Below are 57,671 nucleotides of genomic sequence, written 5' to 3' on the forward strand. Positions count from 1 at the left end.
CGGCGTCTGGACAAGGCGTTCGCCGCGTTCTTCCGGCGGGTGAAGGCCGGGGAGAAGCCCGGCTATCCCAGGTTCCGGGGCGTGAACTGGTTCGACACCGTGGTTTTCCCCAGGGACGGGGACGGCTGCCGGTGGGACTCCACCCCGCATGACTCTGTCACCCGCGTCCGCCTGCAAGGCGTCGGGCACGTCCGCGTTCACCAGCACCGCCCCGTGAAGGGCCGAGTCAAGACGATCTCGGTCAAGCGCGAGGGACGGCAGTGGTACGTCATCCTCGCCTGCGACAACGTTCCCGCCGAACCGCTCCCGGCCACGGGCGCGGTGTGCGGCATCGACATGGGCGTCACGCACTTCCTCACCACCTCCAAGGGCGTCCACGTCCCGAACCCGAGGCACGGCAAGCGCACCGCCGACGCCCTCGCCGACGCACAGCGCGCCCTCAACGCGTTCCCGCGCCGCAAGCGCCAGGACCGCACCGCCAAGCACCGCCAGGCCGTGGAAAAGGTCGCCAAGCTGCACCGCAAGGTCCGGCGCCGGCGCACCGATCACGCACACAAGACCGCGCTCGCCCTGGTCCGCGACTACGACCGGATCGGGCACGAGCGGCTGAACATCGCGAACATGGTCCGCACCCCCAAGCCCAAGCCCGACCCCGAGAGACCCGGCGCATTCCTTCCCAACGGCGCCGCCTCGAAGGCCGGGCTCAACCGCAGCATTCTTGACACGGGTTGGGGGGTGTTCCTGGGCATCCTCGCGCACAAGGCTGAAAGCGCCGGTCGTGTACTGATCCCGGTGGACCCCCGCAACACCTCCCGCACCTGCCCCACCTGCGGGCACGTGGACAGCGAGAACCGCGACGGCGAAAAGTTCCAGTGCACCGCCTGCGGGCACACCGACCACGCCGACCGCGTGGGCGCCTGGAACGTCGCACTCAGGGCCGGGCTGGTCCTTCCCGACGTGGCCTAGCCACCGACAGGAGAAGCCCCCCGGATTCATCCGGGAGGAGGAGTCACCATCCACCAGTCGAAAGGAAGTTCGGGGGCGGCATCAACCTCGGAACGGTCGATCATGAAAGTCCGCTGCCCACCGTCCGTCGCCGTGCAGGGCCACTCGCACTCCCAGCGCTCGTACTCGCTGAGCGGGCGCGCCATCACACACCTTTGCGGAAGCGATGCCCTCGCCCACCCGGCGTCGCTCACGCGCGCCCCCGCCTTCTCGCTGCCTTCTCGCCGCCCCGCGTCAGGCCGCTTCCTCCGCAGCCGGGGGCTCGGCGCGGACCGGTTCCACCACGACGCGGTCGATGCGGTTGCGGCGGCCGGTCGGGGGTTCGGCCGTCAGGCGCAGGCCGGCCAGGTCCGGGTGGGCGCGGTCTCCGGTGAGTTCGACGACGGTGGTGGCCCCGGCGATCGGGACCCGGCCCAGTGATTTGGCCAGCAGGCCGCCGACCGTCTCGACGTCCTCGTCCTCCAGGTCGACGCCGAACAGTTCGCCCAGGTCCCCCAGGTCGAGGCGGGAGGTGACCCGGTAGGCGCCGTCCGCCAGTTCGGCGACCGGTGGCAGTTCGGTGTCGTACTCGTCGGCGATCTCCCCGACGATCTCCTCCAGGATGTCCTCGATGGTGACGAGCCCGGCCGTACCGCCGTACTCGTCGATGGCCACCGCCACATGGATGTGGTCGCGCTGCATCTCGCGCAGCAGGTCGCCGGCGTTCTTGGTGTCGGGGACGAACGTGGCCGGGCGCATCACCGTCTCCACCGGGTCGGCCTCGGCCTCCCGGCTGATGTGCACCGCGCGGGCCAGGTCCTTGAGGTAGACGATGCCGACGATGTCGTCGTCGCTCTCGCCCGTCACCGGGATGCGGGAGAAACCGGAGCGCAGCGCCAGCGACAGGCCCTGCCGCAGGGTCTTGTCGCGGCTCAGGGAGATCAGGTCGGTGCGCGGCACCATCACCTCGCGCACCAGGGTGTCGCCCAGTTCGAAGACGGAGTGCACCATGCGGCGTTCCTCGTCCTCGATCAGCGATTCGCGCTCCGCCAGGTCCACCATCGCCCGCAGTTCGGCCTCCGAGGCGAAGGGGCCCTTGCGGAAGCCCTTGCCGGGGGTGACGGCGTTACCGACGATGATCAGCAGCTGGGCGAGCGGCCCGAGTACCCGGGCCAGCGGGATGAGGACCAGGGCCGCCGCGCGCGAGGTCGTCACCGGGTGCTGGCGTCCGATGGTGCGCGGCGAGACGCCGATGACCACGAACGACAGCACCACCGTCACCGGGACGGCGACCAGCAGCGCCTGCCAGACCTCGTCGAAGCTCTTCAGGCAGGCGTAGGTGACGAGCACCGCCAGGCCCATCTCGCCGGCGACGCGCACCAGCAGGGCCAGGTTGAGATAGCGGGTGGGGTCGGCGGCCACGGTCACCAGCCGTGCCGCGCCGCGCCGGCCCTCGCGGGCCGCCTGCTCGGCGCGGAAGGCGGTGATCCGGCTGAGCCCGGCCTCGGCGCAGGAGGCCAGCCAGGCGACGACCAGGAGTACCAGCAGGAAGGTCCACAGTGTGGCGTCCATCGTTGTTGTTCCTCGCCCGCCCGGCTCAGGTGATCGTCGGAGCCGGGGAGGGGCCGGTCAGCCCCGCCTCGGCGCGCCAGCCGTCCACGATGGCCCGCTGGAGGCCGAACATCTCGGCCTTCTCGGCGGGCTCCTCGTGGTCGTATCCCAGCAGGTGCAGCACCCCGTGCACGGTGAGCAGTTGGAGTTCGTCGTCCATGGAGTGCCCGGTGGGGGCGGCGGCCCCCTGGGCCTTCGCGACCTGCGGGCACAGCACGATGTCGCCGAGGAGCCCCTTGGCGGGCTCCTCCTCGTCCTTGGCCGGCGGGCGGAGTTCGTCCATCGGGAAGGACATCACGTCGGTGGGCCCGGGCAGGTCCATCCACTGGAGGTGCAGCGCCTCCATGGCCTCCTCGTCGACCGCGATGACCGACAGTTCGGACAGGGGGTGGATCCGCATCCGGCTCAGCGCGTAGCGGGCGATGTCCTGCACCGCCGCCACGTCGATGTCCAGGCCGGATTCGTTGTTGACCTCGATCGCCATGGTGGTGTCGCGGCTACTTTCCCTGTCCGTCGCCGTGGCCGGCGCGCTGGTCGAAGCGGTCGTACGCGTCGACGATCCGGCCGACCAGCTTGTGCCGGACGACGTCGGTGCTGTTGAGCCGGGAGAAGTGCACGTCGGGCACCCCGTCCAGGATCTCCTGCACCTGCCGCAGGCCGCTCTTGGTGGAGCCCGGGAGGTCGACCTGGGTCACGTCACCGGTGATGACGATCTTGGACTCGAACCCGAGCCGGGTGAGGAACATCTTCATCTGCTCGGGATTCGTGTTCTGCGCCTCGTCCAGGATGATGAACGCGTCGTTCAGCGTCCGGCCGCGCATGTACGCCAGCGGCGCGACCTCGATGGTGCCCGCGCTGAGCAGCCGCGGGATCGAGTCGGGGTCGAGCATGTCGTGCAGCGCGTCGTAGAGCGGGCGCAGATACGGGTCGATCTTCTCGTAGAGCGTGCCGGGCAGGAATCCGAGCCGCTCGCCGGCCTCGACCGCCGGGCGGGTGAGGATGATCCGGTTGACCTGCTTGGACTGGAGCGCCTGCACGGCCTTGGCCATGGCCAGGTAGGTCTTGCCGGTGCCGGCCGGGCCGATGCCGAAGACGATCGTGTGCCGGTCGATGGCGTCCACGTACCGCTTCTGGTTCAGCGTCTTGGGCCGGATGGTCTTGCCCCGGTTGGACAGGATGTTCTGGGTGAGGACCTCGGCGGGGCTCTCCACCGCGCCGCCGCCCTCGCCGGAGGAGCGCAGCATCGCGATGGAGCGCTCCACGGCGTCCTCGGTGAGCGGCTGGCCGGTGCGCAGCACGAGCATCATCTCGTCGAAGAGGCGCTGGATCAGCGCCACCTCGGCGGCTTCGCCGGTGGCGGTGATCTCGTTGCCGCGCACGTGGATGTCGGTGGCGGGGAACGACTTCTCGATGACCCGCAGCAGGGAGTCGCCGGAACCCAGCACCGTGACCATCGGGTGCTTGGCGGGGACGGCGAACCGTGCGGTCGCCTCGGTGGCCGGGGCCACTGGCTGGTGCGTGGGTGTCTGTGTCATGGGCGGCCGGGGGGCCAGCTCATCCCTCTCTGATCCTCGGTGTCCGGGATCCCAGGGTACGACGCCGGGCCCACAGACCCCTAGAGAATTACCCTGTGCGATCGCCCGGGCGCCCGGTGGCACCGGCTCCGGCGGCGGCCGTGCCCCGGAAGCCGAGGGTGGGCACCGCCCGGCGGCGCGGCCACGCGGGGGCCTCGTACGGCAGCAGCCGGTCGAGGAACGCGTAGCGGCCCAGCGCCTGCTCCATCGGGGTGCCGGGCGGGGTCAGCGCGGGAACGCGCTGCCACCAGGCGGCGATCTCGCCCCAGCCGGGCGCGGACAGCGAGCCGCCGAACTCCTGCACGGACAGCGCGGCGGTCAGGCCCGCGAACGCGAGCCGGTCGGCCAGCGGCCAGCCGGCGAGCGTTCCGGTGACGAAGCCGGCCACGAACACGTCGCCTGCGCCGGTGGTGTCCAGCGCCTCCACGAGGATGGCCGGCACCTCGGCGGTCTCCCCGGTGCGGCCGTCCGCCGCGTACGCGCCCTCGGCGCCCATGGTGACCACCGCAAGCGGCACCCGCTCGGTCAGCGCCCGGGCGGCGGCGCGCGGGCACTCGGTGCGGGTGTAGCGCATCGCTTCCTCGGCGTTGGGCAGGAACGCCTCGCAGTGTGCCAGCTCGGGCAGCGCGGCCAGGTCCCAGGCGCCGGTGTCGTCCCAGCCGACGTCGGCGAAGAGCAGGCTGCCGGCGCCGGCCGCCGCCGCGATCCACTCCTGCGGCTGGCCGGGGCTGAGCGAGGCCACCGCGGAGCGGGCCGGCGGTGCCGGGCGCCCGTCCGGGGTGCCTCCCGCGGACTCCTCCCCCAGCCTCCGGCCGGGCGGCACCCCCGGGGAGGTTCCCCCCGTTTCCCCGGGCGGCGGCGCCTCGTGGCCGTGCGAGACCATGGTGCGCTCGCCCTCGTAGGCCATGGAGACGGTGACCGGCGAGTGCCAGCCCGGCACCGTCCAGGAGCCGCCCAGGTCGATGCCCTCGCCGTGCTCCAGCGTCTCCCAGCAGTACTCGCCGTACTTGTCGTCGCCGAACGCGGCGGCCAGCGAGGTGCGCAGTCCGAGCCGGGCCAGCGCGGTGGCCATGTTGGCGACCCCGCCGGGGCTGGAGCCCATGCCGCGGGCCCAGGACTCGGTGCCGCGCACCGGGGCGGAGTCGAGGCCGGTGAAGATGATGTCGAGGAAGACGGTGCCGGTCAGGTACACGTCGCAGCCGGGATCACCGGGCCGCCGTACGTCCGCCAGCGGATCGAACGTGTGCCCGAGCGGTCCGGGCCGTGGGGTCTGGTCGTCGGTGCTCACCCTGCTGCTCCTGGTACGTACGCGCCTCCACGGCAGGTGTACGTTGCCGTGCATGAGGCTGGCGATCATTGGCGGCGGCGGATTCCGCGTCCCCCTGGTATACCGCGCGCTGCTGGACGACGACGGCCACGGGCGGTGCGAAGAGGTGACGCTGTACGACACCGACCCCGGGCGCCTGCGGGTGATCGGCGCCGTGCTGGCGGCCGAGGCCGCCCGGGCCTCCCGGGCGCCGCGCGTGCGGGCCACCACCGATCTGGACGAGGCGCTGGCCGGCGCCGATTTCGTCTTCTCCGCGATCCGGGCGGGCGGCCTCGCCGGCCGGGTCAGGGACGAACGGGTGCCGCTGGCGGCGGGCGTGCTGGGCCAGGAGACGGTGGGCGCGGGCGGGGTGCTGTACGGGCTGCGGTCGGTGCCGCAGGCGCTGCGGATCGCCGAGCGGGTGCGGGCGGTGGCCCCGGACGCGTGGGTCATCAACTTCACCAACCCGGCCGGGATGGTCACCGAGGCGATGTCGGCGGTGCTCGGGCACCGGGTGATCGGCATCTGCGACTCGCCGGTGGGCCTGGTGCGCCGCGCCGCACGGGCGGCGGGCGCCGACCCGGCGGCGGTCCGCTACGGCTACACCGGGCTGAACCATCTGGGCTGGCTCCAGTCGCTCACCCTGGACGGCCGCGACCTGCTGCCGGGGCTGCTGGCGGACGAGCGGGCGCTCGGCTCGTTCGAGGAGGGCCGGCTGTTCGGCGCGCGCTGGCTGCGCGCGCTGGGGGCGCTGCCGAACGAGTACCTGCACTACTACTACTTCCGCCGCGAGACGCTGGCCGCCACCCGGGCGGCCGAGGAGACGCGGGGCGCGTTCCTGGCCCGGCAGCAGGGCGCGTTCTTCACGGCGGCGCTGGCCGAGACGGATTCACCGGAACGAGTGCACGCCCGGTGGGAACGCACCCGCCTGGAGCGTGAGGAGACCTACGGCGCCGACGGCCGGGCCGCCGCCGGCGGCGGGGAGCGCGACAGCTGCGACCTGGAGGGCGGCGGCTACGAGCAGGTGGCGCTGGACCTGATGCGGGCCATCGCCGCCGACCGCACCACCCGCCTCATCCTCAACGTCCGCAACGCCGGCACCCTCCCGGCGCTGCCGCCCGACGCGGTCATCGAGACGGTCTGCGAGGCGAACGCCCAGGGCGCGCACCCGGTCCCGGTGGTCTCCCCCGGCATGGCCGAGCTGGGGCTGATGCTCCAGCTGAAGGCGGTGGAACGGGCCACCATCGAGGCGGCGACGACCGGCTCGCCGGAGGCCGCCCTGCGGGCGCTGGCGCTGCACCCGCTGGTCGACTCCCCGGCGACGGCCGCCCGCATCCTGGCGGAGGCGGCGGAAGCGGGCTGACGGACCCCGGCCCCGGCTCCGGCACCCACCGGGGGCCGGGCCGGGGCCGTCCGGCCGGGCGTCAGAGCGCGTCGTCCTTCTCCGCCTCCAGCGCGAACCAGTCGAAGCGCACCGTCCCCTCGGCCGCGTACATGCCGATCACCCGCCCGGTGAAACCGCCCGCCACCTCGGTGGACAGATACCGCCCGTCCAGCTCCGCCAGCACGGTGAACACCCCGTCCGGCTCCTCCACGCCCAGCCGCACCACATCGGGCCCCTGCCGCGGGTCCCACGCCTCCGGCGGCCCGCCGATGTCGGCCCGCAGCGTCACCGGCCCGGCCTCCGGCAGCCGCAGCTCCCCGACCGTCTGCCGCAGCGGCCCGATCCGGGCCTCCGCCCGCACCGTGCCGTCCGGGGCCGCCTCGATCGCGTAGTGGTGCCGCTCGTCCAGCCGCACCGCGAGCCCGCCCCGTCCCGCCGCCGGATCGAGCAGGGTACGCGCCCGGCAGGCGCGGTGCTGCTGCCGCCGCCCGGCGAACGTCACCGCCGGATCGTCCAGCGACGCGCCGCGCGCCCGCAGGGTGAGCCAGCCGGGCCGCTCGGTGGTGGAGACGGCCTCCTGCGGCCGGGACCGCAGCGAGATCCAGTGCGGCGCCAGCCGGGCCGCGTCGAAGTCGTCGCGCGCCGCGGGGCCCGGCACCGGGCGCGGCGGCCACGGCGGCGCCGCCATCACCGGCGTCGCCTCGCCGATCACCGGCCAGCCGTCCGCGCTCCACGTCACCGGCGCCAGGAACGTCTCGCGCCCCAGCACATGCCAGCCGGGGGTGCCGCCGCCGGGCCGCACGCCGAGGAAGACAATCCACCACGAGCCGTCCGGGGCCTGCACCAGGTCCCCGTGGCCGGTGTTCTGGATCGCCTGGTCGGTGCTGCGGTGGCTCAGCACCGGGTTGGCCGGGCACGGCTCGAACGGGCCGTACGGGGCCGGGCCGCGCGCCACCGAGATGCCGTGGCCGCGCTCCGTACCGCCCTCGGCGATCAGCAGGTACCAGTACCCGCCGACGCGGTACAGATGCGGGGCCTCCGGTGCCTTGGCGCCCGGGGTGCCGGACCACAGCCGGCGCGGCGCGCCGAGGGTCTGCCCGGTGCCGGGGTCGATGGCGATCTGGCTGATCCCGGCGGAGGTCACCCAGCAGGTGCCGTCCTCGTCCCAGGCCAGATCGGGGTCGATGCCCTTCACCCCGGGCAGCAGCACCGGGTCGGACCAGGGCCCGGCCGGGTCGGTCGCGGTGAAGAGCACATTGCCGTCGTGCGAGACGTCGGTGGTGATCAGCCAGAACCGGCCGTCGTGGTGCCGGATCGTCGGCGCGTACACGCCGCCCGAGGACGGCGCGGTGTCCGGCAGCCGCAGCTGTCCCGGCCGCTCCATGACATTGCCGATCTGCTCCCAGTGCACGAGGTCCCGGCTGTGGAAGACCGGGACCCCGGGGAAGTATTCGAAGCTGGAACAGACGAGGTAGTAGTCCTCGCCCACCCGGCACACGCTCGGGTCGGGGTGGAACCCGGGTATCACCGGATTGGAGAACGTCCCGCCCGCCCAGCCGCCCGCTGCCGCCATGAAGGCACCTTTCCTTGTCACACCGTCACCGTCACCGTGTCCGTCGCCGTGTCCGTCACCGCCGGCCGGGGACCGGGATCCGGTCCAGGTCCTCGGCCACGGTCAGCTCGCCCGTGAACCCCGCCGCCCGGGCCTGCGCCCCCAGCGGCTCCGGGTCCGGGTAGCGCTGCGAGAAGTGGGTGAGCACCAGGTGCCGCACCCCGCACCGGGCCGCGACCTCGCCCGCCTGGCCCGCCGTCAGATGGCCGTAGGTGTCCGCCAGCGCGGCGTCCTCGTCGAGGAACGTCGCCTCCATCACCAGCAGATCGCACCCCTCGGCCAGCGTGTACACGCCCGGGCACAGCCGGGTGTCCATGACGAAGCCGAACCGCTGCCCCGGCCGCCGCTCGCTCATCTCCGCGAGACGCACCCCGCGCAGCTCGCCCTCCTCCTGGAGCCGCCGCACCTCGGGCCCCCGGATGCCCGCCTCGGCCAGCCGTTCCGGCAGCATCCGGCGGCCGTCCGGCTCCACCAGCCGGTAGCCGAAGGACTCCACCGGGTGCGACAGCCGGGCCGCCGACAGGGTGAACGGCGGACCGGCGTCCAGCACCCCGTCCCCCGTCACCGGGTGCTCCTCGATGACGGCCCGCTCCTGATACGCCGTCGCGTACCGCAGCCGCTCGAAGTACACCTGGCCGCTCGCCGGGTAGTGCGCGCGCACCGGGTGCGGCACCCCGTCCCCGTTGATGCGCTGGATCACCCCGGCCAGGCCCAGGGAGTGGTCGCCGTGGAAGTGGCTGACGCAGATCCGGGTGATGTCGGTGGCGCTCACCCCGGCGTGCGTCATCTGCCGCTGGGTGCCCTCGCCCGGGTCGAACAGCAGCCCTTCGCCGTCCCAGCGCAGCAGATAGCCGTTGTGGTTGCGGCGCCGGGTGGGCACCTGGCTGGCGGTGCCCAGCACCACCAGTTCGCGTACGGACATGCGCGGCTTACCCGGGGGGCCACTCGAAGCCGCGCCCGCCCAGCACGTGGGCGTGCACGTGGAAGACGGTCTGCCCGGCGCCGGAGCCGGTGTTGAGCACCACCCGGTAGCCGGAGCCGTCGATCCCCTCCTGCGCGGCGACCTCGGCCGCGGCGCGCAGTACGTCGGCGGTCAGCCGCGGGTCGGCGGCGGCCAGCGCGCCCGCGTTGGGGTAGTGGGCGCGCGGCACCACCAGCACATGGGTGGGTGCCTGCGGGTTGATGTCCCGGAAGGCGACCGTCGTCGCGCTCTCGCGGACGACGGTCGCCGGCACCTCCCCGGCCACGATCTTGCAGAACAGGCAGTCGGCCTGGGCTTCTCCCGCCATCGCCGGGCTCTCCTCGGTGCGTTGGTCTCCGTCCCCCGGGATGCTACCGGGCGCGCCCGGGGACCGGCGGCGGTACGGACGCGGGCCGCTCCGCCAGCGCGGCGAGCAGGTGCCGTACGCCCTCGGCGAGTTGCGGATCGGCGCCACTGGCCCAGTCCTGCGGGCGGCGCACCACCTCGATGTCGGGGTCCACGCCGTGGTTCTCGACGCCGAAGCCGATGCCGCCCTCCAGCCAGGACGCGAACGAGGGCTGGGTGACGCCCGTGCCGTCCGCCAGCGCGGGCCGGCCGCCGAGCCCGATCAGCCCGCCCCAGGTGCGGACGCCGATCACCGGGCCGAGGCCGAGCAGCTTGACCGCCGCGTTCACCTTGTCGCCGTCGGAGCCGGAGTACTCGTCGGCGAGCCAGGCCAGCGGGCCGCGCGGGGCGTTGGCCGGGTAGGTATGCGGTTCGCGCAGCCGGGGGAACTCCCAGCCCAGGACCCGCCGCGCCAGCCTCCCCCTGACTCCGTCCGGGAGGTGCCCCCATGACGACCAGCTGGGAGGTGTGCCCGCCGCGGTTGCCGCGCACGTCGAGCAGCAGCCCGTCCCGCTCGGTCTCCACCCGCAGATCGCGGTGCAGCTGCGCCCAGCCTCCCCCGGACTCCGTCCGGGAGGTGCCCCCAGTCATCATGTCCGGGATGTGCAGATAGCCGAGCCGGCCGCCGGACAGCCGGGCCACTTCGGCGCGCCGCCCGGCCACCCAGTCGTGGTACCGCAGCGGCTGTTCGTCGGACAGCGGGACGACGACGGGGTGGCGGGGCGGGCCGCCGTCGACCGGGTGGACGGTGAGCTGGACGGGGCGGCCGGCGGTGCCGGCCAGCAGCGGCGCGGGGCCGGTCACCGGATCGACGGGGTGGCCGTCGACGGCGGCGATGGTGTCCCCGGCGCGGACGGCCACGCCGGGGGCGGCGAGCGGGGAGCGGGCGCGGGGGTCGGACGGTTCGGCGGGCAGGACGCGGGCCACCCGCCAGCGCCCGTCCTCGCCCCGCTCCAGGTCGGCGCCGAGCCGGCCCTGGCCGCCCGGCGGTTCGGCGGGCAGGACGTAGGCGTGCGAGACACCGAGTTCGCCCTGGACCTCCCAGAGCAGGTCCACCAGGTCGTCGTGGCTGCCGATCCGGTCCAGCAGCGGCCGGTAGCGGTCCAGCTGGGCGGTGTAGTCGACTCCGGCCAGGTCGGCGCGCCAGAACCGCTGCCGCATCAGCCGGCCCGCCTCGTCGTACATCTGCCGCCATTCGGCGGCCGGGTCCACGGTGAGCCGGATGCGGGAGAGGTCCGGGGCGTGTTCGTCCCCGGCGGCGGGGGTGAGCGGGACGACGCGCAGGGCGTCGCCGGTGTGCAGGACGGCGCGGCGCCCGTCGCCGCTGACCTCGGCGGCGGAGACGCCGCTCGTGATCTCCTCGGCCGCCGCGGTGTCCTCGCCGGTGAGGGGGAAGCGGTGCAGGGTGAGGTGGGGGGCGGGCGGCTCGCCGAGGGTGATGAAGGTGCCCTCGAAGCCGGTCACGGGGTGGCTGAGCCACACCACGCCGTCCTCGCAGGCGCGCAGTCCGCTGTAGCGGCCGGCCGGGACGGGGAACGGCTCCACCCGCTGGTGCAGGCCCTCCGGGTCGACCCGGACGGTGCCCGCCTCCCCGGAAGCGGGACCGGGCGGGACGGGGCCGAGCGGCGAGGGGACGTCGGCGGCCAGGGTGAGCAGGTGGGGGCGGGCCGCGACCGGGAAGGACAGTTCGAAGACGAGGCTGTCGTAGGCGGGCTCGAAGCTGCGTTCGGAGAGGAAGGCGAGGTGCCGGCCGTCGCGGGTGAAGGCGGGCGCGTAGTCCCGGAAGCGGAGCGGGGTGGCCTCGATGACGGTGTCGTCGGCGAGCCGGGCGAGCCTGAGCTGACTCAGGGGTTGGGGTCCCGGGTGGGCCCAGGCGAGCCAGCCGGAGTCCGGGGAGAACACCGGGTCGGCGATCGGGCCGTGCGGGCCGCGGGCCAGCTCCCGTACGGCGCCGGAGGCGAGGTCGGCGAGGAGCAGCCGGCCGTCGTGGGTGGCGAGGGCGGCGGTCCCGGCGTCGGGGGCGAGCGCCAGGGCGTGGACCTCGCCGAGTTCTCCGGAGCCGATGAGGGCGGGCGCGGTGCCGTCGGCCTCGGGGCCCACCGGGCGGACGGCCAGCGCGTCGGCGCCGTCCGCGTCGGTGATCCACACCGCCAGGCCGCCCGCGAACCGGGGCAGCCGGGCGCGTACCCCGGGTTCGGCGGCGAGCGCCCGGACCGGGCCGCGGCCGTGCGGCAGCAGATGCAGCATGCCGCGGGTCTCCACCAGGGAGGCGTCGCCGGTGTGGTCGGGCGCGGCGGCGGCGAGGTGGTCGGCGGCGCGCGGGTGGTGCGGGCGGCGGCCGGTGCGGGGGCCGCCGAGGGTGACGGCGAGCCGGCGCGGCTCGCTGCCCTCCTCCAGGGTGTCGAGCAGCCACAGCTCGCCGTACGCGGCGTACACCACCCGGGTGCCGTCGCCGGCCGCGTGCCGGGCGTAGGCGCCGCCGAGCGGGGTGTGCCGGCGCAGCCCGGTGCCGTCGGGGTGCGAGGAGTACAGGGCGCCGGTGCCCTCGTGGTCGGAGAGGAAGACGATGCGGTCGCCGACCCACTGCGGGTATTCGAGGTTGCCGTCAAGACCGGTGTGCACACGGTCGAAGGTGCCGCCGCCGTCCGGGTCGAGCCACAGTTTCCCGGCGGCGCCGCCCCGGTAGCGCTTCCAGCCGGCGGCGTCGCGGTTGCGGCCCATCCGCCCGGTGCGCAGCAGGACGGCGCCGCCGGGGCCGTACGCCACGTCGCCGACCGAGCCGTGAGGGAGGGTGCGGGCGGGGCCGCCGTCCAGCGGGACGGCGTGCGCCCAGGTCCAGCGGTCGTCGGGCTGGCCGGTGCCGCTGAGGGCGATGATCTCGCCGGGGCCGTGCCAGCGGCGCACCTGGGTCTCGGCGTGGGCCCACCAGGTGAGCCGCCGGGCCGGGCCGCCGTCGAACGGGGCGACGTAGACCTCGGGGGCGCCGTCCCGCCGTGAGGTCCAGGCGATGTGCCGGCCGTCCGGGGATATCCGGGGGTGGCTCGCGGGGGCGTGGTCGGTGGTGAGCCTGCGGGCCCGGCCGCCGCCGGCCGGGGCCACCCAGATGTCGTCCTCGGCGACGAAAGTCACCCATTCTCCGTACACGTGCGGGAAGCGTGCATAGAAAGGCAAGGTCATCCACCGGAACGTAGCGGGCCTTCCGCCGCCTGTCACGACTCCCTACGTCCGCTTACGTCCTCCGGCTGGACACCTGATGCCGTACATTCATCTCACTGGTACGGTTCGCGCAGTTGTACAGGGACGATAAGGATGCTCGAACCATGACCGACCAGCCGCCGCGCGAACAATGGGGGACCCGGCTCGGGTTTCTCATGGCCGCGATCGGGTCAGCCATCGGACTCGGAAACATCTGGCGCTTCCCCAAAGTCGCCTTTGACAACGGGGGCGGATCCTTTCTGCTGCCGTATCTCATCGCGCTGCTGACCGCCGGAATTCCGCTGCTGATTCTCGAATACACGATCGGCCGCAAATACCGGGCCTCGCCGCCGGCCGCGCTGCGCGCGCTCTACCGGCCCACGCAGGCCATCGGCTGGTGGCAGGTCGCGATCTGCTTCGTGATCGCCACCTACTACGCGGTGATTCTGGCCTGGTCGCTGCGGTACATCGGCTTCTCCTTCACCAAGGCGTGGGGCGACGATCCGAACGGCTTCTTCTTCAACGACTTCCTGAAGGCGGCCGACGAGCCCGGCACCATCAGCGCGTTCGTGCCCGGTGTGGCCTTGCCGCTCATCCTCATCTGGGTGGTGACGCTCGTCATCCTGGGTCTGGGCGTGCGGCGCGGCATCGAGCGGGCGAACAAGATCTTCATCCCGCTGCTGGTGGTGTTCTTCGGCGTCCTGGTGATCCGCGCGGTGACCCTGGACGGTGCGACGACCGGGCTGAACGCGCTGTTCCAGCCGGACTGGGGCGCGCTCACCAACGGCAGCGTGTGGGTGGCGGCCTACGGGCAGATCTTCTTCTCGCTGTCCATCGGCTTCGGCATCATGATCACCTACGCCTCCTACCTCAACCGCCGCTCGGACCTGACCGGTTCGGCGATGGTGGCCGGGTTCGCCAACAGCTCGTTCGAGATCCTGGCCGGCATCGGTGTCTTCGCCACCCTCGGCTTCATGGCCGCCCAGGCGGGCGTCGGGGTCGACGACGTGGTCAGCGGCGGCGTGGGGCTGGCGTTCGTGGCCTTCCCGCAGATCATCTCGGAGATGTGGTTCGGCCAGGTGTTCGGCGTGCTGTTCTTCGGCTCGCTGGTGATCGCGGGGCTGACCTCGCTGATCAGCATCGTGCAGGTCATCGTCGCCGCCGTGGAGGACCGTACCGGCATCAGCCGCACCAGCGCGGTGCTGTCCGTCGGCGGCGCCACCGGCGTGGTCTCCGTCCTGCTGTTCTCCACCAACGGCGGGCTGTACTTCCTGGACGCCGCCGACCACTTCATCAACCAGTACGGCATCGCGCTGGCCGGCCTGGTGCTGCTCGTCATGGTCAGCTGGGTCGCGCGCAAGCTGCCGATGCTCCAGCGCAACGCCGACGCCACCTCGGCGGTCCTGCTGGGCCGCTGGTGGAAGCTGTGCCTGGGTGTCATCACCCCGGTCGTGCTCGGCTGGATGATGATCGACAGCCTGATCAACGAGTTCCGGGAGAACTACGAGGACCTGCCGACGTCCTTCCTGCTCTACGCGGGCTGGGGGGTGGCGCTGGCCGCCCTGGTGGTGGGCATCGCGCTCGCCCTCATCCCGTGGCGGCGGCCGAGCCCGGCGCTCACCGAGGACGAGGACCGTGACCTGCTGACGAAGGGGGAACCGCGATGACCGGCGGAGCCATCATCATGATGATCATCGCGATGGTCATCGTCTGGGGCGGCATGATCGGCGCGATCATCAAGCTGACCCGTCACCCGGACACCCCCGAGGACTGACCCGGGGGACCGCGCCGGAACCGGAACGGCTGAGGCCGCCGCCCTGCACGGGCGGCGGCCTCAGCCGTATCACGGGTGGCGTGCCGGTCGCTCAGCCCCAGCGCCCGCTGCGGGTGAGCAGCAGCGCGGCGGCGGCGGTACCGGCCGTGGAGGTGCGCAGCACCGTCGGACCCAGCCGGTACGGTTCGGCGCCGGCCGCCGCGAACGCCTCCAGTTCGCGCGGCGCCACCCCGCCCTCCGGGCCCACCACCAGGACGATGTCGCCGGTCGCGGGCAGCGGGGCGGCGGCCAGCGGCCGGGTGCCCGACTCGTGGAGCACCCCGGCGAAGGCGGCGCCGGCCAGCAGCCGCGCCACCGCCGCCGTGGTCATCGGCTCGGTGACCTCCGGGATCCACAGCCGCCGCGACTGCTTGGCCGCCTCGCGGGCGGTCGCCCGCCACTTGCCCAGCGACTTCGCGCCCCGCTCGCCCTTCCACTGGGTGATGCAGCGGTCGGCGGCCCAGGGCACGATCGCGTCGACCCCGGTCTCCGTCATGGTCTCCACGGCCAGCTCGCCGCGATCGCCCTTGGGCAGCGCCTGCACCACCGTGATCCGGGGCGCGGGCGGCGGCTCGCTGCGTACCGCGTCCACCGCGACCACCAGCCGGTCCTTGCCCTCGACGGCCGAGACCGTCCCCACCGCGCCGGTGCCGGCGCCGTCGGTGAGCACGATCTCCTCGCCCACCCGCAGCCGCCGCACCGACACCGCGTGCCGGCCCTCGGCGCCGTCCAGGATCAGCGAGGCCGGGCCGCCGCCGTCCGGCAGCGGCCCGTCCGTCACGAACACGGGCGCCGTCATCTCGCTCGCGCGCCTTCCCTACGTACGGCCGTTGAAGGCGTCCTTCAGCCGGGAGAACAGCCCTTGCTGCCCCGGCTGGAACTGCCCCAGCGGACGTTCCTCGCCCCGCAGCTTGGCCAGCCGCCGCAGCAGCTCCTCCTGCTCGGGGTCGAGCTTGGAGGGCGTCTGCACCTCGACATGGACCACCAGTTCGCCGCGCCCGTTGCCGCGCAGATGCGTCACGCCCCGGCCGTGCAGCGGGATCGACTGGCCGGACTGGGTACCGGGCCGGATGTCGACCTCCTCCGTGCCGTCCAGCGTCTCCAGCGGCACCTTGGTGCCGAGGGCCGCGGCCGTCATCGGGATGGTCACCGTGCAGTGCAGATCGTCACCGCGCCGCTGGAAGACCGGGTGCGCCTTCTCCCGGATCTCCACGTACAGGTCGCCGGGGGGCCCGCCGCCCGGGCCGACCTCGCCCTCGCCCGCCAGCTGGATCCGGGTGCCGTTGTCGACACCGGCCGGGATCTTCACGGTGAGCGTGCGGCGCGACCGTACCCGGCCGTCGCCCGCGCACTCGGGGCACGGCGTGGGCACGACCGTGCCGAAACCCTGGCACTGCGGGCACGGCCGCGAGGTCATGACCTGCCCCAGGAAGGAGCGGGTGACCTGCGAGACCTCGCCCCGGCCCCGGCACATGTCACAGGTCTGCGCGGAGGTACCGGGCGCGGCGCCCTCACCGTTGCAGGTGTTGCACACGGTGGCGGTGTCGACCTGGATCTCCTTGGTCGTGCCGAAGGCCGCTTCCTTCAGCTCGATCTCCAGCCGGATCATGGCGTCCTGGCCGCGCCGGGTGCGCGACTTCGGGCCGCGCTGGGTGGCGGTGCCGAAGAAGGCGTCCATGATGTCGGAGAAGTTCCCGAAGCCGGCCGCGCCGCCGAAGCCGGCGCCCGCGCCCGCTCCGCCGCCGGGGCCCATCGGGTCCCCGCCCAGGTCGTACATCTGTTTCTTCTGCGGGTCGGAGAGCACCTCGTAGGCGGTGTTGATCTCCTTGAACCGCTCCTGGGTCTTCGGGTCCGGATTCACATCCGGGTGCAGCTCCCGAGCCAGCCGGCGGAATGCCTTCTTGATCTCGTCCTGTGAGGCATCACGCTGCACGCCCAGGACCGCGTAGTAGTCCGTCGCCACTTAATTCTCCGCGAGGATCTGTCCGACGTACCGTGCCACTGCGCGCACCGCTCCCATCGTTCCGGGGTAGTCCATGCGGGTCGGTCCGACCACGCCCAGTTTCGCGACCGCCTCGTTACCGGAACCGTAGCCGACCGCCACGACCGATGTGGAGGTCAGCCCCTCATGAGCGTTCTCATGCCCGATGCGCACGGTCATACCCGTGTCCTTGGCCTCGCCCAGCAGCCGGAGCAGCACCACGTGCTCCTCCAGCGCCTCCAGCACCGGCCGGATCGTCAGCGGGAAGTCCTGGCCGAAGCGGGTGAGATTGGCGGTGCCGCCGATCATCAGCCGTTCCTCGGTCTCCTCGACCAGGGTCTCCAGCAGGGTGGACAGCACCGTGGACACCGTGCCCCGGTCCTCGTTGTCGAAGGACTCCGGCAGGTCCTGCACGAGACGGGGCACCTCGGCGAACCGCTCCCCCACGATCCGGCTGTTGAGCCGGGCCCGCAGGTCGGCCAGCGAGGTCTCCCCGAACGGCGCCGGGCAGTCCACCATGCGCTGCTCGACCCGCCCGGTGTCGGTGATCAGCACCAGCATCACCCGGGCCGGCGCGAGCGAGAGCAGTTCGACGTGCCGCACCGTGGAGCGGCTCAGCGAGGGGTACTGCACCACGGCGACCTGCCGGGTGAGGGTGGCCAGCAACCGGACCGTACGGCTCACCACGTCGTCGAGGTCGACGGCGCCCTCCAGGAAGCTGGAGATCGCGCGCCGCTCGGCACCGGTCAGCGGTTTGACGTCCGCGAGCTTGTCGACGAAGAGCCGGTAGCCCTTGTCGGTGGGCACCCGGCCGGCGCTGGTGTGGGGCTGGGCGATGTAGCCCTCCTCCTCCAGCGCCGCCATGTCGTTGCGCACCGTCGCCGGGGACACCTGGAGGTTGTGCCGCTCCGTCAGCGCCTTGGAACCGACCGGCTCCTCGGTGCCGACGTAGTCCTGGACGATGGCGCGCAGCACCTCCAGCCTGCGTTCACTCAGCATGCAGCGACACCTCCCGTCCGGCCGCATTTCCCATCAGTGCCGTCCTGGCACTCATCCACTCCGAGTGCCAATCCCTGTCCAGTGTACGGCCGGGTAGCAAGGCCAGGGAAAGCGCGACGGCCCGACGGTATCGCGGGAGCGGTCCCGTCCGGCAGAGCATGCCCCGCTCCGTGACGTTAACTTCGCACCGTGGAGACCTCTTGGGAAGAGCTTGCCGCCGGCGTCCTGCGGACCCGGCTGCCGGGATGGGACGAGACGGTGGGCGCGATCGCCGGGCCGCGCGGGGTGCTGCTCATCGACGCCGGGCCCTCCCCGGCCGCCGCCGGGCGGATCCGGGCCGGCCTGCGCGCGCTGCTGGGGCTGCCGGTGCGCTGGGTGGTCCTGACGCATCCGCACTTCGACCACGCCCTCGGGGCCGGCGGTTACCCCGGGGCACGGGTGTTCGGGACGCTGGGCGATCCGCTGGAGCTGGCGGCGGACGCGGTGCGGCACGGCATGCCGGAGCGGGAGGCCGCCGAGGGCGTCGCGGCGCTGCGGGGCGTGCGGGCCCGCCCGGTGACCGGGAAGGCGTCGCTCTACCTGGGCGGCGGCCGTACCGTCTCGCTGGCCCCGTTCGGGCCCGCGCACACCCCGCACGACGTGGCGGTGAAGGTGGACCGCACCGTCTTCACCGGCGATCTGGTCGAGGAGTCCGGCGAGCCGCAGGCCGGCCCGGACGCGGACCTTGCCGCCTGGCCGGGCGCGCTGGACCGGTTGCTGGCCTGGGGCGGTCAGGACGCGCGGTACGTACCCGGCCACGGGGCGGTGGTGGACGCCGCGTTCGTGGCCGCCCAGCGCACCGCGCTGGCCGCACGCGCCGGGGCACAATGACGGCCATGCGCAGCAGAGAGTACGGACCCGATCTGACCCCGCCGTGGAAGCGGTCCGCCCCGGCGCCCGAGGTGCCCGCCGAGCCCGGCCTGGTGGTGGAGGAGGCCGGCACCGGGTACTGCGGGGCGGTGATCGGCTGCGAGAAGACGGCGCAAGGGCCGGCCGTCACGCTGGAGGACCGGTTCGGCAAGCGGCGGGTGTTCCCGCTGGAGCCGCGCGGCTTCCTGCTGGAGGGCAGGCCCGTCACCCTGGTCCTCCCCCGGGCCGCGCGCCCGGCGGCGCCCGCGGCCCCGGCCCGTACGGCGTCCGGCTCGGTCGCCGTCCCGGGGGCGCGCGCCCGGGTGGCGCGCGCCGGGCGGATCTATGTGGAGGGCCGGCACGACGCCGAGCTGGTCGAGAAGGTGTGGGGCGACGATCTGCGGATCGAGGGGGTGGTCGTGGAGTATCTGGAGGGCGTCGACGACCTGCCCGCGATCGTGCGCGAATTCGGGCCGACGGAGCGGGCCCGGCTCGGCGTGCTGGTGGACCACCTGGTGCCCGGTTCCAAGGAGTCCCGGATCGCCGCCCAGGTCACGGACGAGAACGTGCTGATCGTCGGCCACCCCTTCATCGACATCTGGCAGGCGGTCAAGCCCTCGGCGCTGTCCATCCCGGCCTGGCCCACCGTCCCGCGCGGCCGGGACTGGAAGCAGGGCGTGTGCGCGGCGCTGGGCTGGCCCGCCAACACCGGCGCCGCCTGGCGGCACATCCTGGGCCGGGTGCACAGCTACCGCGACCTGGAACCGGCCCTGCTCGGCCCGGTCGAGCACCTCATCGACCACGTGACGGTGGGCGGCCCGGTGCCCTGACCACCGATGGCGGACAATGGAGGGCATGCCCTCCGCTCTGCCCGACGGCGAGCCCGTCCCCGAGGACGGCTCGCTGCCCGCCGCCGCCCTGGACGGATCCGCCGGCCGCCCGCTCGCGTTCTATCTGCACGTGCCGTACTGCGCCACCCGCTGCGGCTACTGCGACTTCAACACCTACACGGCGACCGAGCTGCGCGGCTCCGGCGGGGCGCTGGCCTCCCGGGAGAACTACGCGGCCACCCTCGCCGAGGAGATCCGGCTGGCCCGCAAGGTGCTCGGGGACGACCCGCGCCCGGTCAGCACCGTCTTCGTCGGCGGCGGCACCCCCACCCTGCTGCCCGCCGCCGATCTGGGCGCGATGCTGGCGGTGGTGCGTGAGGAGTTCGGCCTGGCGCCCGGCGCCGAGGTGACCACCGAGGCCAACCCCGACTCGGTCGACCCGGCCTATCTGGAGCGGCTGCGCGCCGCCGGCTTCACCCGCGTCTCGTTCGGAATGCAGAGCGCGAGCCCGCACGTACTGAACGTACTGGAGCGCACCCACACCCCCGGCCGTCCCGAGGCGTGCGTGGCCGAGGCCAGGGCCGCCGGGTTCGAGCACGTCAACCTCGACCTGATCTACGGCACCCCCGGCGAGAGCGACGCGGACTGGCGCGCCACCCTGGAGGCGGCCGTGGCGGCCGGGCCCGACCATGTGTCGGCGTACTCACTGATCGTCGAGGAGGGCACCCGGCTCGCGGGCCGGGTGCGGCGCGGCGAGATCCCGATGACGGACGACGACGTGCACGCCGACCGCTATCTGATCGCCGAGGAGGTGCTGTCGGCGGCGGGCTTCTCCTGGTACGAGGTCTCCAACTGGGCCACCTCCACCGCCGCCCGCTGCCGGCACAACGAGCTGTACTGGACCGGCGCCGACTGGTGGGGCGCCGGCCCCGGGGCGCACAGCCACGTGGGCGGGGTGCGCTGGTGGAACGCGAAGCACCCCGGCGCGTACGCCCAGGCGCTGGCCGCCGGCCGCTCCCCCGGCGCGGGCCGGGAGGTGCTGACGGCCGAGGACCGGCGGGTGGAGCGCATCCTGCTGGAGCTGCGGCGGGCGGCCGGCTGCGAGCTGTCGCTGCTGCACACGGCCGGAACGGCGGCGTCCGCCCGCGCGCTGGCGGACGGCCTGCTCGACCCGGCGGCCTACGACGAGGGCCGCGCGGCCCTCACCCTCCAGGGCCGGCTGCTCGCGGACGCCCTGGTCCGCGACCTGGTCGACTGACCGGGCCGCGGGCCGGGCCGCACCCGCCGGCCCCGGTCAGGTACGGGGCGCGTACATCTCCTCGATGAGCTCCTTGTACTCGCCCTCGACCACCGGACGCTTCACCTTCAGGCTCGGGGTCAGCTCCCCGTGCTCCACGTCCAGGTCCCGGGGCAGCAGCCGGAACTGCCGGACGGTCTGCCAGCGCTGCAGACCCTCGTTCACCTGCCCGACGTACCCCTCGATCAGCTCACGGGTCCTGGCGTCCGCCACCACCTCGGCGTAGGACCGGCCCGCCATGCCGTTCTCGGCCGCCCAGCCCAGGATCTGCGCCTCGTCCAGGCCGATCAGCGCCGAGCAGAACTTCCGGTCCGCGCCGATCACCAGCACGTTCGAGATGTACGGGCACACCGCCTTGAACCGGCCCTCGATCTCGGTCGGCGCCACGTACTTGCCGACCGACGTCTTGAACAGGTCCTTCTTCCGGTCGGTGATCGTCAGATAGCCGTCGTCGGAGAGCACACCGATGTCCCCGGTGTGCAGCCAGCCGTCCTCCTCCAGCGTCTCCGCCGTCAGCTCCGGCAGGCCGTGGTAGCCCTCCATGATCCCGGGCCCGCGCAGCAGGATCTCGCCGTCCTCCTCCGCGATCCGCACCTCGCAGCCGGGCAGCGCCTTGCCGACCGTACCCGTGCGGTAGCCGACCTCGGGGTTCACGAAGCTGGCCGCGGCGGACTCGGTCATCCCGTAGCCCTCCAGGATGTGCAGCCCGGCGCCGGAGAAGAAGTACCCGATGTCCGGGGCCAGCGAGGCCGAGCCGGAGACCATGCCGCGCAGCTGCCCGCCCATCGCCTCGCGCAGCTTGCCGTACACCAGCTTGTCCGCCACCGCGCGCCGCGCCGACAGGCCGAAGGGCACGGTCGCGGCACCGGTGCGCCGGTAGTTCTCCTGGGCCGTCTTGGCGTACTCGATCGCCGTCCTGGCGGCCCACTCGAAGATCCGCACCTTCGCGGCGCCGCCGGCCCGCGCCTTGGCCTGCGCGCCGTTGTAGACCCGCTCGAAGATCCGGGGCACGGCCGCCATGTAGGTCGGCCGGACCACCGGCAGGTTCACCACGATCTTGTCGGCGCGGCCGTCCACCGCGCTCACGTGCCCGACCTTCACATGCGCCGAGATCAGCACCTTGCCGAAGATGTGGGCCAGCGGCAGCCACAGGTACTGCACGTCGTCGGAGCGCAGCAGGTTGATGGCCTCGATCGCGTACCCCATGTAGGACCAGGTGTCCTGGCGCAGCCGGACACCCTTGGGTCTTCCGGTGGTGCCCGAGGTGTACATCAGGGTGGCCAGCTGCTCGGGGCGCAGCGCGGCCACCGTCTCCTTGACGGCCTCGGGGTGCTTCTCCAGATACGCGGCCCCGCGCTCGGCGAGGTCCGCGAGCGAGAGCACCCAGCCCTCGGGGTCGCCCTCGGCCGGTACGGCGTCGGCGGCCTCGATGACCACCACGTGTTCGAGCGCGGCCAGCTCGGCGCGCCGCTCCCGGACCTTGGCGAGCTGCTCGGCGTTCTCGGCGATCACCACCTTGCTGCCGGAGTCGGCGAGGATGTACGCCGTCTCCTCGGCGTTGGTCTGGGTGTAGACCGTGGTGGTGGCCGCGCCGGCGCACATGATGCCCAGGTCGGACAGGATCCAGTCCACGCGGGTGGTGGAGGCGATGGCGACCCGCTCCTGCGGGCGTACCCCGAGGTCCATCAGCCCGGCGGCGATGGCGAAGACCCGGTCGGCGGCCTGGGCCCAGCTGTAGGAGGCCCAGTCGTCGGGACCGGTGCCGGAGGCCGGCGGCACCGGGTAGCGGAACGCCTCCCGGTCGGGGGTGGCGGCGACACGGTCGAGGAACAGCTGCGCCAGGGATGGTGGACGGTTCTCGATCGACTGGTGCTGCTGTTCGCTCACGGCTTCCTCCGGTCCCGCGCCGTTGGGGGCGACACATGGGTGACTGATGAGTAACTCATGGGTAACTTGGGACGATCAGATTACGGCCCAACCCCGCCCCGCGTAAGGCCCGTAACGACCGGATCTGGCGCTACTTCTTGTTCTTCCCGTCACCGGTGCCCGCGCCGTCGGAATCCGAGGAGAGCGCCGCGATGAACGCCTCCTGCGGAACCTCGACCCGGCCGACCATCTTCATGCGCTTCTTGCCCTCCTTCTGCTTCTCCAGCAGCTTCCGCTTGCGCGAGATGTCACCGCCGTAGCACTTGGAGAGCACGTCCTTGCGGATGGCCCGCACCGTCTCGCGGGCGATGACCCGGGAGCCGATGGCGGCCTGGATGGGCACCTCGAACTGCTGGCGCGGGATGAGCTCGCGCAGCTTGGACGCCATCTTCACGCCGTACGCGTACGCCTTGTCCTTGTGCACGATCGCCGAGAACGCGTCCACCTGGTCGCCGTGCAGCAGGATGTCGACCTTCACCAGCTGGGAGGGCTGCTCCCCGGTGGGCTCGTAGTCGAGCGAGGCGTAGCCGCGGGTCTTGGACTTCAGCGCGTCGAAGAAGTCGAAGACGATCTCGGCGAGCGGCAGCGTGTAGCGCAGCTCGACCCGGTCCTCGGAGAGGTAGTCCATGCCCTGGAGGGAGCCGCGCCGGTTCTGGCACAGCTCCATGATCGCGCCGACGAACTCGTTCGGGGCGATGAGCGTGGCCCGTACCACCGGCTCGCGCACCTCGGCGATCTTGCCGGTCGGGTACTCGCTGGGGTTGGTGACCGTGTGCTGGGTGCCGTCCTCCATGGTCACCTGGTAGACCACGTTGGGGGCGGTGGCGATCAGCGCGAGGTTGAACTCGCGCTCCAGGCGCTCCCGGATGACCTCCAGGTGCAGCAGCCCGAGGAAGCCGACCCGGAAGCCGAAGCCGAGGGCGGCGGAGGTCTCCGGCTCGTAGACGAGCGCGGCGTCGTTCAGCTGGAGCTTGTCCAGCGCGTCGCGCAGGTCCGGGTAGTCGGAGCCGTCCAGCGGATAGAGCCCGGAGAACACCATCGGCTTGGGGTCCTTGTAGCCGCCCAGCGGCTCGGTGGCGCCGCCGCGCTGCTGGGTGATGGTGTCGCCGACCTTGGACTGGCGGACGTCCTTCACCCCGGTGATGAGGTAGCCCACCTCGCCGACGGCGAGCCCGTCGGCCGCGGTCATCTCCGGCGAGTTGGTCCCGATCTCCAGCAGTTCGTGGGTGGCGCCGGTGGACATCATGGCGATGCGCTCGCGCTTGCCGAGCTTGCCGTCGACCACCTTGACGTAGGTGACGACCCCCCGGTACGCGTCGTACACCGAGTCGAAGATCATCGCACGGGCGGGGGCGTCGGCCTGCCCGACCGGGGCGGGGACCTTGCGGACCACCTCGTCCAGCAGTTCGGCCACGCCCTCGCCGGTCTTGGCGGAGACCTTCAGCACATCGGAGGGGTCGCAGCCGATGAGGTGCGCCAGCTCGGCGGCGAACTTCTCCGGCTGGGCGGCCGGCAGGTCGATCTTGTTGAGCACCGGGATGATGGTGAGGTCGTTCTCCATCGCCAGGTACAGGTTGGCGAGGGTCTGCGCCTCGATGCCCTGGGCGGCGTCCACCAGCAGGACACAGCCCTCGCAGGCGGCCAGCGAACGGGACACCTCGTAGGTGAAGTCCACGTGGCCCGGGGTGTCGATCATGTTCAGGACGTGCGAGGTGCCGCCGGTGTCCTCCGAGCTCCACGGCATCCGGACGGCCTGGGACTTGATCGTGATGCCGCGCTCGCGTTCGATGTCCATGCGGTCGAGATACTGGGCGCGCATCTGCCGCTGCTCCACGACCCCGGTCAGCTGGAGCATCCGGTCGGCGAGGGTGGACTTGCCGTGGTCGATGTGGGCGATGATGCAGAAGTTGCGGATCAGCGCCGAATCCGTGTTCCCGGGCAGATGCACGTACTCTGACCTGCACTTTCTTCAAAGTCTGGGTGGTGTCGTGGTGCTCTTGGCGCCCTGCGGGAGCCGCACGGTGCGACCATTGTCCTTCGGCCGGCCCGGGGCAGCAGCCAAGGGAAGCCTACGGGACCCCAGGGGGGCGCTGGTAAGCTGGCCCACTGTGTCTGCTGGACACGCATGCTCAAACAAACCTGTAGCGAATCTGTAGAGGCTCCTTCGTGGCGAACATCAAGTCCCAGATCAAGCGGATCACGACCAACGAGAAGGCGCGGCTGCGCAACAAGGCGGTCAAGTCCGAGCTGAAGACCGCCGTCCGCGCCGCCCGCGCGGCCGTGGCCGCCGGCGACGTCGAGAAGGCGGAGGCCACCTACCAGGTCGCCGCCCGCAAGCTGGACAAGGCCGTCAGCAAGGGCGTGCTGCACAAGAACAACGCCGCCAACAAGAAGTCCGCGCTGGCCGTCCAGGTCAACGCGCTCAAGGGCTGACCTCTTCTCGACCGCAGCGGTACACCCCGCCCTTCCGGACCAGGCGGCCCCTCTCTCCGCCCCGGACGGCCCTGAGCGCCGCGCTGTCCACCGTTCGCCACGACGGGCGCGACGCCGCGTGCACCGCTGGTACGTCGTACCGCAGCAGTACCCCGAAGGCCCCAGCACCTCCCCTTCCCCGGGACGGTCTGGGGCCTTCGCCATGGACGCGGTAGGTTACCGCCCATGGCCATACCGGGGGGCTCGCCCAACCCTTATCTCCAGCCGCAGCAGCCGCATCCGTACGCCGGGGGGTACTCCTCGTACCCGCCGCCGCCCCCGCCCGCGCCCCCGGCCGGCGGCGGCAGGGGCGGCGGCGTCCCCGGCTGGCTGTGGGGGCTCGGCGGCGTACTGCTCGCCTCGGCCGCCTGGGGCGGGGTGCTGCTCGCCACCGGTGGACTCGGCGGCGGCGACCGGCCCGACCTGGCCGGCTACGGCACCACCGACGACCTGTGCGCGGCGGCCGATGTCTCGGCCTTCGAGGACAGCTACAGCATCGACTCCGAACCCCGGGCCGGCACCTTCAGCGGTGACCGGCTGGAGAAGGCGGTCTGCGACATCACCCTCACCCCGACCGGCGACGAGAACTACAACTCCGTGTACCTCAACTACGAGGTGAGCTGGCACCGGGGCACCGACCCGGCACCGGAGTTCGCCGACCAGGCGCGGTCCTCCGAGGTGTTCTTCGGGAATGAACTCGAACTGACCGTCGAGGAAGTATCCGGGCTGGGCGACGAGGCGTACCTGGTGACCTTCGCCGAGGAATCCGGCGAACTGACCTGGGCGGTGCTCAGCGTGCGCGAAGGCTGGTTCGAGGCCCACCTCAGCTGGAACGCCTTCCTGGACACCCCGGAGTACGCGGAGCTGGTGGAGGCCCGTTCCGTCACGGCGGCGCTGCGCACCTCGGCCGAGAAGACCCTGGTGGCACTCAAGGAGTAGCCGGGCGCCCGGTGTTCACCGGGAACGGGCGGCGCGGGCGATGGTGACCACCGCCTTCTCCAGCGCGTACGCCGGGTCGTAGCCGCCGCCCTTGACGGCGGCGTCCGCGTCCGCCACCGCGCGCAGCGCGACCGCCACCCCGTCCGCCGACCAGCCGCGCATCTGCTGCCGCACCCGGTCGATCTTCCACGGCGGCATGCCCAGCTCGCGCGCCAGATCGCCGGGCCGCATGCCGCCGGGGGCCGAGGCCAGCTTGCCGATCGCCCGCACGCCCTGCGCCAGCGCGCTGGTCACCAGCACCGGGGCCACCCCGGTGGCCAGCGCCCAGCGCAGCGCTTCCAGCGCCTCGGCCGGCCTTCCCTCCACCGCCCGGTCGGCGACGGTGAAGCTGGACGCCTCGGCGCGGCCGGTGTAGTACCGCGCCACCACCGACTCGTCGATGGCGCCCTCCACATCGGCGGTCAGCTGGGCCACGGCGGAGGCCAGCTCCCGCAGATCGCTGCCGATGGCGTCCACCAGGGCCTGGCAGGCCCCGGGGCTGGCGCTGCGCCCCAGCGACCGGAACTCGCCGCGCACGAAGGTGAGCCGGTCGGCCGGCTTGGTCATCTTCGGACAGGCCACCTCGCGCGCCCCCGCCTTGCGGGCGGCGTCCAGCAACCCCTTGCCCTTGGGGCCACCGGCGTGCAGCAGCACGAGGGTGATCTCCTCGGCGGGGGCCGCCAGATAGGACTTCAGCTCCTTGACGGTGTCCGCACCGAGGTCCTGGGCCGCCCTGACCACGATGACCTTGCGCTCGGCGAACAGCGAGGGGCTGGTCAGCTCGGCCAACGTGCCCGGCTGCAACTCCCCGGCCGCCAGGTCCCGTACATCGGTGTCCGGGTCGGCGGCCCGGGCCGCGTCGGTGACTTCCCGCACGGCGCGGTCCAGCAGCAGCTCCTCCTGCCCCACCGCGACGGTGAGGGCGGCGAGCGGGTCATCGGCGGTGTTCTGCGTCTTCCTGGCCATCGCCCCCAGCATCCCACGCGCCACCGACACCCCGGCCCGGCGACAATGGACGGGTGACCGAAGCGACTCCCCTGATCCTGGTGCTGCCCGACCGCGACGCCGCCGAGGAGGTGGCCGCCGAACTCACCGACCGCTTCCCGCTGCCCACCGAACCACAACTGGTCCGGGAGGCCCTGGCCGGCGAGGACGACGCGGAGGACGCCCAGTGGCTGGTGGTCCTGGAGGACCCACCGTCCACCGTCGACCCGGCGGCCCTCGCCTCCCTCGCCGAGGAACACGACGGCTGGCTGGAGCGGTCCTAGGACGTTGACCGGGGAGATCGGCAACGCGCCCGGCCCGCCGGTCACGACACACCCCCGCCCCGGCCCCCGTCGCAGCGCAAGCGCGACTCCCTGTCCCGGCCGACCCCGCACAAGGACGCCCGAACCCCGACGGCAAGCCCGGACGGGGTACCGGCACCGGTCCCGCTGTCCTCCCTCCGGGTGGCGGACACCCCGCCCCGGGTGACCGGGCCGCCGACATCCCCCACCCCGGCCGGACCGTCACCTCCCTCGCCCCCACCCGGAACACGGCCCTCATCGAGCCCAGCGCCGCCCGATGCCACCCCCGCACCCTGCGCGCCCGGCCGGAGGAGAACGAACTCGCCACCCGCCCCCTGATGAAGAACGGCACCTGGCTGGTCCGGCCGCAGCACGCCCCGTGACCCCCGAGCACGGCGACGAAGCCCGCCGCACGGTGCACTTCGTCCACGCCTCGACCCGGCACCCCCGGGACACCGACCGCTGAGCCGGCCTCCCCGGACCACTCCCCCGGGGCCGTCCGGGCCCGCCGTGACGGCCAGTGCGCCGTGCAGATCGGTGCGCAGCACCGTGGCGCCCACCGCGTCCAGGGCGTCCAGGGTGCGCTGGGCAGGGTGGCCGTAGCTGTTGTCCGCGCCCACCGGGATCAGCGCCAGGCCGGGGCGCAGCCGCTCCAGCAGCGGGGCGTACTGCTCGCCCGAGCCGTGGTGGGCGACCTTCAGCACCGCCACCTCGCCGAGCCCCGGGTGTGCCTCCAGCAGCCGCCGCTGCGCAGGCGGTTCCAGATCGCCGGGGAGCAGGACCGTCACCCCGGCCGTGCGCACCAGCAGCGTCACGCTCGCGTCGTTCGCCCCGAGCCCCTGCTCCGCCGCGTCCGGAGGCGGCCACAGCACTTCCCAGCTCAGCTCCTCCCCGACCGCGCCCCCGGCACCGGCGCCCACCGGCAGCACGGGCACGCCCTCGTCCGCCGCCACCCGGGCCACGAACGCGGCCTGATCGGGGTCCTCCTCCACCGGCGAGACCTGGATCGCGTCCACCGCACGGCCCCGCAACACCCCCGGCAGCCCGGCCACATGGTCGGCGTGGAAGTGGCTCAGCACCAGCAGCGGGATGTGCCGCACCCCCAGCTCGCGCAGACAGCGGTCCGCCGCCACCGGGTCGGGACCGGCGTCCACCACCACCGCCGTGCCGTCCCCGGCGGCCAGCGCCAGCGCGTCGCCCTGCCCCACATCGCACACCACCAGCCGCCAGCCCGGCGGCGGCCAGCCGGTGAGCGTCCGGCTCAGCCGCTCCACCGGTGCGGGCCGCAGGACCGCCGCGAGCAACAGCAGCGCACAGCCGGCGCCCAGCAGCGGGCGGCGCAGCGCCCGCCGCAGCAGCGCCACCACCGCCACCGTCAGCACCCCCAGCAGCGCGGCCCCGGCCCAGCCGCCGGGCCAGCCCAGTTCGGCCCCGGGCAGCCCGGCCCCGGCCCGGGCGATCCAGGCGATCGCCCCGGCCGGCCAGCCCGCCGTCCAGGCCAGCACCTCGGCGACCGGCATGGCCACCGGGGCGCACACCAGCGCGGCCCAGCCCAGCACCAGCGCCGGGGCGAAGGCGAGTTCGGCCAGCAGATTCGCCGGCACGGCGACCAGGCTGATCCGCTCGGTGAACACCGCCACCACCGGAGCGCACACCACCTGCGCCGCCCCGGCCGCCGCCAGCCCTTCCGCGAGGCGCCCCGGCACCCCCCGGGCGCGCAGCGCGGCGCTCCACCGCGGTGCGAGCGTCAGCAGCGCGCCGGTGGCCAGCACCGACAGCAGAAAGCCGAACGACCGGGAGAGCGTGGGGTCGTACAGCACCAGCAGCAGCGCGGCGGCGGCCAGGGCCGGCAGCAGCGAACGGCGCCGCCCGGTGGCGAGCGCCAGCAGCGCGATCCCGCCGCACACGGCCGCCCGCAGCACGCTGGGGCCCGGCCGGCAGATGAGGACGAACCCCACCAGCAGTCCGCCGCCCAGCACGGCCGTGCTGCGCAGCCCGATCCCCAGCCGCCCGGCCAGTCCGCCCCGCTCGGCGCGCCCCGCCGAACCGGCCGGTCCGATCAGCACGAACAGGACGATCGCGAGATGGGCGCCGCTGACCACGATGATGTGGGTGAGATCGGTGGCCTGGACCGCCTCCCGCAGCTCGGGCGTGATCCGCGAGGCGTCGCCGATGACCAGCGCCGGCACCAGGGCCCGCGCATCCTCCGGCAGCCCGTCCGTGGCCTCGCGCAGCGACTGGCGCAGCAGCCCGGCGAACCGCTGGCCACCGCTCGGCTCGGCGGTGATCCGGGGCGGACCGTCGCCCAGGACGCGCAGCACCGCCGCGAACTCACTGCCCCGTCCGGGCATCGGCTCGTCCGTCCTGGCCTCCACCAGCAGCCGGGTGGAGGGCAGCACGGCCGCCCACTCCGCCAGGTGTCCGGCGGCCGGCCGGGCGACCACCACGACCGGATCGCCCCGGTCGGTCGCGCCCGTCATGACGACCGCCTCGCCCCGCTGCGTCGCGGCCACCTTGGGGTCGCCGCCGATCTCCACCTCGACGGTGGTGCGTTCGCCGGTCGACTGCGCGAGCGGGCTGCCGCGTACCGCCGCGCCGTGCAGCGCGGCCACCACCGCTCCGGCGGCGGCAGAGGCCAGCGCCATGGCCACGGCCACCCACAGCCCCGAGCGGGAGCACGCCAGCACCGCCACGGCCAGCAGCGCCGACCCGCCGGCCGCCCACAGGGCCACCACCAGTGGCCCGTCCAGCGCCGCCGCGGCGGCGGCCCAGGCCGTCCCGGCGGGCGCCACCAGCCGCAGATCCGCCGCCCGGTCGGGCGGTGCCGTGCCGGTGGCCGGCGGCTCAGAGCGTGACACGGGACTGGAGGTCGCTCAGCCGGCGCTCACCGATGCCGGACACGTCGAGCAGCTGATCGACCGAGGTGAATCCACCCCGTTCGGTGCGGTGGGCGATGATGTTCGCCGCGAGGACGGGGCCGACACCCGGCAGGGTCTGCAACTGTTCGGCGGTGGCCGCGTTGAGGTTCACCGGGCCGCCGACCGCTCCCGGATCGGCGGCCACCGGGTCGGGGGTGACGCCCACCAGGATCTGCTCCCCGTCGCTCAGCGGCCGGGCGCGGTTGAGCCCGTCGGTGTCGGTGCCGGGCAGCACCCCGCCGGCCGCCTCGACCGCGTCCGCGACCCGGGCGTCCACGGCCAGGGTCCGCAGCCCGGGGCTGCGCACCTCACCCGCGACGTCGACCACCAGTGTCTCCGGCTCGGCCGCCTGCTCCGCGACCTGCTCGGCGGCGGGCGAGGGCGCGGCGGCGACCGGCTCCGCACCGGCCGTGACCGTACGCGGCCGTCCCGCCGCGTAGTGGTGCACGGCGAAGCCGGCGGCCACCACCAGGACCACGGCGAGCGCCGCCAGCGTGCGCGGCTCCACCCCGCACCGGTCCTGGAACCCGAGCCGCAGCCGCTGCCACCGGGACAGCCCGGGAGCGGGCTCCACCGCCGCCTCCGACGGTGCCTTCGGAGGCGGATCGGGGTGCGGATCCGGATGCGGGTCGGGCGGCTGCCGCCCCGGCCCGGCGACCGGGGTGAGCGGCCCCGCACCACGGATCGTCGGGGGCGGGAACAGGACGGCGGCACGGACGGACGGCTGCCGGCCTTCCTCGTGCGTACGGATGCGGGTCGCGCTGTGATTCCTCATGGCCGCACCGTACGGACCTTCCGGACCCCTCGGGAAAAGGCCCGAAATTCTGTGGAAAACCCGGCCCCTGTGGATAACTCCGTCACTCACACGAGTGAGAAAGGGAGCCGGAAGCAGTCCCTATCGCGGCGCGACGACCGCCGCCAGCAGCCCCGGCCCGGTGTGCGCCCCCAGCACCGCGCCCACCTCGCTCACCCGCACCCGGGCCGCCCCCGGAATCCGGTCCCGCAGCCGCTCCGCGAGCGCCACCGCCCGCTCCTCCGCCGCCAGATGGTGCACGGCCACATCCACCGCGCCGAAACCGGCGTGCGCGGCGGCCAGCTCCTCCAGCCGGGCGATCGCCTTCCCCGCCGTCCGCACCTTCTCCAGCGGCTCGATCCGCCCCTCCACCAGTTCGAGCAGCGGCTTCACGGCCAGCGCCGACCCCAGCAGCGCCTGCGCCGCCCCGATCCGCCCACCGCGCCGCAGATGCTCCAGGGTGTCCACGTAGAAGTACGCCCGCGTCGACTGCGCCCGTTTGACCGCCGCCGCCACCGCCTCATCCGCCGTGCCACCCACCTCGGCGGTCTCCGCGGCGGCCAGCACGCTGAACCCCAGCGCCATCGCGACCATCGCACTGTCCACCACCCGCACCGGCACCGGAGCCTCCCGCCCCGCCAGCACCGCCGCGTCGTACGTCCCCGAGATCTCCGCCGACAGATGCAGCGACACCACGGCCTCCGCGCCCGCCTCCGCCGCCCGCCGGTAGGCCGCCGCGAACGTCTCCGGGCTGGGCCGCGACGTGGTCACCGGCAGCCGCTCCCGCAGTGCCCGCTCCAGCCGCCGCGCCGCCTCCGGCGTCCCGTCCGGCACCGGCTCACCGTCCAGCACCACGGTCAGCGGCACCACCGTGATCCGGTGCCGCTCCACCTCCGTGAGCGGCAGATGGGCGGTGGAATCCGTGACGATGGCGACAGAGCGGGGCATGATCCGGAGAGTAGCCGACCGCGCTAGCCGCGCTCCCCGGCCCCCGGCCGCTTTCCGCCGCCCTCGATCCCCGGCTCCGGCTCAGCCACCGCGCCCGGCACCGCCCCCGGCCGTTCCTCGGCCGGTGCCCAGTGCCGCAGCGCACTCGCCTCGACCTCGATCTGCGCGTGCAGCGCGTCGAGCGCGTCCACATCGTGCCGGTGCGCCCGCTCCAGCGCCGCCGAGCGCAGCGAGCCCGCCGACCGTACGATCCGCTCCGCCCGCTCCCGCAGCGCGGGCAGCCGCGCCGCCACCACCCGGCGGTCCGGCTCCCCGGCCACCAGGGCGCCCAGCTCCCCGTCCAGCTGGCGCGCGTGCCCGTACAGCTGGTCCAGCAGCGCCAGCGACTCCCGCAGCCCCGGGTCGTCGGCCGCCCCCGTCCGCAGGACACCGCGGGTGCCCTCCAGCGCGCCCCGCAGTTCCTTGCGGGTACGCGCCACCTCGCCGAGCACGCCGGGCTGCACGGCGCGGGCCGCCAGCGTGGCCTCCGACACCGTGCGGTTCACCTTGTGCCGCAGCTCACGCCCGGCCCGCTCGGCACGCCGCTTCACCGACCGTGCCGTGCGCACCACCAGCGCCACGAACACCAGGAAGGTCAGCACCATCACCGCGACAGCGATCTCCATCCCACCCTCCTCACTCCCGCCAGCCTAGGCCGACCGGCCCCGAATCGGGACAGGGCCGGACCCGGAACCCTCCCGGATTCCGGCCCCGGCCCCGCCCCGTACGGCCGTCGTGTCCGCCCGGTCAGGCGGGCACGATGTTCACCAGCTTGGGCGCCCGCACGATCACCTTGCGCACCGCGCCCCCGCCCAGCGCCGCCACCACACCCGGGTCGGCCAGCGCCAGCGCCTCCAGCTCCGCGTCGGCGATCTGCGGCGGCACCTCCAGCCGCGCCTTCACCTTGCCCTTGACCTGCACCACGCAGGTGACGGTCTCCTCGACCACGTACGCCGGGTCGGCCACCGGGAAGTCCGCGTGCGCGACGCTGCCGTCGTGGCCCAGCCGGTGCCACAGTTCCTCGGCGATGTGCGGGGCCAGCGGCGCCGTCAGCAGCACCAGCGTCTCGGCGACCTGGCGCGGCACCGGGCCGCCCCGCTTGGTCACGTGGTTGTTCAGCTCGGTGATCTTGGCGATCGCCGTGTTGAACCGCAGCGCGTGCAGATCGCGGGTCACCCCGTCCACCGCCCGGTGCAGCGCCCGCAGCGTCTCCTCGTCCGGGGTGTCCTCCGTCACCGTGACGGCGCCGGTGGTCTCGTCCAGCACATTGCGCCACAGCCGCTGGAGCAGCCGGTACTGCCCGACCACCGCCCGCGTCTCCCACGGCCGCGAGACGTCCAGCGGGCCCATCGCCATCTCGTACAGCCGCAGCGTGTCCGCCCCGTACTGCGCGGCGATGTCGTCCGGCGAGATCGCGTTCTTCAGCGACTTGCCGATCTTGCCCAGCTCGCGGGTGACCCGCTCACCGCCCCACCAGTACGTGCCGCCCTCGCGCTCCTCCACCTCGGCGGCCGGCACCGGGAAGCCGCGCGCGTCACGGTAGACGTACGCCTGGATCATGCCCTGGTTGAACAGCTTGTGGTACGGCTCGGCCGAGGACACATGCCCCAGGTCGAACAGCACCTTGTGCCAGAACCGGGAGTACAGCAGGTGCAGCACCGCGTGCTCCGCGCCGCCGACGTACAGGTCCACGCCCCCGGTCGGGACGCCCTCGCGCGGGCCCATCCAGTACCGCTCCAGCTCCGGGTCCACCAGCCGCTCGGCGTTGTGCGGGTCCAGGTAGCGCAGGTGGTACCAGCAGGAGCCGGCCCAGTTGGGCATGGTGTTGGTCTCGCGCCGGTACGGCCTGGGGCCGCGCCCGTCGCCCAGGTCCAGGGTGACGTTGACCCAGTCCTGGTTGCGGGACAGCGGGGTCTCCGGCTGGGTGTCGGCGTCCTGCGGGTCGAAGGTGCGCGGCGCGTAGTCCTCCACCTCCGGCAGTTCCAGCGGCAGCTGCGACTCGGGCAGCGCGTGCGCGATGCCGTCCTCGTCGTACACGATGGGGAACGGCTCGCCCCAGTACCGCTGCCGGCTGAACAGCCAGTCCCGCAGCCGGTAGTTGACGGTGCCCTCGCCCAGGCCGCGGTCGGCCAGCCACGCGGTGACGGCCGCCTTGGCCTCCTCGACGCCCAGCCCGTCCAGCGACACCTCGGGCCCTGCCGAGTTGACCAGCCGCGCGTCCTTGGCGTTGAACGCGTCGTCCCACTCCGCCGGGTCCGTGCCGCGGCCGTCCGTCGGCTCCACCACGCACCGCATCGGCAGCTCGAAGGCGCGCGCGAACGCGAAGTCCCGGCTGTCGTGCGCCGGCACCGCCATGATCGCGCCGGTGCCGTAGCCCATCAGCACGTAGTCGGCGATGAACACCGGGATCCGCTCGCCGTTGACCGGGTTGGTGGCGTACGCGCCGGTGAACACACCCGTCTTGACCTTGGCGTCCGCCTGCCGCTCCACATCCGACTTGGCGGCGGCCTGCTTGCGGTACGCGGCCACCGCCGCGCCCGGCGTGGCGTGCCCGCCCGTCCAGGCCTCGCGGGTGCCCTCGGGCCAGGCCGCCGGCACGATCGCCTCGATCAGGTGGTGCTCGGGCGCCAGCACCATGTACGTGGCGCCGAACAGCGTGTCCTGACGCGTCGTGAACACCGTGACGGTGCCCCCATCGCCCGGCTCACCCACCGCGAAGTCGACCCGCGCGCCCTCGGAGCGGCCGATCCAGTTGCGCTGCTGGAGCTTGATGGCCTCGGGCCAGTCGACGGTGTCCAGATCGTCGGCCAGCCGGTCCGCGTAGGCGGTGATCCGCATGTTCCACTGGCGCAGCTTGGCCTTGAAGACCGGGAAGTTGCCGCGCTCGGAGCGCCCGTCGGCGGTGACCTCCTCATTGGCCAGCACGGTGCCCAGCCCCGGGCACCAGTTGACCGGCGCGTCCGAGGCGTACGCCAGCCGGTACCCGCCCAGCACCTCGGCGCGCTGCGCCGGCGTCAGCTCGCTCCACGGCTCGCCGTCCGGGGTGGCTCGGGTGCCGGCCTCGAACTCGGCGACCAGCTCCGCGATCGGCCGGGCCCGCCCGGCGTCCTTGTCGTACCAGGAGTTGAAGATCTGGACGAAGATCCACTGGGTCCAGCGGTAATAGTCCGGGTCGATGGTGGCGATGGAACGCCGCTTGTCGTAGCCCAGACCCAGCCGGCGCAGCTGGCCCTCGTACTTCTCGATGTTGGCCTCGGTGGACACCCGCGGGTGCGTGCCGGTCTGCACGGCGTACTGCTCGGCCGGCAGCCCGAACGCGTCGTAGCCCAGGGTGTGCAGCACGTTGTGGCCGCTCATCCGCAGGAAGCGCGCGTACACGTCGGTGGCGATGTAGCCCAGCGGATGCCCGACGTGCAGCCCCGCACCCGAGGGGTACGGGAACATGTCCATGATGAACTTCTTGGGCTTGGCCGCCTGCGCCGGGTCGTCCGCGAGATCACCGGACGGGTTCGGGGTGCGGTACGTGCCGTGCTGCTCCCAGTAGTCCTGCCAGCGTGCCTCGATGTCCGCTGCCAGGGCGGCGTCGTACTTCTGTGTCTCGCTCATGGTCCTCGAAGCTCCATCGGATCGTCTCTGCCACGCCATGAAAAAACCCCTCGCACAGGAGGGGACCGCCGCGCCGATTCCGGCCCCGGCGCACCAGCGGGGGCCGGCGGTGATTCAGCGCGGCCGGCTAAGCAGAAGGCGTACGGCACGCATGGGCCCAGACTACCGCACGGACCACAACCGAAAGCGGGCCATCCATCAACTGGATGACCCGCTTGGTGATTGTGGAGCTAAGGAGAATTGAACTCCTGACCTCTTGCATGCCATGCAAGCGCTCTACCAACTGAGCTATAGCCCCTTGTTCTATTGTTCCCCGCCGGGCTTCCTTCCGGTTTCCCTTCCGGCCCCTTGCGGCGATGCCCTTACTCTACACATGAACCCGGGTGGTTTGCCAAATCGGCTGCGGCGGGCCGCCGTCCGGGGGTTCGTCAGGCGCTGGCGAAGGAGTAGAACCGCTTGAGCGCGCAGTGCTCGTCGAGCAGCCGGCCGTAGATCGGCTCGCCCTCCAGCTCGCGGTACACCTCGATGGGGTCGCCCTTGATGATGAGCGCCCGCGCGCACTCCACGCACCAGTACTGGTAGCTCGTGTTGACGGGCTGGAGATCGCGGACGATGGGCGTACCGCAGCCGCACCAGTCGCATTTTCTGCTGTGGGCACCCAAGGGAAACGCCTCCGTCAATGCCGGACAGGCCAGGCCGGGGACCCCTCGCCCGGCATTCCCCGATTGTGCCACGGGGGGAGGGGGCCCTATAAGGGCCTGGTCACACCTCGTGTGCAAAGGGAGACGCGTTCGAGATCCGCGTGCGATTCCGGTGGGCGGTACGGGCGGGCGGCAGGGCCGCGGCGGATGCGGCGGGCCGTACGGGCCGGGGCGCGGTGGGCCGGGGCCGCCGCTGGGGCGCGGCGAAACGGCGGGCGGGCCGCCCCGGGGGCCAGCCCCGGGGCGCGGCAGAAGCCCAGCGCCCGGCGCCCGCGCGCCCCGCGCACGGGAAAGGACGTCTCAGACGTCGTCGCCGATGACCGGCTCGGGCAGCGAGCCCGCGTTGTGCTCCAGCAGCCGCCAGCCACGCACGCTCTCACCGAGCACCGACCAGGAGCAGTTGGCCAGCCCGCCGAGCGCCTCCCAGGTGGGCGGCGCCAGGCCGATCAGCCGGCCGATGGTGGTACGGATCGTGCCGCCGTGGCTGACCACGACCAGCACTCCGCCCGGCGGCAGCTTCTCCACGGTGCGCTCCACCAGCGGCGCCGCCCGGTCGGCGACCTCCGTCTCCAGCTCACCGCCGCCGCGCCGCACCGGCTCGCCGCGCTTCCAGGCGGCGTACTGCTCGCCGAAGCGGGCCTTGATCTCCTCGTGCGTGAGCCCCTGCCACTCGCCGGCGTACGTCTCGCGCAGCGCCTCGTCGTGGGCGACCGGCAGCCCGGTGACCGCCGCCAGCTCGGCGGCGGTGGCCGCGGTGCGGCGCAGGTCGGAGGCGATGATCGCGTGCGGGGACAGCCCGGCCAGCAGCCGCGCGGCCCGCTTGGCCTGCGCCACGCCGGTCTCGGTCAGCTCGATGTCCAAGGTGCCCTGGAAGCGGTTCTCCAGGTTCCAGGCGGTCTGCCCGTGCCGCCACAGCACGATCCGCCGGCCGCGCGCGGCGCTCAGCTGAACTCACCGCCCGGTGCCGTCTCCCCGTCCGCCCCGGCGCTCTCGCCGGCGTGCGCCGCCGCCTTGCCGCGGGTCGCCAGGGCGTCCTCGGGCAGGTCCAGCTGCGGGCAGTCCTTCCACAGCCGCTCCAGCGCGTAGAACACCCGCTCCTCGGCGTGCTGCACATGCACCACGATGTCCACGTAGTCGAGCAGCACCCAGCGGCCGTCCCGCTCGCCCTCGCGGCGCACCGGCTTGGCGCCCAGCTCCTTGTTCAGCTTCTCCTCGACGCCCTCCACGATCGCCTTGACCTGCCGGTCGTTCGGCGCGGAGGCGAGCAGGAAGGCGTCGGTGATGGCGAGGACGTCACTGACGTCGTAGGCGACGATGTCGTGCGCCAGCTTGTCGGCCGCGGCCTGGGCGGCGGCCTCGATCAGCTCGGTGGCGCGATCCGTTGCGGTCACAGGCGAAGCTTCTCCATCGTTGCGGTGGCGGTGGTGGTGCGGCAGCGTCAGTGGATTTCTCCGACGATGTCCCCCCAAGGGTCTCACGGCCCACTGACAGGCTCAGCCCGGTTCTCCCCCGAGCCGGCCGCCCACCGCTACTCTCCGTAATCCTCACCCAGGATGATCGTCACATCGGCATTGGGCGCGCCGTTCCCGGCCTCCACCGCGTCCTCCGGCAGACCCAGCGTCCTGGCGGCCTCCAGCGCCGTCTCGCGGTGCTCCTCCGCCCCGTACGTCACCCGCGAGGTCTCGCTCGCCTCTTCCGCCGTCCGGCTGTCGACGACCGAGAAGCCACCGTTGATCAGCGCCACCCGGGCGGTCTCCCCGCCCTCCCCGGTGCCGGTCGCGTCGGTGACCGAGATCCGCAGCGCGGCCCCCGGGTCGGCGTTCACCACGGTGCCGCCCAGCACGTCCATGACCAGGCCCTCGGCGGTCTCGGTGCTGAGCGTGCCGTCGGTCTCCACCGGCAGCAGGACCGTCTCGTACGCCCCGTCCTGCGCGTAGCCGCCCAGCTGGGCCAGGCTCAGCGCCAGCTCCTCCTCGGACAGCGAGGGGTCGGCGATCAGCCCGACCGCGTGAATGGTCCGGGTCGCGCCGTCCTCGCCGGTCGGCATCTTGGCCAGCATCCCGGCCAGGACCTGGCCGAAGCGCTCAAGGCGCGCGTTCTCCGGCTCGTCGGGCTCGCGGTGCGTGGCGTACGCGACGGCGGCCTCGCCGCTGAGCGGGACGTTGTCGCCCAGCGGCACCACCGGCTCGTCCTCCTTCGCGCCGGGCACCTCGACATCGGTGGTGACGGTGATCCCGCCGAGCAGATCGACCAGGGTCTCCAGATAGGGAGTGCCCAGCCGCCACGTCCCCTTGATGTCGGCGCCGAGCAGCGCGCCGGCCGCCTCCCGTACGGACCCGGCCGCTTCCTGGGTGACGGCCTGGCCCAGCGTGGTGGTGCCGCCGTCCGGGGTGATGGTGAGATCGCCGGGGAGCAGCACGGTGTACCCGCCGCCGGTGGTCTCGTTGGCGACCAGCAGGGCGGTGGAGGCGGTCTCGCCGTCCAGCTCCCGCAGATGAACGATGATCACATCGCGCTTCTGGGCCTCCGCCGCCGCCCCGTCCTCACCCCCCGGTCCGGACAGAAACGGCAGCCGGTCGGTCGCCCAGAGCGCGCCGACCCCGCCGACCAGGGCCAGCACCAGCACGATCACCAGCAGCCTGACCCGCCCCCGGCCGCGCCGTTTGGCCTCCTCACGGCGCTCGGTGCGGCTCTCGCTGAACTTCAGCCAGTCGATCACGTCCTCCGAGTCGGTGTTCTCCTCCTCGATGAAGGCGAACTGCTCGGTGGTGTACTCCTTGTCCTCCGCCCCGGACCCCCGGCCCTCCCCCGGCTCCCCGCCGGGCCCGGGCTCCGGGCCCCCTGCGGGCTCCGGCGCCGCATCGGCCGCAGCCCCGGCCCCGTACTCCGGCTCCGGCCGCCGTTGCTGCGGCACACCCCGGTCCGGCGTCGCGTCCGGCGCTTCGGCGGGCGGGGCGGCCACCGGCGGCTGCTCCCCGGTGTCGTACCCGTACCCCGGCGCGTAGCCGTCGTGCGGCGGGTAGGTGGTGTCGGTGATCCGCGGCTGCTGGCCGCTCCCCCAGTCGTACGACTGCTGCTGATAGCCGTCGTACCCCTGGCCGTCCTGGTACCCCTGGGGCTGCTGGTACGGGTCGTACCCCTGGTATCCCTGGTGCTGCTGCTGCGGATACGGCTGCTGCTGGTAACCCGACTGGTCCTGGGGCTGCTGGTAGTACTGCTGCTGATCCGGCTGCGGCTGGTACAGGGGGCGCCCGTACTCGTCGTAGCCGTAGATCTGCCCGTACGGATCCTGTCGGTCGTTCACCCGTGCCGCCCCTTCAGTCCCTCAGCCGGTTCAGCCTGTCCGCTCCGGAAGGTCAAGGTCCCGGTCCCGGTAGAGGGCGCGCTTGTTGATGTAGCGCACCACCCCGTCCGGCACCAGATACCAGACCGGGTCACCCCGGGCGACCCGCTCGCGGCAGTCGGTGGAGGAGATCGCCAGCGCGGGCACCTCCACCAGCGAGACACCGCCGTTGGGCAGCCCGGGATCGGCGAGGGTGTGACCCGGGCGGGTGACACCGATGAAGTGGGCGAGCGAGAACAGCTCCGGGGCGTCCCGCCAGGTGAGGATCTGGGCGAGCGCGTCCGCGCCGGTGATGAAGAAGAGATCCGCGTCCCGGTGGAGTTCCCGCAGTTCCCGCAGCGTGTCGATGGTGTACGTCTTGCCGCCGCGGTCGATGTCGATGCGGCTCACCGAGAACTGCGGATTGGACGCGGTCGCGATGACCGTCATCAGATACCGGTCCTCGGCGGCCGAGACCTGCCGGTGCTCCTTCTGCCACGGCTGCCCGGTCGGCACGAAGATGACCTCGTCGAGGTGGAACCGGGCCGCCACCTCACTGGCGGCGACCAGGTGGCCGTGATGGACCGGATCGAACGTCCCGCCCATCACACCGAGCCGCCGCCTCCCGGCGGTTATGCCGTCTCCCATAAGCCGACCCTAGCTGGTGGTTGCCGGTGAGGCCGTACGGCTCAGCGGTCGCGGTTGAGACGGGTGGTGATCCACAGGAGCACCAGCAGCGCCGCGAGCGTGCCGGCGCCGATGAAGTACGGATTGAGGCTGTCGTGCGCGCCGCCCTCGCTCGCGAGTGTGGTCAGGGCTTCGGCAGTGCTGCTGGGCAGGTTCATGAACGGACCTATCCGGAACGAGACGGCTGGGACGTAGGCTCATCGTAAGCGGACGCGTCCGCCGCGGCCTCCCGCCCCCACCACTGGGGGCGCCACGCGGTGCGGAAGGCCGGGCCGGACGGCGCTCACACCAGACGTCACGAGGGGGCTAGATGAGCGACGACACCGGATCCAACGAGCCAACGCCCGACCCCGCAGCCATCAACCGCGAGCGGCTCCCCGGCCGGAACCGCCGCCGGTTCCCCGGCATATCCTCCCGCGCCTACGAACACCCCGCCGACCGCTCCGCCCTGGTCGCGCTGCGCAAGCTGACCGGCTTCGACACCGTCTTCAAGGCGCTCAGCGGCATGCTCCCCGAGCGCAGTCTGCGGCTGATGTTCCTGTCCGACTCCGTCCGCGTGGACGAGCGGCAGTTCGCCCACCTGCACCAACTGCTCCTGGATGCCTGCGACACACTGGACCTGGACACCGTCCCGCCGATGTACGTCACCCAGGACCCGAAGCCGAACGCCATGTGCATCGGCCTGGACCAGCCCATCATCGTGCTCACCACCGGGCTCGTCGAACTCCTCGACGAGGACGAGATGCGCGCCGTCATCGGCCACGAGGTGGGCCACGCCCTGTCCGGGCACGCCGTCTACCGCACCATCCTGCTCTTCCTCACCAGCATCGCCGTCCGGGTCGCCTGGATCCCGCTGGGCAACATCGCCATCATGGGCATCATCACGGCGCTGCGCGAATGGTTCCGCAAGTCCGAACTCTCCGCCGACCGCGCCGGACTGCTCGTCGGCCAGGACCCGCAGGCGTCCCTGCGCGGCCTGATGAAGCTCGCCGGTGGCAACAACCTGCACCACATGAACGTCGACGCGTTCCTCGACCAGGCCAAGGAGTACGAGGCGGGCGGCGATCTGCGCGACTCGGTGCTGAAGATCCTCAACGTCCTGCCGCGCACCCACCCCTTCGCCGCCGTCCGCGCCGCCGAACTCCACCGCTGGGCCGGCAGCCGCGACTACCAGCGCATCATGGACGGCCACTACCCGCGCCGCGACACCGACGCCGACGCCTCCGTCAGCCGCTCCGTCCGGGACTCGGCCGGCCACTACGCCCAGTCGGTGAAGAACAGCAAGGACCCGCTCATGAAGCTGGTCTCGGACGTGGCGGGCGGCGCCGGCGACCTGGGCGGCAAGCTCCGCGACTTCGCCACCGGCCGCGGCACCGGTGCTAGAAAAGCCCCGCCGCGCGATCCGGGTCAGGACTCGGCAACGCCGTAGCGTCCAGCGCCCCGCACAGCGGAATGTGGTCGGCATCGGCGGTGTACGGGTCGGTGCCGGCCGGCCGGGAGTCCCCGGCCCGCTCCCCGGCGAACAACGGCCGCAGCGGGCCGTCCGGGTCGGCGCCGCAGTCCATCGGGCCGGCCAGCAGATCCGCCTGCCGCAGGATGACGGTCCGCTCCTCGATGCCCTCCTCGCCGAACAGCATCTCCACCTCGCGCCGCACCGTCAGCAGCGTGGCCGGCTCCTGCGGGCCCGCCCCGGCCGGCCGGACCGCGTACACCGTGACATGGCGCGCCGTCACCTGGAGCACGTCCTCCGCGCTCTCCGCGAACGAGAACGTGCCCTCCACCCGCGCCCGGGGATCGGCCAGCTCCACCTCCTGCGGGTCGAAGCTCACCAGCCAGGCCGTCAGCGGAGCCGCCGCCGCGCCGCCGGCGACCGCCCGGTCCAGCTGCCGCCGCTGCTGCGGGTCCAGCAACTCGCGCACCGGCAGCACCGTCTCCCCGGTCAGCACCTCGTGGGTGAGCGCGCTGGCCGCAATGTACTCCTTCGCCAGCGTCAGCGCCGTCAGCACCTGTTCGCGGGTGAAGTGCGCGGTGGCCCGCGCGTCGGGCAGCAGCACCCCGGCCGTACCGGAGCCGAAGTCCCGCGCCGGGCTGGTCCCGAACAGCTCGGCGGTGTCCACCGAGCCGGGCACCACCCCGGCCGGAGCCAGCGGCACCAGCGTGGACAGCGGCGGCTGGAGGACGTGCGTCCCCTCGCGCCCGTACGGGTCGCCGTTCCCGAGATAGAGGGCGGCGGCGAACGCCAGCAGAATGATCACCCCGAGCGCCACCCCCTGTCGCGGCACTCTCCTGCGCTCCGCGGGGCGGCTGCGCACCGCCGCACCGTGGTCCTCCAGCCGCTCCCGCGCCGAGAACTCCTGGAGGCGTGCGGCATTGACAAACGACTCGTCGAAGACGGTGGATGCGTATTCCTCGTCCCCGCTGCCCGGGAGCCCCCCGGGGTCCGAACGCCCGGCCACCCGTCCAGCCTACGGTCACCGGCGGACGGCCAACACCCCTCACAGGCCCTTTACAAGCCCTCCTCCGGCTCGTCCTGCTCGCTCGCCGGCGGCAACCGGTCCTGATCGCCCGATCGCTGAACGGCTATGAGCGCGAAGGCGATCACACTGATCCCCATCACCACGGCCAGCACACAGGCCACCGGCCGCTGCCAGCGCACCGGCCGCCAGGCCGGCGGCGGACCGCTCTGCGCGGGCCCGGCTATGGCCGGCCCGGGAGCGGGCGGCGGGACCACCACCTCACTGGTACGGGCCGGTTCCTCGTCCTCCTCGTCGAGCGGGAGGTAGCGCAGATAATCGGAGCGGTCGAAGCGCCCCTCGTCGTCGTGTTCGCCGTACAGCCCCTGGGCTTCGGCGGCTTCGGACTCCGCCCGTTCCAGCGCGGCGTACAGAATCCGCTCCGCGGCGGTCGGCTCATGGATCTCGGCGGCTTGGACAAATGCGTCGTCGAGCACCACCGAGGTGAAGACCTCATCGGCGGCGCCGCGTTCCTGGTTGTCTGGCCTGTCTCCGTCCGGGAACGGCAGGCCCCCCACGTCATCCAGCACGCATCCCAGCGTAGGCGGATTGGCGGCGCGGGGGGAGGGTCGCTCGTAATTCACTCGCGGGTGTGACCGTCCCCGGTGACCACATACGTCGTCGAGGTCAGCTCCGGCAGCCCCATCGGGCCCCTGGCGTGCAGCTTCTGGGTGGAGATGCCGATCTCGGCGCCGAAGCCGAACTGTCCGCCATCCGTGAACCGCGTCGAGGCGTTGACCATCACGGCCGCCGAATCCATCCGCGCGACGAACCGCCGCACCGCGCCCGTGTCCCGGGCCACGATGGCCTCGGTGTGCCCGCTGGTCCACTGCCGGATGTGCGCCACGGCCGCGTCCAGGTCGTCCACGACGGCGGCGGCGATGTCCAGGCTCAGATACTCGGCCGCCCAGTCCTCGTCGGTGGCCTCGGTCACCGCGACCCCGGCCTGCTCGCCCGCCTTGCACCACGCCGCGTCCCCGTGCACCGTGACCCCGGCCTCCGCCAGCGCGCCGAGCGCGAGCGGCAGGAACCGCTCGGCGACGGCCGCGTGCACCAGCACCGTCTCGGCCGAGTTGCACACCGAGGGCCGCTGGGCCTTGGAGTTCACCAGAATCCTGACCGCCGTCTGAAGGTCGGCGCTCTCGTCCACATAGACGTGGCAGTTGCCGACCCCGGTCTCGATGACCGGCACGGTCGACTCGTTGACGACGGTACGGATCAGCGACGCCCCGCCGCGCGGGATGAGGACGTCCACGAGCCCGCGCGCGGTCATCAGCTCCCGCACCGACTCCCGGCTCTCCCCGGGCACCAGCTGCACGGCGTCGGCCGGCACCCCGGCGGAGACCACCGCGTCCCGCAGCACCCGCACGATGGCGGTGTTGGAGGAGTACGCGGAGGAGGAACCACGCAGCAGCACCGCGTTCCCCGACTTCAGACAGAGCGCGGCGGCGTCCACCGTCACATTCGGCCGGGCCTCGTAGATGATCCCGACCACCCCGAGCGGCACCCGCACCTGGCGCAGCTCCAGCCCGTTCGGCAGGGTGGAGCCGCGCACGACCTCGCCCACCGGGTCGGGCAGCGCCACCACGTCCCGTACGTCGGAGGCGATGGCGGCCACCCGCTGCGGGGTGAGGGTCAGCCGGTCGATGATCCCGGCAGCCGTACCCGCGGCGCGCGCCCGCTCGACGTCCTCCGCGTTGGCGGTGACGATCTCGTCGGCCCGCGCCTCCAGGGCGTCCGCGATGGCCAGCAGCGCCCGGTCGCGCACGGCGCGCGGCAGCGGAGCCAGCTCGGCGGCGGCCTCCCGGGCCCGCCGGGCGGTAGCGATGACAGGGGAATCCACGACGCTGCTCATGCCACCAGCGTAACGGCGCGCTCACCCCGTCCCGCCGGGCGTCCACAGTGCGGTCAGAAGGGGTGCACCCCGACGGGTACGGCCCTGGCCGGCCCGCTGCCCTCCGCGATCCGCTGCTGGTAGGTCTCGCGGCCGATCACCTCCAGGCCGACGATCTCCCAGGCCGGCAGCCGCGCGGTGCGCCGGTGCTCGCCCCACAGCCGCAGCGCCACGGCGGCGGCGTCGTGCAGGTCGCGCGCCTCCTCCCAGTACCGGATCTCGGCGTGGTCGCAGGCGTACCGGCTGGTCAGCAGGAACGGGTGGTCGTGCGCCAGCCGCTCGAGGCCGCCGCGCACCTCGCCCAGCGGAACCGCGCTCCCGGCGACGCTGAGGGTGATGTGCCACAACCGGGCGGCCTCCCGCTCCCCGGCGGCGTTCCGGGTGACGCCCTGCTCGCGCTGCTCTCCGACGCTGGCCAGTCGTCTCACCGGCAGCCTCCTGACGTGGTACTGACATGTGGCCGGCCCGACACGCGAGGACCGCGTCTCAAAGTTGACCAGCTCATGGACGGCCGTGGGGCCGTTTCCGGGATCCTTGCCGGAAAGGCTTATGCCCGCATGAGCACAAGGTCATCACGGTGAACGACCTCGCGTTCGTAGGCGGGGCCCAATTCCCGGGCCAGTTCGCGGGTGGAGCGGCCGATGAGCTGGGGGATCTCGCGGGCGTCGAAGTTGACCAGACCGCGGGCGACGGCCTGCCCGGTGGCGTCCCGCAGTTCGATCGGTTCTCCGGCCGTGAACTCCCCTTCGACCGCGGTGATCCCGGCGGGCAGCAGCGAACTGCCCCGGTCGCTGATCGCCCGCACCGCACCGTCGTCCAGCACGACGGCGCCGCGCGGCACGGAGGCGTGCGCCAGCCACAGCAGCCGCCCGGCGGAGCGCCGTCCGGTGGCCCGGAAGTACGTCCCGGTGTCCGCCCCGGCCAGCGCCTCCCCGGCGTGCCCGGCGGAGGTGAGCACGACGGGGATCCCGGCCTCGGTGGCGATGGAGGCGGCCTCGACCTTGGTGACCATCCCGCCGGTCCCCACCCCGGCCTTCCCGGCCTTCCCGATCTCGACCCCCACCAGGTCCGCCGGCCCGGCCACCTCCTCGATCCGCCGGGTGCCGGGCTTGCGCGGATCGCCGTCGTAGAGCCCGTCCACATCGGAGAGCAGCACGAGCAGATCGGCGCGCACCAGATGCGCCACGAGCGCGGCGAGCCGGTCGTTGTCACCGAACCTGATCTCGTCGGTGGCCACGGTGTCGTTCTCGTTGACGACCGGCACGACCCCCAGCTCCAGCAGCTTGTCGAGCGTGCGGTAGGCGTTGCGGTAGTGCGCGCGCCGGCTGGTGTCGTTGGAGGTGAGCAGCACCTGCCCGACCCGCCGCCCGTACCGGGCGAACGAGGCGGTGTACCGGGCCAGCAACAACCCCTGCCCGACACTGGCGGCGGCCTGCTGCCGCGCCAGATCGGACGGCCGCCGCGCGAACCCCAGCGGCGCGAGCCCGGCGGCGATGGCACCGGAGGACACCAGCACGATCTGCCGGTCCTCCTGCTTCACCAGCACATCGACGAGCGCGTCCACCCGGTCGGCATCAAGCCCCCCGGCGGCCGTCGTCAACGACGAGGACCCCACCTTGACAACCACCCGCCGAGCCCCGAGAACCCCCTGCCGCACCGCACCCACCGACGTACACCCTCACGACTCGCTCCAGCCTTGCCCTCCCCAACCTATGCCACGAGCGAGGTCGCACACCCCGGATTTCTCTCCCTCCGAAGCTTGTGAACGGGGCGGCCCGCTGGGATCGCATCACGTCAATCACCGGAGATCCACAGATAACCCCTGCTCCTGACCACCTCGTCCAGAATGGACTTGAACTCCGCGGCATCGCCCTTTGCGTCGAAATTCCGCTCCATCAAGAGGTCGATCTCACCCATTACCCGCAACAACTGGGGAGAGTTGAACATCGTGTCACCGTGAGGATGAACTCCCGCCAGAAGGGCATCGGCATCAACGTGTGGCAAGATCGCTTCGAGGTGCGCCCCGGCTTCCCTGCCTGCAGGAACCCGCTGATGATTCTGATCTTCGATGTAGACCGCAAGGCCCATGGAAGCTCCACTCCATTGCGTGGGCTCGGCCAGGAAAGACCGAGCTGATCCCACGAACAATCATCCGGACACCGACGGCTTCGGAACAAGGTGCACGCTGATGACGGGCCCGGCCCGAGCCGGTCCGGACGCTTCCGCCCGCTCGTTCAGCCCTGCGAGACGCCGTCCGCCGGGCCCGCCGGGCGGTAGACCGTGAGCGCTTGGCGGCGTTTGGCCAGGACCAGGCCGCCGGTGGACAGTTCCCTGACCTCGCCGTCGTACGCGAACAGCACCTGCCGCTCCGTCGTCTCCAGGCGCAGGCGCGGGACCTGGGCGGTGACCAGGACGCGGGAGTTGTGCAGGGTCCCGGTGAGCACCGCGAGCAGCAGCCGGACGCGGGCCAGGGGCAGCGAGCCGTCCACCGTCCTGATGTCGAGCAGGCCGTCGTCCAGGCTCGGCCGGTGGGTGGGGGCGAACCCGGCGGGGTGGTAAACGCCGTTGCCCGCGAACAGCAGCCACAGGCGGCGCTCGGTGCCGTTGATCACCACCGTGCTGGGGCGGCTCGTGGCGAGCACGGTGGCCAGGGCGACGGCGAGCGCGGGCCACTTGCCGAGCCACTTCTCCAGTTTCTCCCGCCGGTGCACCAGTTCGGGGTAGACGCCGAGGCTGAAGGTGTTGAGGAAGATCTTCTCCCGCGCCCCGTCCGTGGAGGCGGCCCGGCCGAGGTCGACGCGGACCGCGTCGCCCGCCCGGAGGGCGTCGGCGACCTCGGACATCGTCTCGATGCCGAGGTCGGCGGCGAAGTGGTTGAACGTTCCGCCGGGGAAGACCGCGAGCGGTACCCCGTGCCGTACGGCCGCGCCCGCCGCCGCGTTGACCGTGCCGTCGCCGCCGCACACCCCCAGGGCGCCGCCGTCCCGCGCGGCCCGTTCGGCGGCACCGTCCAGCAGTTCGACCAGGTCGTCGTCGGGCTCCAGGGTGCGGAGGTCGGCCTGGGGCAGCAGTTCCCGCAGTTCGTCCGCCACCCGGCCGTTGAACCCGGAGCCCGGGTTGACGACCAGCGAGAGGCCGGCCCCGTCCGCCAGGGCGGGCGCGGGCAGCCGGGGCCGTACGGCGGTGGCGGGCGCCTCGGGCCGGGTGGGCCACCAGTGCGAGGTCAGAGCGGCGGCAGCGGCGCCGATCGCCACGCCTGCCAGGACGTCGCTCGGGTAGTGCACCCCCACGTACACCCGGGAGAGCGCGACGGCCCCGGCCAGCGGCGCCACCAGCAGCGCGGCGCGCGGCGACTCCAGCGCCACCCCGAAGGTGAACGCGGCGGCCGAGGCGGAGTGTCCGGACGGGAACGAGGTGGTGTGCGGCGCGCGGCGCAGCCGCCGGGCCACCGGGACCTGGTCGATGACGGGCCGGGCCCGCCGGGTGGTGGGCTTGGCGATCAGGTTGCTCACGGCCGAGGCGATGGCCAGCGAGCCGAGCCCGCGCAGGGCGCCGCGCCGTACGCTGCGCCCGCCGAGCACCCCGAGGGCGGCGGCGGTGCCGGCCCACAGCACACCGTGGTCGGCGGCCCGGCTGATCCGGGGCAGCACACTGTGCACGCCGCGCGGCCGGGCAGCCGCCAGGCGGGCGAACAGCACCCGGTCGAGATCTCGGGCGAGGAACCTACTGCCGAATGCGGTCATGACGGCCCGCCTACCCCGGCCGTCGCCGGTTCATCCGACGGGCCGTGTCCTGGTACGCCCGCGTGTGCGGCGCGTGTCACCGGCGTGCGCATCTCACCGCCCGCCCTGTACGGGCTGCCAGCCGGCCACCGCACGGACCACGGCGTCCAGCGTCTCCGCCTGGCTCACCGGTGCCGACTTCGGGACGGTGAAGGCGTGGCCCGCGTGCGGGACCTCCGTCACCTTCGTCCTCTCCGGGAACTCGCCGGGGCCGCCGAACGGGTCCTTCCCGCCCTGGACCACCAGCAACGGCACCGTCACCGCCGCCAGTTCGTCCGCGCGGGACCGCTCCGGGCGTCCCGGCGGGTGGAGGGGGAAGGCGAGGGCGAGCACCGCGTGCGCGCCCAGTTCCGTCGCCGTGCGGCAGGCCACCCGGGCCCCGGCGCTGCGGCCACCGGCGACGACCGGCAGTTCCATCCCCTGCAGCGCCGGCCACAGCGCCCGCCAGGCGGCGTCCAGGGTCTTCGGCGCGGGCGCGACCCGCTTGCCGGCCACCCGCCAGGGCTGCTCGACCAGCGCCACCGTCACGCCCCGGTCCGGCAACGCCGCCGCCAGGGCCGCCAGATCCTGCGCCTCGATACCGCCGCCCGCGCCGTGCCCGAGCGCCAGGACGGTACGGGCCCGCGCCGCCCGGTGCCAGGTGATCCGGGCCTCTCCGGCCGGGGTGTGCACTGTCTCGATCATGCCGTTCAGTGTGCGCCCGGAGCGCCCGGCGCACCGGCTGATTCCCGTCTCCGAGGTGTGTCGGGATGACTGCGGCCGGTAGGCTTCACCGAACTGTCTTCACATTTTCAGATGCTATTCATTCATACCCTGATGGGCCTACGATGAGTACACAAACCGGTCACATGCCGGACGTCAGCGTCATCATCGCCGCATACAACGCCATGCCGTATCTCACCAAGAGCGTCACTTCCGCTCTGGAACAGAGCATCGGCCGCGAACGGCTGGAGATCATCGCTGTCAACGACGGCTCCACCGACACCACCGGTGCGGAACTCGACCGACTGGCGGAAGAACACCCCGCCACCATCACCGTCCTCCATCAGGAGAACTCCGGCAGCGCCGCCGGTCCCCGCAACCGGGCCCTCGACCACGCCCGGGGACGCTTCGTCTTCTTCCTCGACGCCGACGACTACCTGGGCCCCGAAGCCCTGGAACGCATGGTCGGCGCCGCCGACCGCAACAGCACCGATGTCGTCCTGGGCAAGACCATCGGCGTCGGTGGCCGCACATCACCCACCATGTACAAGAAGAGCGAGGAGAAGACCGATGTCTTCTCCTCCCGCGTCTACTGGACGCTCAACCCGATGAAGCTCTACCGCCGCGAGCTCATCGAAAAGCACCGGCTCCGCTTCGGGCACGATCTGAAGGTCGGCGAGGACCAGCCCTTCACCGCGCTCGCCTATCTGCGCGCCGCCGGCATATCCGTGGTCGCCGACTACGACTGCGTCTTCTGGGTGCACCGGGACGACGGCGGCAACAGCACCAAGACCGTCACGGAACTGGACTCCCGCGTCCGGGTGCTCCAGCACATGATGCCGCTGGTCGCCGCCGAGGTACCCGAGGGTCCGAACCGCGACCACCTGCTGCACCGTCATCTCGACACCGAACTCCCCTGGGTGTTGCGCCGGCTCCCTCAGCTCGAAAGCCGGACCGAGCAGGAACGCATCGTCGCGGACCTCCGCCCGCTCTTCGACACCTACTACACCGACGCCCTCGCCGCACGGCTCCCCGCCATGCTGCGGCTCCAGTGCCACCTCGTGCGGCACGGCATGCTCGACGAACTGCTCACCGTCCGCCGGTTCAACGAAGTCCCCGCCGCCGAGCGCGTTTTCGACGTCACCGTGGAGGACGGACGGGCATACGCCCACTACCCGTACTTCCGCGACGACACCGTCAAGATCCCGGACGCCGTCTACGACTACACCGACCAGCTCACCATCCGCCAGGACCTCCACCGTCTCCAGCTCGACGAGGCCACCGGAACCCTGCGCATCGACGGAACGGCACGGTTCCACCGGGTCGACGGGCAGGAGACGAGCACCGCGCTCGTCCTGCGCGAACGGAACGGCGAGACCGAGCACCGGATCGCCACCGACCCCGGCGCTCCGCTCGCCCTCCCCCTCCTCACCGCCGCCGGCGGCACGGCCCTCCCGGCCGGCACCTGGGACGTCTTCGTCTCCCTCACCACCGCAGGGCTCACCAGGGAAACCCGGCTCGGCTCCCGCTCCGAGGACCTCGACACCGCGCCGGCCGACCACGAGCTGCGCGACGGCACCCAGCTCCGCCCCGTCCGCGCCTACTTCACCCCGCGTGGCAACCTCAGCGTCAAGACCGGCGCGCCCGTCTCCCGCCTCAAGCGCGAACTCAAGCCCGACGACGTCCGCTGGTCCCCCGCCGATCCCGCGCGGCTTCTCCTGGGCGGCACCCTGCGCGGCCTCGACCCCGCCGGAGAGCGCCTGCTGGTCCGGCTCACCGACGCCAAGGGGCACCGCGAGGAATACACCACCGACGTCGACCCCGCCACCGGCCGCTTCGAGCAGGCCGTCCCCCTCGCCGCCGGTGAGTGGCGCGTGCACTGGCTGCTCGACGTCCCCGGCGCCACCCCGCGCCGTGCCACCCGCGCCGTCGAGGTGCCGCGGGACCTGCCCGTCACGCAGTGGCGCCGCCGGCTCGTGCAGTTCTGGTACGCCAAGCCGCTGCCCGCCGCCAAGACCAAGACGCTCACCCTCCGGGTCGGCCGCAAGAGCCTCCTGAAGGCGCTGCTCCGCAAGTAACGGGCCGCCCGCCCCCGCCCGACGCCAAGGGGCCCGGATCGTCCCCGATCCGGGCCCCTGCGCCGTGTGCCGCCGGCCCGCTAGCGCGGCGCCGGCACCGAGTCCGTGTCCGCGTAGTCCGGCGACGCCGGCACCGGCTCCGCCGTCGTGCCCAGCGGGAACGCCCGCAGGCCCTTGCGGTACAGCGCCTCGGTCGCCGCGTTGAACCGCTCCATCGACGGCGGCTCGTCCCCGCCGAGCAGGTACTCCTTCAGCTGGGTGCGCCGCCGCGCCATCGGGTCGGCGCCGACCGGGCCGCGGACCCGGCCGAGGATCTCCGAGAGTTCCGCGCAGTCCCCGCCCAGCAGGTACGCCGCACCCGCCGTCGGGTTCTGGAGCCGGTACTCCTCCGGGTCCATGTCCTCCGCGTTGGTCACCACATACGGCTTGCGGCTGGCGACGAAGTCGGAGATGACGCTCGACATGTCGCTGATCAGCAGGTCCGCGTGGTTGAAGCAGTCGTACAGCGAGGGCAGCCGGCTCTTGACGATCAGGTGCTGGCCGCCCTGGTAGTCATCGCTCCAGAACAGCTCGCTCCACGCCCGCCGCACGACCTCGATCTCGGCCCGCAGATCCCGGTCCGGGACCCGCGCGTCCCGGGTCTTCTGGAGCCGGTCGCCCTCGGCCGCGGCGCCGGACAGCTCCGCCATCCGCGCCTCCAGCCGCGCCAGCTCCGCCTCGACCTCGGCCACCCGTGCCGGGTCGCGCCGCGCCGCCCGCCGGACGTTGTCCTCGGTCAGCAGCCGCTCGATCAGCGCGTCCGCCGCCGCGGCCTCCCGGGAGCGCTTGCCGGTCAGCGGGTGCGGCTTGTAGATGACGCGCACGTCACCCTGCTCCAGCAGCCCGCCGATGATGGCCTCGCCCATCGGGATCACCGACGTGTGGCAGGCGTCGTCGGTCCAGCCCTCCCACGTCGGCCCGTACAGCACGGTCAGGCCCTCGCCCGTGCCGCGCTCCCCGACCAGCCGCTCGCCCGCCGGCCGGACCTCCGACAGCTGCGGGCGCCCGACCTCGACGATCGCGTCGTCGCCGATCGCGTGCCGCACCCGCTGGTAGCGGTCGCGGCCCGCCTTGCCGGCCACCCATATCTCGTCGAACACCCGGCTGACCCGGTTGCTGCTCGCCAGCTTGTCGCTGTCGCCGTGTCCGATGAAGACGTGCTGGATCTCGGCCCGCTGGAGCATGTGCACGTTCTTGCCGGCGTTGCCCGGGTAGAACGCCACCCGCACGTCCGACAGGTCCAGCTGCGCCAGGTCGTCGGCCTTGCGGACGCAGACCACCGGCAGCCGGGTCTGCTCCAGGCCGCGCATCGCGGCCGTCTCCCGCAGGATGATCACCCCGCGACGGTCCATCTTCTCCATCGCGTCGATCCACATGTTGACCTGGTACATGAAGTCCTGGCCACCCGCCGCGAAGGTGAAGTACAGCGCCACCTCCGGCCGGTACGCGGCGAGGTTGCGGTTGACGACCTCCAGCACCTCGGCCGGGTCGGGCAGCCGCCAGTTGCGGTACGCGTGCCACGCCGCGTGCACCAGGGAGACCAGGACCGGCAGCGGCGCGAGCAGCGCCAGCAGCATCCAGTTCTCGTCCGCCCCGGCGAGCACCGCCGCCGTCCCGGCCGCCAGCAGCAGCTCGGGGCCGGGGATGCGGCTGAGCCCGCGCGGGCTGAGCAGCGCGCTGCTCGGCAGATCGGGTATGCGGCGCCGCAGCGCGCTCATGTCCATGTTCATCGCGGCCACCGGCAGGTTGCGCCGCCGCACCCGGAAGCTGACCAGCGGCTGCTGGCAGCTGTTCGCCAGGAACATGACCGCCGCGCACACCGCCAGGATCCGCACCCCGGCCAGTTCCTGCGAGAGCGCCAGGGCGACGAGCAGCAGCAGCCGGTACAGCTCCCTTATCCGCTCGCCGAACCCGAACCGGCGCATCAGACGGTTGATGTAGCGCCCGCGCTTGCGCAGTGCCCAGTCGGCCACGTAGTTGAGCACCAGCGCGGTGAAGAAGACCGCCTCGTTGCCGTCGACAACGGTCGCGGAGAGCGCTGCCGCGCTCGCCACGTAGACCACGAGCAGGATGCTTGGCCAACGGCCAGCGCGCCCGATCAGTCCGGCCAGCATTCGGGATATCACCTCGGAGTAGATGGTGTGATCAGGTGATCAGTGAGCGGATCACCCGCTCAGGCGGTGCCGCCGCCCTGCAACGCCGCCGCCAGCGCCCGCTCGAAGGACCCCGCCTGCGTCGCGTCCGCCGTGGGGTCCTGCTGCCGCACATCGATGACGTGCCCGGTCAGCCCGGACAGCAGCACGTCCAGCGAGGTACGGGCCACCGCCTCGGAGGACAGCAGCGTACCGGCGGGCTCCTGCCCGAACGCCTTGGTACGCATCGGAGTGGCCGTACGCTCCGGGTTCACGCAGTTCACCCGCACACCGTCGCCCGCCCACTCGTCGGCCAGCGCCTGGGTGAGGTTCACCATGGCGGCCTTCGTCGACGAGTACAGGCTGTACTCCGCGCGCCCGCGCGTGTAGCTGCTGGAGGTGTACAGGAGCAGCTGCCCGCCGGTCCGCGCCAGGTACTGGTGCGCGGCCCGCGCGATGCGGACCGGGGCCAGGTAGTTGACGGTGAGGGCTTCCTCGATCACCGCGTCCTCGGTCTCGGCGAGCTTGCCGATCCGCAGCACCCCGGCGGTGTTCACCACGTAGTCGACCCGGCCGGTCTCCGCGTACGCCTTCGCCAGCGCCGCCTCGATGTCCGCCGGGTTCTCCACATGGGTGCCCGTCGTCGAGCGCCCCAGCGGGTACACGGTGGCGCCGTAGCCGGCCGCCAGATCGGCGATGTCCTTGCCGATGCCGTACGAGCCGCCGAAGATCACCACCGTCTTGCCGGCCAGCCGCTCCCGGTACGCCGCCTCGTCCGCGACCTGCGGCACGGCGGTGGAGGCCAGCTGGAACAGCTTGTCGGCGATGAAGACATCCACCGGCTGGGTGACCTTCATGTTGTACTCGTCACCGGACACCACGTGGATCGGCACGTCCGGGAGGTACTTCAGCACCACCGAGCAGTCGTCGGTGGCCTGGAAATTCGGGTCCCCGGCGGCGATCTCGTACGCGCGGCGGATGGTGGAGAGCTTGAACGCCTGCGGGGTCTGGCCGCGCCGCAGCCGGGAGCGGTCGGGGACCTCGGTGATGAACTCACCGTCCTCGCCGTGCGTGCGCGTCACGATGATGGTGTCGGCGGACGGGATGGCCACGTCCACCGCGCGGTAGCGCTCCAGGGCGGCCACACAGTCGCTGATGACACGCGCCGAGAGCAGCGGGCGCACGGCGTCGTGGAAGAGGAGGTTGCGGTCCTCCTCGCCCTCCGCCAGCGAGGCGCCCACGGCGGCGATGGCCCGCTCGGTGGTCTCGTTGCGGGTGGAGCCGCCCTCGATGACCTGCGTCACCTTCGTCAGGCCCGCCTTGGCGACGATCTTCTCGACGTCCGCGACATACCCCGGGGTCATCAGCACGATGATGTCGTCGATGTCCGACGACTCCTCGAAGATGGCGAGGGTGTGCTCGATGACGGCCTTACCGGCGATCTTGATGAGCTGCTTGGGTATGGAAAGACCCACCCGCTGACCGGTGCCACCCGCAAGAACGACCGCGGTGGTACGAGGGCGAGCCCCCTTGGCATGCATAGACAAAACCGCTCCCGCCGGTTTGAAGAAGTGTCGCGTACGCGAGTAGAAGGTTAACCCCTGCGGAAGACTGACTTGTCATACGGATGAATCGTTGTCGCCCGTTATCACGCTGTGACGAACATCAGGTACTCTGACCGGCTTCGCACTCGGCGCGAAGCCGGTCACATCCCGGGGCAGCCTCCGGCAATATCAGCCAAAGGGATGGAATTCATCATATTCCCGCTGAATATCGCCGGCGCCCTTCTCCCCGCGCTCCGCCTCCCGGTCCCGGCGCCGCTGCACCGCGGGCCGCTGCGCGTCCTCCATCCGCCGGTCCTCACCGCGCCGCCCCAGCAGTTCGGCGCCACCGGAGACCGACGGCTCCCAGTCGAAGACCACGGCGTTGTCCTCGGGCCCGATCGCGACCCCGTCGCCCTCCTGCGCACCCGCCTTGACCAGCGCTTCCTCGACGCCCAGCCGGTTCAGCCGGTCCGCGAGATAGCCGACCGCCTCGTCGTTGCTGAAGTCCGTCTGCCGCACCCAGCGCTCGGGCTTCTCGCCCCGCACCCGGAACAGGCTCTCGCCCTCGCGCCGCACGGTGAACCCCGCGTCGTCCACCGGCTTGGGCCGGATCACGATCCGCGTCGACTCCTCCTTGGGACGCGCCGCGCGCGCCGCCGCCACCAGCTCGGCCAGCGCGAACGACAGCTCCCGCAGCCCCTTGCGCGACACCGCCGACACCTCGAACACCGGCAGCCCGCGCGCCTGAAGGTCCGGGCGCACGATGTCCGCGAGATCCTGGCCGTCGGGGATGTCGGTCTTGTTGAGGACGATCACCCGCGGCCGGTCGGCGAGCCCGCCGTAACTGGCCAGCTCCGCCTCGATCACATCGAGATCCGACAGCGGCTCCCGGTCCGACTCCAGCGTGGCGCAGTCGAGCACATGCACCAGCACCGAACACCGCTCCACATGGCGCAGAAACTCCAGTCCGAGCCCCTTGCCCTCGCTCGCGCCCGGGATAAGTCCCGGCACATCGGCGATCGTGTACACGGTCGATCCGGTCGACACCACACCCAGATTCGGCACCAGGGTGGTGAACGGATAATCGGCGATCTTCGGCTTGGCCGCCGAAAGCACCGAGATCAGTGACGATTTACCGGCACTGGGATAGCCCACCAGCGCCACATCCGCCACCGACTTCAATTCCAGCACGATGTCCAGGGCGTCGCCCGGCTCGCCCAGCAGCGCGAACCCCGGCGCCTTGCGCCGCGCCGAGGCCAGCGCCGCGTTCCCGAGCCCGCCGCGCCCGCCGGCCGCCGCCACGAACGTGGTGCCCTCGCCGACCAGGTCGGCCAGCACCTCGCCGCGCTTGTCCAGCACCACGGTGCCGTCCGGCACCCGCAGCACCAGATCCTGGCCGTTCGCCCCGGTACGGTGCCCGCCGCCGCCCGGCTTGCCGTTGGTGGCCTTGCGGTGCGGACTGTAGTGAAACTCCAGGAGTGTGGTGACCTCGTGGTCGACAACCAGCACCACATCTCCACCGTGCCCGCCGTCACCGCCGTCCGGGCCCCCCAGCGGCTTGAACTTCTCCCGGTGCACGGAGGCGCAGCCGTGGCCCCCGTTACCCGCGGCGATGTGCAGTTCGACGCGGTCCACGAAGGTGGTCATGACGGATGCCTCCCGGCAGCTGAAACGGATGAACGAAAAACGATGAACGACAAAACCGATGCGACGGAACGGGACGGATGACACGTCCGTCCCCTCGTGCAACGCGACGAGGGCGGATCCGCTTCCCCGGCTGTCCGCTGGGAAAGCTGATCCGCCCTCGGGAGCTGTGGAACCGCCCCGTGATTACTCGGCGACCGCGACCGGAACGATGTTCACGACCTTGCGGTCACGGTGGCGGCCGAACTCCACGGAACCGGCCTCCAGCGCGAACAGCGTGTCGTCCTTGCCACGGCCGACACCCTTGCCGGGGTGGAAGTGGGTGCCCCGCTGGCGGACCAGGATCTCGCCGGCGCTCACGACCTGACCGCCGAAGCGCTTCACGCCGAGAAACTGGGGATTCGAGTCGCGGCCGTTCCGAGTGGACGACGCGCCCTTCTTGTGTGCCATGTCAGCTCAGTCCCTTACTTCGCAGCCGGGGCGGGGATGCCGGTGATCTTCAGCTGGGTGTGCAGCTGACGGTGACCGATGCGCCGCCGGTAGCCGGTCTTGTTCTTGTACTTCTGGATCCGGATCTTGTCGCCCTTGTGGTGGTCGACGACCTCGGCCGTCACCTTGACGCCCGCCAGGACCCACGGGTCGCTGGTGACGGTCTCGCCATCGACGACGAGCAGCGTGGAGAGTTCGACGGTGTCGCCGACCTTGCTGCTGGAAAGACGGTCAACCTCGATGACATCGCCGACAGCAACCTTCTGCTGACGGCCGCCGGTGCGCACGATCGCGTACACGCGGAACTCTCTCTCGCTCGATTCGGAACCCCTGATGCC

General features: G+C 72.6%; 50 protein-coding genes, 1 tRNA gene and 1 pseudogene. 12 read left to right on the top strand and 40 right to left on the bottom strand.

Going from position 1 to position 57,671, the window contains the following annotated elements; all coding sequences use genetic code 11:
* Nucleotides 1-966: RNA-guided endonuclease InsQ/TnpB family protein (locus tag BM385_RS17695; protein WP_107407823.1), on the top strand; the 966-nt coding region annotated here is incomplete at its 5' end.
* A gap of 26 nt (nt 967-992) precedes the next feature.
* On the opposite strand, the gene BM385_RS28390 is transcribed toward BM385_RS17695, so the two are convergent.
* The 5 genes from BM385_RS28390 to BM385_RS17715 form a co-directional block, all read right to left on the bottom strand.
* Nucleotides 993-1,151, bottom strand: coding sequence for a DUF6879 family protein (locus tag BM385_RS28390; RefSeq protein WP_367889606.1), 159 nt, complete (start codon nt 1,149-1,151; stop codon nt 993-995).
* A gap of 88 nt (nt 1,152-1,239) precedes the next feature.
* Nucleotides 1,240-2,556, bottom strand: coding sequence for a hemolysin family protein (locus tag BM385_RS17700; RefSeq protein WP_093843650.1), 1,317 nt, complete (start codon nt 2,554-2,556; stop codon nt 1,240-1,242).
* 25 nt (nt 2,557-2,581) lie between these two features.
* A complete protein-coding gene (gene ybeY / locus BM385_RS17705; protein WP_019432913.1) occupies nt 2,582-3,079 on the bottom strand; it encodes an rRNA maturation RNase YbeY in 498 nt (165 codons plus the stop codon).
* 13 nt (nt 3,080-3,092) lie between these two features.
* Nucleotides 3,093-4,130: a PhoH family protein gene (locus tag BM385_RS17710; RefSeq protein WP_026047272.1), complete on the bottom strand. Its 1,038-nt coding sequence runs from the start codon at nt 4,128-4,130 to the stop codon at nt 3,093-3,095.
* A gap of 88 nt (nt 4,131-4,218) precedes the next feature.
* Complete coding sequence (locus BM385_RS17715; protein ID WP_019432911.1) at nt 4,219-5,457, bottom strand: carbohydrate kinase family protein; 1,239 nt, start codon at nt 5,455-5,457, stop codon at nt 4,219-4,221.
* 52 nt (nt 5,458-5,509) lie between these two features.
* On the opposite strand from BM385_RS17715, the gene BM385_RS17720 reads away from it, so the two are divergent.
* On the top strand, nt 5,510-6,838 hold the full coding sequence (locus BM385_RS17720; RefSeq protein ID WP_093843651.1) for a family 4 glycosyl hydrolase: 1,329 nt from the start codon (nt 5,510-5,512) through the stop codon (nt 6,836-6,838).
* Between the two features lie 61 nt (nt 6,839-6,899).
* Here BM385_RS17720 and BM385_RS17725 read toward each other — a convergent pair whose 3' ends face one another.
* The 4 genes and pseudogenes from BM385_RS17725 to BM385_RS17740 form a co-directional block, all read right to left on the bottom strand.
* Entirely contained in the window at nt 6,900-8,432 is a 1,533-nt protein-coding gene (locus tag BM385_RS17725) for a glycoside hydrolase family 43 protein (protein WP_093843652.1), read from the bottom strand.
* Nucleotides 8,433-8,487: 55 nt separating this feature from the next.
* On the bottom strand, nt 8,488-9,393 hold the full coding sequence (locus tag BM385_RS17730) for a ribonuclease Z (protein WP_019432908.1): 906 nt from the start codon (nt 9,391-9,393) through the stop codon (nt 8,488-8,490).
* Nucleotides 9,394-9,400: 7 nt separating this feature from the next.
* Nucleotides 9,401-9,760, bottom strand: coding sequence for a histidine triad nucleotide-binding protein (locus BM385_RS17735; RefSeq protein WP_026047271.1), 360 nt, complete (start codon nt 9,758-9,760; stop codon nt 9,401-9,403).
* 43 nt (nt 9,761-9,803) lie between these two features.
* Nucleotides 9,804-13,014: pseudogene (locus BM385_RS17740) on the bottom strand (S41 family peptidase).
* A 143-nt stretch (nt 13,015-13,157) separates the two neighbouring features.
* Between BM385_RS17740 and BM385_RS17745 the strand changes: the two are divergent.
* Together BM385_RS17745 and BM385_RS17750 are read left to right on the top strand one after the other, a co-directional pair.
* Nucleotides 13,158-14,699 (top strand): sodium-dependent transporter, encoded by a 1,542-nt coding sequence (locus BM385_RS17745; protein WP_019432906.1) that lies wholly within the window; start codon nt 13,158-13,160, stop codon nt 14,697-14,699.
* Nucleotides 14,696-14,806: a methionine/alanine import family NSS transporter small subunit gene (locus tag BM385_RS17750; RefSeq protein WP_019432905.1), complete on the top strand. Its 111-nt coding sequence runs from the start codon at nt 14,696-14,698 to the stop codon at nt 14,804-14,806. Before BM385_RS17745 ends, BM385_RS17750 begins: the two co-directional genes overlap by 4 nt.
* A gap of 91 nt (nt 14,807-14,897) precedes the next feature.
* On the opposite strand, the gene BM385_RS17755 is transcribed toward BM385_RS17750, so the two are convergent.
* From BM385_RS17755 to hrcA, 3 genes are read right to left on the bottom strand one after another with little or no spacing between them, the layout of a single operon-like run.
* The gene (locus BM385_RS17755; protein WP_019432904.1) at nt 14,898-15,644 is read right to left on the bottom strand and encodes a 16S rRNA (uracil(1498)-N(3))-methyltransferase; all 747 of its coding nucleotides are present in this window, start codon (nt 15,642-15,644) and stop codon (nt 14,898-14,900) included.
* 18 nt (nt 15,645-15,662) lie between these two features.
* Nucleotides 15,663-16,808, bottom strand: a complete 1,146-nt coding sequence (dnaJ, locus tag BM385_RS17760; protein WP_093843653.1) for a molecular chaperone DnaJ — start codon at nt 16,806-16,808, stop codon at nt 15,663-15,665.
* On the bottom strand, nt 16,809-17,825 hold the full coding sequence (gene hrcA / locus BM385_RS17765; RefSeq protein ID WP_019432902.1) for a heat-inducible transcriptional repressor HrcA: 1,017 nt from the start codon (nt 17,823-17,825) through the stop codon (nt 16,809-16,811).
* Between the two features lie 189 nt (nt 17,826-18,014).
* On the opposite strand from hrcA, the gene BM385_RS17770 reads away from it, so the two are divergent.
* The 3 genes from BM385_RS17770 to hemW are packed head-to-tail and all read left to right on the top strand — an operon-like array spanning nt 18,015 to nt 20,801.
* Nucleotides 18,015-18,695 carry an MBL fold metallo-hydrolase gene (locus BM385_RS17770; RefSeq protein ID WP_217650958.1) on the top strand — a complete coding sequence of 227 codons (681 nt, stop codon included), beginning with the start codon at nt 18,015-18,017 and terminating at the stop codon, nt 18,693-18,695.
* Nucleotides 18,696-18,700: 5 nt separating this feature from the next.
* Nucleotides 18,701-19,543 (top strand): DUF3097 domain-containing protein, encoded by an 843-nt coding sequence (locus BM385_RS17775; RefSeq protein WP_093843654.1) that lies wholly within the window; start codon nt 18,701-18,703, stop codon nt 19,541-19,543.
* Between the two features lie 25 nt (nt 19,544-19,568).
* On the top strand, nt 19,569-20,801 hold the full coding sequence (gene hemW / locus BM385_RS17780) for a radical SAM family heme chaperone HemW (protein WP_093843655.1): 1,233 nt from the start codon (nt 19,569-19,571) through the stop codon (nt 20,799-20,801).
* A gap of 36 nt (nt 20,802-20,837) precedes the next feature.
* On the opposite strand, the gene BM385_RS17785 is transcribed toward hemW, so the two are convergent.
* Nucleotides 20,838-22,727, bottom strand: coding sequence for an AMP-dependent synthetase/ligase (locus BM385_RS17785; protein WP_019432898.1), 1,890 nt, complete (start codon nt 22,725-22,727; stop codon nt 20,838-20,840).
* A gap of 130 nt (nt 22,728-22,857) precedes the next feature.
* Nucleotides 22,858-24,714, bottom strand: coding sequence for a translation elongation factor 4 (gene lepA, locus BM385_RS17790; protein ID WP_019432897.1), 1,857 nt, complete (start codon nt 24,712-24,714; stop codon nt 22,858-22,860).
* Between the two features lie 218 nt (nt 24,715-24,932).
* On the opposite strand from lepA, the gene rpsT reads away from it, so the two are divergent.
* Nucleotides 24,933-25,199 (top strand): 30S ribosomal protein S20, encoded by a 267-nt coding sequence (rpsT, locus tag BM385_RS17795; protein ID WP_019432896.1) that lies wholly within the window; start codon nt 24,933-24,935, stop codon nt 25,197-25,199.
* Nucleotides 25,200-25,424: 225 nt separating this feature from the next.
* Nucleotides 25,425-26,177, top strand: a complete 753-nt coding sequence (locus BM385_RS17800) for a hypothetical protein (protein ID WP_093843656.1) — start codon at nt 25,425-25,427, stop codon at nt 26,175-26,177.
* Between the two features lie 15 nt (nt 26,178-26,192).
* Here the strand turns inward: BM385_RS17800 and holA are convergent, their stop codons facing one another.
* On the bottom strand, nt 26,193-27,182 hold the full coding sequence (gene holA / locus BM385_RS17805; RefSeq protein WP_093843807.1) for a DNA polymerase III subunit delta: 990 nt from the start codon (nt 27,180-27,182) through the stop codon (nt 26,193-26,195).
* Between the two features lie 53 nt (nt 27,183-27,235).
* Between holA and BM385_RS17810 the strand changes: the two genes are divergently transcribed.
* Nucleotides 27,236-27,484 carry a hypothetical protein gene (locus BM385_RS17810; protein WP_093843657.1) on the top strand — a complete coding sequence of 83 codons (249 nt, stop codon included), beginning with the start codon at nt 27,236-27,238 and terminating at the stop codon, nt 27,482-27,484.
* A 41-nt stretch (nt 27,485-27,525) separates the two neighbouring features.
* Here BM385_RS17810 and BM385_RS17815 read toward each other — a convergent pair whose 3' ends face one another.
* The 12 genes from BM385_RS17815 to BM385_RS27215 form a co-directional block, all read right to left on the bottom strand.
* Nucleotides 27,526-30,360 (bottom strand): ComEC/Rec2 family competence protein, encoded by a 2,835-nt coding sequence (locus tag BM385_RS17815; RefSeq protein ID WP_093843658.1) that lies wholly within the window; start codon nt 30,358-30,360, stop codon nt 27,526-27,528.
* The gene (locus BM385_RS17820; RefSeq protein ID WP_093843659.1) at nt 30,347-31,195 is read right to left on the bottom strand and encodes a ComEA family DNA-binding protein; all 849 of its coding nucleotides are present in this window, start codon (nt 31,193-31,195) and stop codon (nt 30,347-30,349) included. The genes BM385_RS17815 and BM385_RS17820 overlap by 14 nt, the downstream gene beginning before the upstream one ends.
* Before the next feature lie 120 nt (nt 31,196-31,315).
* A complete protein-coding gene (locus BM385_RS17825; protein WP_093843660.1) occupies nt 31,316-32,161 on the bottom strand; it encodes a DegV family protein in 846 nt (281 codons plus the stop codon).
* A gap of 23 nt (nt 32,162-32,184) precedes the next feature.
* Entirely contained in the window at nt 32,185-32,826 is a 642-nt protein-coding gene (locus tag BM385_RS17830; RefSeq protein WP_019432890.1) for a hypothetical protein, read from the bottom strand.
* 121 nt (nt 32,827-32,947) lie between these two features.
* On the bottom strand, nt 32,948-35,806 hold the full coding sequence (gene leuS / locus BM385_RS17835) for a leucine--tRNA ligase (protein WP_019432889.1): 2,859 nt from the start codon (nt 35,804-35,806) through the stop codon (nt 32,948-32,950).
* 225 nt (nt 35,807-36,031) lie between these two features.
* Nucleotides 36,032-36,104: transfer RNA gene (locus BM385_RS17840), tRNA-Ala, on the bottom strand.
* A 130-nt stretch (nt 36,105-36,234) separates the two neighbouring features.
* Entirely contained in the window at nt 36,235-36,468 is a 234-nt protein-coding gene (locus BM385_RS17845; RefSeq protein ID WP_026047268.1) for a hypothetical protein, read from the bottom strand.
* Nucleotides 36,469-36,807: 339 nt separating this feature from the next.
* Nucleotides 36,808-37,425 (bottom strand): histidine phosphatase family protein, encoded by a 618-nt coding sequence (locus tag BM385_RS17850; protein ID WP_019432887.1) that lies wholly within the window; start codon nt 37,423-37,425, stop codon nt 36,808-36,810.
* 23 nt (nt 37,426-37,448) lie between these two features.
* Complete coding sequence (gene rsfS, locus BM385_RS17855; protein WP_019432886.1) at nt 37,449-37,898, bottom strand: ribosome silencing factor; 450 nt, start codon at nt 37,896-37,898, stop codon at nt 37,449-37,451.
* Between the two features lie 137 nt (nt 37,899-38,035).
* The gene (locus tag BM385_RS17860) at nt 38,036-39,811 is read right to left on the bottom strand and encodes an LCP family protein (RefSeq protein ID WP_093843662.1); all 1,776 of its coding nucleotides are present in this window, start codon (nt 39,809-39,811) and stop codon (nt 38,036-38,038) included.
* Between the two features lie 30 nt (nt 39,812-39,841).
* Nucleotides 39,842-40,477 (bottom strand): nicotinate-nucleotide adenylyltransferase, encoded by a 636-nt coding sequence (gene nadD, locus BM385_RS17865; protein ID WP_037755653.1) that lies wholly within the window; start codon nt 40,475-40,477, stop codon nt 39,842-39,844.
* A gap of 41 nt (nt 40,478-40,518) precedes the next feature.
* Nucleotides 40,519-40,674 (bottom strand): hypothetical protein, encoded by a 156-nt coding sequence (locus BM385_RS27215; protein ID WP_019432883.1) that lies wholly within the window; start codon nt 40,672-40,674, stop codon nt 40,519-40,521.
* 152 nt (nt 40,675-40,826) lie between these two features.
* On the opposite strand from BM385_RS27215, the gene BM385_RS17870 reads away from it, so the two are divergent.
* Complete coding sequence (locus BM385_RS17870; RefSeq protein ID WP_019432882.1) at nt 40,827-41,945, top strand: M48 family metallopeptidase; 1,119 nt, start codon at nt 40,827-40,829, stop codon at nt 41,943-41,945.
* On the opposite strand, the gene BM385_RS17875 is transcribed toward BM385_RS17870, so the two are convergent.
* The 8 genes from BM385_RS17875 to BM385_RS17910 form a co-directional block, all read right to left on the bottom strand.
* Entirely contained in the window at nt 41,896-42,972 is a 1,077-nt protein-coding gene (locus tag BM385_RS17875) for an SCO2583 family membrane protein (protein ID WP_037755651.1), read from the bottom strand. The genes BM385_RS17870 and BM385_RS17875 overlap by 50 nt on opposite strands.
* Nucleotides 42,973-43,022: 50 nt before the next feature.
* Complete coding sequence (locus BM385_RS17880) at nt 43,023-43,559, bottom strand: SCO2584 family spore wall biosynthesis protein (RefSeq protein WP_093843663.1); 537 nt, start codon at nt 43,557-43,559, stop codon at nt 43,023-43,025.
* Nucleotides 43,560-43,609: 50 nt separating this feature from the next.
* Nucleotides 43,610-44,884: a glutamate-5-semialdehyde dehydrogenase gene (locus tag BM385_RS17885; protein ID WP_026047265.1), complete on the bottom strand. Its 1,275-nt coding sequence runs from the start codon at nt 44,882-44,884 to the stop codon at nt 43,610-43,612.
* A gap of 53 nt (nt 44,885-44,937) precedes the next feature.
* Nucleotides 44,938-45,351, bottom strand: a complete 414-nt coding sequence (locus BM385_RS17890) for a DUF8830 family protein (RefSeq protein ID WP_019432878.1) — start codon at nt 45,349-45,351, stop codon at nt 44,938-44,940.
* A 119-nt stretch (nt 45,352-45,470) separates the two neighbouring features.
* Entirely contained in the window at nt 45,471-46,589 is a 1,119-nt protein-coding gene (gene proB, locus BM385_RS17895) for a glutamate 5-kinase (RefSeq protein WP_078575904.1), read from the bottom strand.
* A gap of 128 nt (nt 46,590-46,717) precedes the next feature.
* Nucleotides 46,718-47,011 carry a hypothetical protein gene (locus BM385_RS17900; protein ID WP_093843664.1) on the bottom strand — a complete coding sequence of 98 codons (294 nt, stop codon included), beginning with the start codon at nt 47,009-47,011 and terminating at the stop codon, nt 46,718-46,720.
* A 146-nt stretch (nt 47,012-47,157) separates the two neighbouring features.
* Nucleotides 47,158-48,666: a bifunctional phosphatase PAP2/diacylglycerol kinase family protein gene (locus tag BM385_RS17905; RefSeq protein ID WP_093843665.1), complete on the bottom strand. Its 1,509-nt coding sequence runs from the start codon at nt 48,664-48,666 to the stop codon at nt 47,158-47,160.
* Between the two features lie 93 nt (nt 48,667-48,759).
* Nucleotides 48,760-49,389, bottom strand: coding sequence for an alpha/beta hydrolase family protein (locus BM385_RS17910; protein WP_093843666.1), 630 nt, complete (start codon nt 49,387-49,389; stop codon nt 48,760-48,762).
* Between the two features lie 164 nt (nt 49,390-49,553).
* Here BM385_RS17910 and BM385_RS17915 point away from each other — a divergent pair, with 164 nt between their 5' ends.
* Nucleotides 49,554-51,485: a glycosyltransferase family 2 protein gene (locus BM385_RS17915; protein ID WP_175543029.1), complete on the top strand. Its 1,932-nt coding sequence runs from the start codon at nt 49,554-49,556 to the stop codon at nt 51,483-51,485.
* Nucleotides 51,486-51,565: 80 nt separating this feature from the next.
* Here the strand turns inward: BM385_RS17915 and BM385_RS17920 are convergent, their stop codons facing one another.
* From BM385_RS17920 to rplU, 5 genes are all read right to left on the bottom strand, one after another.
* Nucleotides 51,566-53,587, bottom strand: coding sequence for a hypothetical protein (locus BM385_RS17920; RefSeq protein ID WP_139275198.1), 2,022 nt, complete (start codon nt 53,585-53,587; stop codon nt 51,566-51,568).
* 110 nt (nt 53,588-53,697) lie between these two features.
* The gene (locus BM385_RS17925; protein ID WP_093843668.1) at nt 53,698-55,197 is read right to left on the bottom strand and encodes a bifunctional cytidylyltransferase/SDR family oxidoreductase; all 1,500 of its coding nucleotides are present in this window, start codon (nt 55,195-55,197) and stop codon (nt 53,698-53,700) included.
* Between the two features lie 192 nt (nt 55,198-55,389).
* The gene (obgE, locus tag BM385_RS17930) at nt 55,390-56,847 is read right to left on the bottom strand and encodes a GTPase ObgE (RefSeq protein ID WP_093843669.1); all 1,458 of its coding nucleotides are present in this window, start codon (nt 56,845-56,847) and stop codon (nt 55,390-55,392) included.
* A gap of 183 nt (nt 56,848-57,030) precedes the next feature.
* Nucleotides 57,031-57,294, bottom strand: coding sequence for a 50S ribosomal protein L27 (rpmA, locus tag BM385_RS17935; protein ID WP_019432869.1), 264 nt, complete (start codon nt 57,292-57,294; stop codon nt 57,031-57,033).
* A gap of 14 nt (nt 57,295-57,308) precedes the next feature.
* Nucleotides 57,309-57,632 carry a 50S ribosomal protein L21 gene (gene rplU / locus BM385_RS17940; RefSeq protein WP_019432868.1) on the bottom strand — a complete coding sequence of 108 codons (324 nt, stop codon included), beginning with the start codon at nt 57,630-57,632 and terminating at the stop codon, nt 57,309-57,311.
* Nucleotides 57,633-57,671: the final 39 nt, after the last annotated feature.

The organism is Streptomyces harbinensis (assembly GCF_900116145.1).
Classification (GTDB): Bacteria; Actinomycetota; Actinomycetes; order Streptomycetales; family Streptomycetaceae; genus Streptomyces; species Streptomyces carpaticus.

Coding starts and splice junctions, on each gene's coding strand:
- BM385_RS17915 (WP_175543029.1), top strand. CDS start 49,554: ATGCCGGACGTCAGCGTCATCATCGCCGCATACAACGCCATGCCGTAT.
- BM385_RS27215 (WP_019432883.1), bottom strand. CDS start 40,674: ATGAACCTGCCCAGCAGCACTGCCGAAGCCCTGACCACACTCGCGAGC.
- BM385_RS17800 (WP_093843656.1), top strand. CDS start 25,425: ATGGCCATACCGGGGGGCTCGCCCAACCCTTATCTCCAGCCGCAGCAG.
- BM385_RS17755 (WP_019432904.1), bottom strand. CDS start 15,644: ATGACGGCGCCCGTGTTCGTGACGGACGGGCCGCTGCCGGACGGCGGC.
- BM385_RS28390 (WP_367889606.1), bottom strand. CDS start 1,151: ATGGCGCGCCCGCTCAGCGAGTACGAGCGCTGGGAGTGCGAGTGGCCC.
- BM385_RS17745 (WP_019432906.1), top strand. CDS start 13,158: ATGACCGACCAGCCGCCGCGCGAACAATGGGGGACCCGGCTCGGGTTT.
- BM385_RS17870 (WP_019432882.1), top strand. CDS start 40,827: ATGAGCGACGACACCGGATCCAACGAGCCAACGCCCGACCCCGCAGCC.
- BM385_RS17730 (WP_019432908.1), bottom strand. CDS start 9,393: ATGTCCGTACGCGAACTGGTGGTGCTGGGCACCGCCAGCCAGGTGCCC.
- ybeY (WP_019432913.1), bottom strand. CDS start 3,079: ATGGCGATCGAGGTCAACAACGAATCCGGCCTGGACATCGACGTGGCG.
- BM385_RS17725 (WP_093843652.1), bottom strand. CDS start 8,432: ATGGCGGCAGCGGGCGGCTGGGCGGGCGGGACGTTCTCCAATCCGGTG.
- BM385_RS17905 (WP_093843665.1), bottom strand. CDS start 48,666: ATGACCGCATTCGGCAGTAGGTTCCTCGCCCGAGATCTCGACCGGGTG.
- holA (WP_093843807.1), bottom strand. CDS start 27,182: ATGGCCAGGAAGACGCAGAACACCGCCGATGACCCGCTCGCCGCCCTC.
- BM385_RS17710 (WP_026047272.1), bottom strand. CDS start 4,130: ATGACACAGACACCCACGCACCAGCCAGTGGCCCCGGCCACCGAGGCG.
- BM385_RS17775 (WP_093843654.1), top strand. CDS start 18,701: ATGCGCAGCAGAGAGTACGGACCCGATCTGACCCCGCCGTGGAAGCGG.
- BM385_RS17825 (WP_093843660.1), bottom strand. CDS start 32,161: ATGCCCCGCTCTGTCGCCATCGTCACGGATTCCACCGCCCATCTGCCG.
- nadD (WP_037755653.1), bottom strand. CDS start 40,477: ATGGGAGACGGCATAACCGCCGGGAGGCGGCGGCTCGGTGTGATGGGC.
- obgE (WP_093843669.1), bottom strand. CDS start 56,847: ATGACCACCTTCGTGGACCGCGTCGAACTGCACATCGCCGCGGGTAAC.
- BM385_RS17700 (WP_093843650.1), bottom strand. CDS start 2,556: ATGGACGCCACACTGTGGACCTTCCTGCTGGTACTCCTGGTCGTCGCC.
- hrcA (WP_019432902.1), bottom strand. CDS start 17,825: ATGCTGAGTGAACGCAGGCTGGAGGTGCTGCGCGCCATCGTCCAGGAC.
- hemW (WP_093843655.1), top strand. CDS start 19,569: ATGCCCTCCGCTCTGCCCGACGGCGAGCCCGTCCCCGAGGACGGCTCG.
- BM385_RS17750 (WP_019432905.1), top strand. CDS start 14,696: ATGACCGGCGGAGCCATCATCATGATGATCATCGCGATGGTCATCGTC.
- BM385_RS17900 (WP_093843664.1), bottom strand. CDS start 47,011: ATGGGCCTTGCGGTCTACATCGAAGATCAGAATCATCAGCGGGTTCCT.
- BM385_RS17830 (WP_019432890.1), bottom strand. CDS start 32,826: ATGGAGATCGCTGTCGCGGTGATGGTGCTGACCTTCCTGGTGTTCGTG.
- BM385_RS17735 (WP_026047271.1), bottom strand. CDS start 9,760: ATGGCGGGAGAAGCCCAGGCCGACTGCCTGTTCTGCAAGATCGTGGCC.
- BM385_RS17925 (WP_093843668.1), bottom strand. CDS start 55,197: ATGCATGCCAAGGGGGCTCGCCCTCGTACCACCGCGGTCGTTCTTGCG.
- leuS (WP_019432889.1), bottom strand. CDS start 35,806: ATGAGCGAGACACAGAAGTACGACGCCGCCCTGGCAGCGGACATCGAG.
- rpmA (WP_019432869.1), bottom strand. CDS start 57,294: ATGGCACACAAGAAGGGCGCGTCGTCCACTCGGAACGGCCGCGACTCG.
- BM385_RS17820 (WP_093843659.1), bottom strand. CDS start 31,195: ATGAGGAATCACAGCGCGACCCGCATCCGTACGCACGAGGAAGGCCGG.
- BM385_RS17910 (WP_093843666.1), bottom strand. CDS start 49,389: ATGATCGAGACAGTGCACACCCCGGCCGGAGAGGCCCGGATCACCTGG.
- BM385_RS17720 (WP_093843651.1), top strand. CDS start 5,510: ATGAGGCTGGCGATCATTGGCGGCGGCGGATTCCGCGTCCCCCTGGTA.
- BM385_RS17885 (WP_026047265.1), bottom strand. CDS start 44,884: ATGAGCAGCGTCGTGGATTCCCCTGTCATCGCTACCGCCCGGCGGGCC.